The 57,671-nt window shown below is 62.8% G+C and carries 50 protein-coding genes, 1 tRNA gene and 1 pseudogene; 38 read left to right on the top strand and 14 right to left on the bottom strand.

The features are described from left to right. The first annotated feature begins 20 nt into the window (after positions 1 to 20). From GT748_RS12225 to GT748_RS12215, 3 genes are read left to right on the top strand one after another with little or no spacing between them, the layout of a single operon-like run. Positions 21 to 572 (top strand): NUDIX domain-containing protein, encoded by a 552-nt coding sequence (locus tag GT748_RS12225; RefSeq protein ID WP_021658309.1) that lies wholly within the window; start codon positions 21 to 23, stop codon positions 570 to 572. Beyond that, positions 569 to 1,240 carry a hypothetical protein gene (locus GT748_RS12220; protein ID WP_021658310.1) on the top strand — a complete coding sequence of 224 codons (672 nt, stop codon included), beginning with the start codon at positions 569 to 571 and terminating at the stop codon, positions 1,238 to 1,240. The genes GT748_RS12225 and GT748_RS12220 overlap by 4 nt, the downstream gene beginning before the upstream one ends. 43 nt (positions 1,241 to 1,283) lie before the next feature. Next, complete coding sequence (locus tag GT748_RS12215; protein ID WP_021658311.1) at positions 1,284 to 2,036, top strand: hypothetical protein; 753 nt, start codon at positions 1,284 to 1,286, stop codon at positions 2,034 to 2,036. Between the two features lie 289 nt (positions 2,037 to 2,325). Here GT748_RS12215 and GT748_RS12210 read toward each other — a convergent pair whose 3' ends face one another. Next, positions 2,326 to 2,706, bottom strand: coding sequence for a RidA family protein (locus GT748_RS12210; protein ID WP_021658312.1), 381 nt, complete (start codon positions 2,704 to 2,706; stop codon positions 2,326 to 2,328). A gap of 583 nt (positions 2,707 to 3,289) precedes the next feature. Between GT748_RS12210 and deoD (GT748_RS12205) the strand changes: the two genes are divergently transcribed. The 9 genes from deoD (GT748_RS12205) to GT748_RS12165 all read left to right on the top strand — a co-directional run bounded on the left by deoD (GT748_RS12205) (position 3,290) and on the right by GT748_RS12165 (position 11,468). Further along, a complete protein-coding gene (gene deoD, locus GT748_RS12205) occupies positions 3,290 to 3,994 on the top strand; it encodes a purine-nucleoside phosphorylase (RefSeq protein WP_044991917.1) in 705 nt (234 codons plus the stop codon). 28 nt (positions 3,995 to 4,022) lie between these two features. After that, entirely contained in the window at positions 4,023 to 4,727 is a 705-nt protein-coding gene (gene deoD / locus GT748_RS12200; protein ID WP_059003122.1) for a purine-nucleoside phosphorylase, read from the top strand. A gap of 570 nt (positions 4,728 to 5,297) precedes the next feature. Then, entirely contained in the window at positions 5,298 to 5,792 is a 495-nt protein-coding gene (locus tag GT748_RS12195; protein ID WP_044992872.1) for a YbhB/YbcL family Raf kinase inhibitor-like protein, read from the top strand. Then, positions 5,785 to 7,005, top strand: coding sequence for an FUSC family protein (locus tag GT748_RS12190; protein ID WP_073261057.1), 1,221 nt, complete (start codon positions 5,785 to 5,787; stop codon positions 7,003 to 7,005). The genes GT748_RS12195 and GT748_RS12190 overlap by 8 nt, the downstream gene beginning before the upstream one ends. Positions 7,006 to 7,116: 111 nt before the next feature. Continuing rightward, the gene (locus GT748_RS12185; RefSeq protein WP_021658464.1) at positions 7,117 to 7,692 is read left to right on the top strand and encodes a hypothetical protein; all 576 of its coding nucleotides are present in this window, start codon (positions 7,117 to 7,119) and stop codon (positions 7,690 to 7,692) included. A gap of 2 nt (positions 7,693 to 7,694) precedes the next feature. Next, complete coding sequence (locus tag GT748_RS12180) at positions 7,695 to 8,255, top strand: AAA family ATPase (RefSeq protein ID WP_044992003.1); 561 nt, start codon at positions 7,695 to 7,697, stop codon at positions 8,253 to 8,255. Beyond that, positions 8,252 to 8,728 carry a GNAT family N-acetyltransferase gene (locus tag GT748_RS12175; protein ID WP_021658466.1) on the top strand — a complete coding sequence of 159 codons (477 nt, stop codon included), beginning with the start codon at positions 8,252 to 8,254 and terminating at the stop codon, positions 8,726 to 8,728. Before GT748_RS12180 ends, GT748_RS12175 begins: the two co-directional genes overlap by 4 nt. Positions 8,729 to 9,053: 325 nt before the next feature. Then, a complete protein-coding gene (serC, locus tag GT748_RS12170; RefSeq protein WP_021658467.1) occupies positions 9,054 to 10,151 on the top strand; it encodes a 3-phosphoserine/phosphohydroxythreonine transaminase in 1,098 nt (365 codons plus the stop codon). 144 nt (positions 10,152 to 10,295) lie between these two features. Then, positions 10,296 to 11,468 carry a phosphoglycerate dehydrogenase gene (locus tag GT748_RS12165; protein WP_021658469.1) on the top strand — a complete coding sequence of 391 codons (1,173 nt, stop codon included), beginning with the start codon at positions 10,296 to 10,298 and terminating at the stop codon, positions 11,466 to 11,468. A gap of 96 nt (positions 11,469 to 11,564) precedes the next feature. Here GT748_RS12165 and GT748_RS12160 read toward each other — a convergent pair whose 3' ends face one another. Further along, positions 11,565 to 12,836 carry an FAD-dependent oxidoreductase gene (locus GT748_RS12160; protein WP_021658470.1) on the bottom strand — a complete coding sequence of 424 codons (1,272 nt, stop codon included), beginning with the start codon at positions 12,834 to 12,836 and terminating at the stop codon, positions 11,565 to 11,567. 259 nt (positions 12,837 to 13,095) lie between these two features. On the opposite strand from GT748_RS12160, the gene glpK reads away from it, so the two are divergent. Continuing rightward, entirely contained in the window at positions 13,096 to 14,592 is a 1,497-nt protein-coding gene (gene glpK, locus GT748_RS12155; protein ID WP_021658472.1) for a glycerol kinase GlpK, read from the top strand. 137 nt (positions 14,593 to 14,729) lie between these two features. After that, the gene (locus tag GT748_RS12150) at positions 14,730 to 15,677 is read left to right on the top strand and encodes a 2-hydroxyacid dehydrogenase (protein ID WP_044992004.1); all 948 of its coding nucleotides are present in this window, start codon (positions 14,730 to 14,732) and stop codon (positions 15,675 to 15,677) included. A gap of 67 nt (positions 15,678 to 15,744) precedes the next feature. On the opposite strand, the gene GT748_RS12145 is transcribed toward GT748_RS12150, so the two are convergent. From GT748_RS12145 to GT748_RS12125, 5 genes are all read right to left on the bottom strand, one after another. Beyond that, positions 15,745 to 17,028, bottom strand: coding sequence for an HD-GYP domain-containing protein (locus GT748_RS12145; RefSeq protein ID WP_021658474.1), 1,284 nt, complete (start codon positions 17,026 to 17,028; stop codon positions 15,745 to 15,747). Between the two features lie 191 nt (positions 17,029 to 17,219). Next, complete coding sequence (locus tag GT748_RS12140) at positions 17,220 to 17,894, bottom strand: hypothetical protein (RefSeq protein WP_044992006.1); 675 nt, start codon at positions 17,892 to 17,894, stop codon at positions 17,220 to 17,222. Positions 17,895 to 18,300: 406 nt separating this feature from the next. Next, positions 18,301 to 18,377 (bottom strand) — tRNA-Met (locus GT748_RS12135). A gap of 89 nt (positions 18,378 to 18,466) precedes the next feature. After that, positions 18,467 to 18,766, bottom strand: coding sequence for a hypothetical protein (locus GT748_RS12130; RefSeq protein WP_021658477.1), 300 nt, complete (start codon positions 18,764 to 18,766; stop codon positions 18,467 to 18,469). A gap of 87 nt (positions 18,767 to 18,853) precedes the next feature. Next, a complete protein-coding gene (locus GT748_RS12125) occupies positions 18,854 to 19,624 on the bottom strand; it encodes a TatD family hydrolase (protein ID WP_161213569.1) in 771 nt (256 codons plus the stop codon). A gap of 501 nt (positions 19,625 to 20,125) precedes the next feature. Between GT748_RS12125 and pyrB the strand changes: the two are divergent. The 7 genes and pseudogenes from pyrB to carB all read left to right on the top strand — a co-directional run. Beyond that, positions 20,126 to 21,040, top strand: a pseudogene (gene pyrB, locus GT748_RS12120) (aspartate carbamoyltransferase); the annotation flags it as partial. A gap of 203 nt (positions 21,041 to 21,243) precedes the next feature. Next, complete coding sequence (locus GT748_RS12115) at positions 21,244 to 22,440, top strand: dihydroorotase (RefSeq protein ID WP_021658481.1); 1,197 nt, start codon at positions 21,244 to 21,246, stop codon at positions 22,438 to 22,440. A gap of 56 nt (positions 22,441 to 22,496) precedes the next feature. Further along, positions 22,497 to 23,375: an orotidine-5'-phosphate decarboxylase gene (gene pyrF, locus GT748_RS12110; RefSeq protein WP_021658482.1), complete on the top strand. Its 879-nt coding sequence runs from the start codon at positions 22,497 to 22,499 to the stop codon at positions 23,373 to 23,375. Beyond that, positions 23,350 to 24,093: a dihydroorotate dehydrogenase electron transfer subunit gene (locus GT748_RS12105; RefSeq protein ID WP_044992010.1), complete on the top strand. Its 744-nt coding sequence runs from the start codon at positions 23,350 to 23,352 to the stop codon at positions 24,091 to 24,093. The genes pyrF and GT748_RS12105 overlap by 26 nt, the downstream gene beginning before the upstream one ends. A 5-nt stretch (positions 24,094 to 24,098) precedes the next feature. Further along, on the top strand, positions 24,099 to 25,004 hold the full coding sequence (locus GT748_RS12100) for a dihydroorotate dehydrogenase (protein ID WP_044992016.1): 906 nt from the start codon (positions 24,099 to 24,101) through the stop codon (positions 25,002 to 25,004). Between the two features lie 46 nt (positions 25,005 to 25,050). After that, on the top strand, positions 25,051 to 26,169 hold the full coding sequence (locus GT748_RS12095; RefSeq protein ID WP_021658485.1) for a carbamoyl phosphate synthase small subunit: 1,119 nt from the start codon (positions 25,051 to 25,053) through the stop codon (positions 26,167 to 26,169). 3 nt (positions 26,170 to 26,172) lie between these two features. Continuing rightward, positions 26,173 to 29,364, top strand: coding sequence for a carbamoyl-phosphate synthase large subunit (gene carB, locus GT748_RS12090; protein WP_021658486.1), 3,192 nt, complete (start codon positions 26,173 to 26,175; stop codon positions 29,362 to 29,364). A gap of 70 nt (positions 29,365 to 29,434) precedes the next feature. On the opposite strand, the gene GT748_RS12085 is transcribed toward carB, so the two are convergent. Further along, positions 29,435 to 30,670, bottom strand: coding sequence for an RNA polymerase sigma factor (locus tag GT748_RS12085; RefSeq protein WP_021658487.1), 1,236 nt, complete (start codon positions 30,668 to 30,670; stop codon positions 29,435 to 29,437). Between the two features lie 172 nt (positions 30,671 to 30,842). On the opposite strand from GT748_RS12085, the gene GT748_RS12080 reads away from it, so the two are divergent. From GT748_RS12080 to GT748_RS12060, 5 genes are all read left to right on the top strand, one after another. Next, positions 30,843 to 34,859 (top strand): hypothetical protein, encoded by a 4,017-nt coding sequence (locus GT748_RS12080; protein WP_143161587.1) that lies wholly within the window; start codon positions 30,843 to 30,845, stop codon positions 34,857 to 34,859. Then, complete coding sequence (locus GT748_RS12075) at positions 34,846 to 35,028, top strand: hypothetical protein (protein ID WP_021660227.1); 183 nt, start codon at positions 34,846 to 34,848, stop codon at positions 35,026 to 35,028. Before GT748_RS12080 ends, GT748_RS12075 begins: the two co-directional genes overlap by 14 nt. Before the next feature lie 243 nt (positions 35,029 to 35,271). Continuing rightward, positions 35,272 to 35,790 carry a nucleoside 2-deoxyribosyltransferase gene (locus GT748_RS12070; protein WP_021660225.1) on the top strand — a complete coding sequence of 173 codons (519 nt, stop codon included), beginning with the start codon at positions 35,272 to 35,274 and terminating at the stop codon, positions 35,788 to 35,790. After that, the gene (locus GT748_RS12065) at positions 35,791 to 36,396 is read left to right on the top strand and encodes a nucleoside 2-deoxyribosyltransferase (protein WP_059003156.1); all 606 of its coding nucleotides are present in this window, start codon (positions 35,791 to 35,793) and stop codon (positions 36,394 to 36,396) included. It begins immediately after the preceding gene. A gap of 93 nt (positions 36,397 to 36,489) precedes the next feature. Further along, entirely contained in the window at positions 36,490 to 37,095 is a 606-nt protein-coding gene (locus tag GT748_RS12060; RefSeq protein ID WP_021660223.1) for a nucleoside 2-deoxyribosyltransferase, read from the top strand. 84 nt (positions 37,096 to 37,179) lie between these two features. Here the strand turns inward: GT748_RS12060 and GT748_RS12055 are convergent, their stop codons facing one another. After that, complete coding sequence (locus GT748_RS12055) at positions 37,180 to 38,178, bottom strand: NAD-dependent epimerase/dehydratase family protein (RefSeq protein WP_044992961.1); 999 nt, start codon at positions 38,176 to 38,178, stop codon at positions 37,180 to 37,182. Between the two features lie 230 nt (positions 38,179 to 38,408). Between GT748_RS12055 and GT748_RS12050 the strand changes: the two genes are divergently transcribed. From GT748_RS12050 to abc-f, 3 genes are all read left to right on the top strand, one after another. Continuing rightward, the gene (locus tag GT748_RS12050; RefSeq protein WP_021660220.1) at positions 38,409 to 39,341 is read left to right on the top strand and encodes a nucleoside hydrolase; all 933 of its coding nucleotides are present in this window, start codon (positions 38,409 to 38,411) and stop codon (positions 39,339 to 39,341) included. Positions 39,342 to 39,361: 20 nt separating this feature from the next. Further along, entirely contained in the window at positions 39,362 to 40,309 is a 948-nt protein-coding gene (locus GT748_RS12045; protein ID WP_021660219.1) for a nucleoside hydrolase, read from the top strand. Positions 40,310 to 40,627: 318 nt separating this feature from the next. Beyond that, entirely contained in the window at positions 40,628 to 42,289 is a 1,662-nt protein-coding gene (gene abc-f, locus GT748_RS12040) for a ribosomal protection-like ABC-F family protein (RefSeq protein WP_143161588.1), read from the top strand. 551 nt (positions 42,290 to 42,840) lie between these two features. On the opposite strand, the gene GT748_RS12035 is transcribed toward abc-f, so the two are convergent. From GT748_RS12035 to galE, 4 genes are all read right to left on the bottom strand, one after another. Continuing rightward, on the bottom strand, positions 42,841 to 43,131 hold the full coding sequence (locus GT748_RS12035) for a hypothetical protein (RefSeq protein WP_161213571.1): 291 nt from the start codon (positions 43,129 to 43,131) through the stop codon (positions 42,841 to 42,843). Positions 43,132 to 43,191: 60 nt separating this feature from the next. After that, positions 43,192 to 43,536, bottom strand: coding sequence for a PAS domain-containing protein (locus tag GT748_RS12030; protein WP_021659736.1), 345 nt, complete (start codon positions 43,534 to 43,536; stop codon positions 43,192 to 43,194). Between the two features lie 30 nt (positions 43,537 to 43,566). After that, positions 43,567 to 44,337, bottom strand: a complete 771-nt coding sequence (locus GT748_RS12025; protein WP_021659735.1) for an AAA family ATPase — start codon at positions 44,335 to 44,337, stop codon at positions 43,567 to 43,569. A gap of 564 nt (positions 44,338 to 44,901) precedes the next feature. Further along, entirely contained in the window at positions 44,902 to 45,915 is a 1,014-nt protein-coding gene (galE, locus tag GT748_RS12020; protein ID WP_044992716.1) for a UDP-glucose 4-epimerase GalE, read from the bottom strand. Positions 45,916 to 46,145: 230 nt separating this feature from the next. Between galE and GT748_RS12015 the strand changes: the two genes are divergently transcribed. The 9 genes from GT748_RS12015 to GT748_RS11975 are packed head-to-tail and all read left to right on the top strand — an operon-like array spanning position 46,146 to position 56,045. Beyond that, positions 46,146 to 47,186 carry a glycosyltransferase family 2 protein gene (locus GT748_RS12015; RefSeq protein WP_021659730.1) on the top strand — a complete coding sequence of 347 codons (1,041 nt, stop codon included), beginning with the start codon at positions 46,146 to 46,148 and terminating at the stop codon, positions 47,184 to 47,186. Between the two features lie 41 nt (positions 47,187 to 47,227). Next, positions 47,228 to 48,103 (top strand): LicD family protein, encoded by an 876-nt coding sequence (locus GT748_RS12010; protein WP_021659729.1) that lies wholly within the window; start codon positions 47,228 to 47,230, stop codon positions 48,101 to 48,103. 3 nt (positions 48,104 to 48,106) lie between these two features. Then, positions 48,107 to 48,820, top strand: a complete 714-nt coding sequence (locus tag GT748_RS12005) for an IspD/TarI family cytidylyltransferase (RefSeq protein ID WP_021659728.1) — start codon at positions 48,107 to 48,109, stop codon at positions 48,818 to 48,820. Next, a complete protein-coding gene (locus GT748_RS12000; RefSeq protein WP_021659727.1) occupies positions 48,813 to 49,826 on the top strand; it encodes a ribitol-5-phosphate dehydrogenase in 1,014 nt (337 codons plus the stop codon). The genes GT748_RS12005 and GT748_RS12000 overlap by 8 nt, the downstream gene beginning before the upstream one ends. Positions 49,827 to 49,858: 32 nt before the next feature. After that, positions 49,859 to 50,854, top strand: coding sequence for a glycosyltransferase family 2 protein (locus GT748_RS11995; protein WP_021659726.1), 996 nt, complete (start codon positions 49,859 to 49,861; stop codon positions 50,852 to 50,854). Positions 50,855 to 50,872: 18 nt separating this feature from the next. Continuing rightward, positions 50,873 to 51,970, top strand: coding sequence for a glycosyltransferase family 4 protein (locus GT748_RS11990; protein ID WP_021659725.1), 1,098 nt, complete (start codon positions 50,873 to 50,875; stop codon positions 51,968 to 51,970). 18 nt (positions 51,971 to 51,988) lie between these two features. Then, positions 51,989 to 53,461, top strand: coding sequence for an O-antigen ligase family protein (locus GT748_RS11985; protein ID WP_044992714.1), 1,473 nt, complete (start codon positions 51,989 to 51,991; stop codon positions 53,459 to 53,461). 1 nt (position 53,462) lies between these two features. Next, positions 53,463 to 54,473 carry a glycosyltransferase family 2 protein gene (locus tag GT748_RS11980; protein WP_073261063.1) on the top strand — a complete coding sequence of 337 codons (1,011 nt, stop codon included), beginning with the start codon at positions 53,463 to 53,465 and terminating at the stop codon, positions 54,471 to 54,473. Between the two features lie 24 nt (positions 54,474 to 54,497). Then, the gene (locus GT748_RS11975; protein WP_021659721.1) at positions 54,498 to 56,045 is read left to right on the top strand and encodes a lipopolysaccharide biosynthesis protein; all 1,548 of its coding nucleotides are present in this window, start codon (positions 54,498 to 54,500) and stop codon (positions 56,043 to 56,045) included. A gap of 79 nt (positions 56,046 to 56,124) precedes the next feature. On the opposite strand, the gene gpmI is transcribed toward GT748_RS11975, so the two are convergent. Then, on the bottom strand, positions 56,125 to 57,639 hold the full coding sequence (gene gpmI / locus GT748_RS11970) for a 2,3-bisphosphoglycerate-independent phosphoglycerate mutase (protein WP_021659720.1): 1,515 nt from the start codon (positions 57,637 to 57,639) through the stop codon (positions 56,125 to 56,127). Positions 57,640 to 57,671 lie beyond the last annotated feature (32 nt).

The following is a 57,671-nucleotide window of genomic DNA, read 5'->3' as shown; positions in this document are numbered from 1 at the left end:
CGCGATGGAGGGATTGTCCCATGAAATTAAACGAGACGACCGCGGCCCAAAACACGGTGTTTTCCGGCCGCATCATCACCGTCTGCGACGACGAGGTGGTGCTGGAAAACGGCAAGCGCACCCGGCGGGAGGTGGTCTACCACCACGGCGGGGTCTGCGTGGTCCCCTTTGACGGGGAGAACACCTATCTGGTGCGGCAGTTCCGCTACCCCTACAAAGAGGTGGTGCGGGAGTCCCCCGCCGGCAAGTTGGAGCCGGGCGAGGACCCGCTGGAGTGCGGCAAGCGGGAACTGGAGGAGGAGCTGGGGGCGGTGGCCGGACGCTACACCGACTTGGGCCGCTTCTACCCCTCCCCCGGCTACACGTCGGAGGTGATCCACCTCTACCTGGCGGAGGAGCTCTCCTTCACCCAGCAAAACCTGGACGAGGACGAGTTCTTGGAGGTGGAGAAACTCCCCCTGCGCCGGGCGGCGGAGCAGATCCTCTCGGGGGAACTGGTGGACGGCAAGACCCAGGCGGCCATCCTCAAGGCCGCGGCCCTGCGGGGGCTTTTGGGGGAGGGCAGGCGATGAACTGGCTGGACAAGCTGGAGCGAAAGGCCGGCCGCTTCTGCATCCCCCGGCTGATGTGGTACCTTTCCGGGCTGATGCTGGTGGTCTTTCTCATCGACCTGCTGCTGCCCCAGGTCGGCTTTTCGGGCTACCTGGTCTTTGACCGGGCGCTGATTTTACAGGGGCAGGCCTGGCGGCTGGTGAGCTTCCTCATCGTCCCCCAGGGAAACACCGTCTGGATCCTCTTGAGTCTCTACTTCTACTGCGTCCTCAGCGACGGGCTGGAGGCCTGCTGGGGCAGCTTCAAGTTCAACATCTTTTACCTGGTGGGAGCGGTGGGGGCCATCCTCTCGGGGATGATCACCGGCCTGGGGTGGAGCGCCTACCTCAACATGTCCATCTTCCTGGCCTTTGCCCTGGTCTACCCCGAGTACGAGGTCAACCTGTTCTTCCTCCTCCCCATCAAGGTGAAGTACCTGGGCTTTTTGGGGGCGTTCTACTACTGCATCGCCCTCATCGGCGGCAGTTGGTCGACCCGGCTGTCCATCGTCATGGCCTTTTTGAACCTCATCCTCTTTTTCGGAGGGGACTTCTGGGGCCGCATCAAAAGCCGCTGGAAATACCGGGAGAGCCGCAGGGCCTTTCGCCAGTACCAGCAAAACCGGCAGCGGGGCCCCTGGGGGCAGTAGGGCGGCTGCCGACGGATCGAGAGCGGAAAAGGGGGACACGGGGATGAACGGTGCTGTACAGAATAGAAAAGGGGACCTGGCACGGCGGATTTTCCTCCTCTTGGCGGGGTGGCTCGTCGCCGTGGCGGCGGTGGGGGGCGTCTTTGCACTCCGTCCCTATGTCCTCCCCGGGAGCCAGGTCGTCAAGTGGGTGGCGCTGCACCTCCTCTGCGCCCTCCTCGTCTCCGCCTTTTCCCGGGCCGTGTCCAGGGGGAGAGAGGGGTGGCGGTGGCAATGCCTGCTGGCGCTCCTCCTCGCCCTCCCCCCACTGACGGGGTATCTGGGGTCGTTTACCGAGCTGGCAAACACCCCCCTCCTCAATCCGCTGATGTCCTTTCACAGCGCGCTGTTGCTGGCAAGGCCGATCTGGCTCTGGTTTTCGGCCTGCGCGCTGGGGAGCTGTTGGCGGGCCCCCGCAAAGGCGGTGTCCCCCGCCAAAGGGGTGGCCATCGCCCTGGCCGCCCTGGCGCTGGGCTTTGCGGCCATCGCCCTCTCCCCGGATTTGACAGCCGCCTTTGTGCAGCAGTACCACTTTCCCCTGTGGGGGGTGTACCTGGCCCGCCCCGGCCTTCTGGTCTCCGACTTTTTGGGCGGGGTGAGCGGCCGCCTGCTCTCCCGGTGCCCTGCGAAAAGGCCGGTGCGGGCGCTGGCCGTGGCCGTCCTCGCGCTCGCCTGTGTGCTGGTGGCGCTGAGCGGGCAGACGCAGGACGCCGCTCTGACACTCATTCTCTTTGGCAGCTGGTATCTCTTTCTCTAGCGCCGCCGCGGTCAACCCCTTTGGCGAAAAAGGCGGTGTGCACCGGCCCCAAAAGGGTGCCGCACAGGGGGGAGCCCACGAGGGGCATCGGAATTTTATCGCATGGCGCGCACTGTCACCGGTGATATAGGTGCTATTTTCTGCCGCCTTTGCGTCTTCTGTGCCCTTCCTTTCAGGCGGTCTTCTGCGAGAGCGATTTGACACTCCCGGTAAAATCGGGAACTGGGGGCGCCAAAGCGACAAATAGAAAAGGCCCCCGCCTTGAGGCGGGGGCCTTTTTTCGCGGGGATCAGCCGCGCACGGCGACGGCTTCGATCTCCACCAGACCGCCCTTGGGCAGGGCGGCCACCGCCACGCAGGAGCGGGCGGGGAAGGCCCCGTCGAAGTACTTGGCGTAGACTTCGTTGACCGCGGCAAAGTTGCCCATGTCGGTCAAAAAGATGGTGGTCTTGACCAGGTTGGCGGTGCTCATCCCCTCGGCGGCGAGGATGGCGCAGAGGTTTTTCAGCGAGCACTCGGCCTGTTCGGCCACCCCGGCGGGCATCTCCCCGGTCTGCATGTCGATGCCCAGCTGGCCGGAGATGTAGAGACTCTCCCCCGTCATGACGGCCTGCACATAGGGCCCGATGGGGGCCGGCGCCTGTTCGGTGAGTACGGTTTTGCGCTCCATAACGATTCTCCCTTTCTCTTCTGGCGCCGGCCGTCAGCCGGTCGCCCGTCTCGCCCGGGCCCCGGGGGCGGGGGTCCATCCCCTCTCCGCCGCGGCGCCGGTGTCTAAAAAAAGTATAGCAAAAATTGCCCCTCAGGGAAAGGACGGCCGTCCACACAGGGAAAATTTTTTCTGCAAAAAGGGCCAAAAGTGGAGGGGAGGATTTGTGCATGCGGTTGCGTTTTTGAATCTTCTAGGAGAAGTGCATAAATTTAAAAGGGGATTGTTATGGAAAGACACAAATCGCCCCATGGAAACAAAACTTCTCTTAACAAACGCCGGCAAATGTTGTATCATACACAGTAGGATGTTGTACCAATCCAGACAGTCGTGTGGAAGCGTTTTGCGCGGCTTTCCGCCCCTTTTATGCCCTTTGCGGGCCGAAAAGAGCGCCCCTTGCTAGCCGGGGGCCGGCGGGCCGGAAAACGGGTGCGGCACCGGGTAAACGGTCTGCTGCCCAGGGGGGATCTGCCCCTCCGGGAGTTTGTTGCCGTTTGGGAAAAAACAAACCGCAAAGGGAGGAAAACAATCAATGGAGATGAAGATTACACCGCATATCAATCCAAAAGCTGAGATCGCGCCCCGCATTCTTCTGCCTGGCGATCCGCTCCGGGCGAAATACATCGCCGAAAACATGCTCGAGAACGCCGAGCAGTTCAACGAGGTCCGTGGGGCCCTGGGCTTCACCGGCACCTACAAGGGCGAGAAGGTCTCGGTCATGGGCACCGGCATGGGCATGCCCCAGGTCTCCATCTATGTCACCGAGCTGATGAAATTCTACGGCGTCAAGACCCTCATCCGCATCGGCACCTGCGGCGGCATGCTGCCCGATATGCAGTTGATGGACCTGATCCTGGGCACCGGCGCCTGCACCACCAGCGGCATCAACCGCCACATCTTCAACGGCGACTTTGCTCCCACTGCCGATTTTGAGCTGCTCAACAAGGCCTACGAGATCGCCAAGGAGAGAGAGATCAAGACCTACACCGGCCTGATCCTGTCCAGCGATATGTTCTACGGCGAGAACAAAAAAGAGGATTCCGAGATGTGGAAGAAGTACGGCGTGATTGCCGGCGAGATGGAGGGCGCCGCCCTGTACACCATCGCCGCCAAGTACCGCTGCAGAGCCCTGACTATGCTGTCGGTCAGCGATGGCCCGTTCATCGACAGAGACCTGACCTACGAAGAGAAAGAGAAGGGCCTCAAGAATATGTTCGAGGTCGCCCTCGACACCGCTATCGCGTTTTAAGACAACATAAAAAGGGAGGAATTCGATTATGAGTTTACATATTGGCGCCAAACCCGGCGATATTGCTGAAAGCATCCTGCTCCCCGGCGATCCCAGAAGAGCGAAGTACATTGCCGACACCTTCTTCGAGAACCCCGTCAAATTCAACGACGTGCGCGGTATGTGGGGCTTCACCGGCACCTACAAGGGCAAGAAAGTCTCCGCCATGGGCACCGGCATGGGCATTCCCTCCATCAGCATCTATGCCAACGAGCTGATCAGAGAGTATGGCGTGAAGAACCTGATCCGCGTGGGCACCTGCGGCGCCATGCAGGATCATGTCGGCCTGAAAGACGTCGTCCTGGGGATGGGCGCCTGCACCGACAACGACTTCAACCACCATGTCTTCAAGGGCATCTACTGCCCCACCGCTGACTTCGAGCTCATCCGCGCTGCCTACTACACCGCCAAAGAGACCGGCGTCGACGTGAAGGTCGGCAACATCTCCTCCGGCGATATGTTCTACGGCGAGCACGACGAGAAGTCCGACCGCTTCACCGAGTACGGCGTTCTGGCCGGCGAGATGGAGGGCGCTGCCCTGTACACCATCGCCGCCCGCGAGCACGTTCGCGCCCTGACCATCCTCACCGTCACCGACCACCCCAGTGGAAACCTGACCCCCGAGGAGCGCGAGCTGACCCTAAACACCATGCTGCAGCTGGCCCTGGACACCGTCATCAAATTCCAGGATTAGTTTTCCGCCTGCCAAGAGGCGCGGCCATCCGGCCGCGCCTCTTTTTTTGTTTCCCTCACCGCCCTTTTCTCCGTCCCCCCCCCCCCCCCCCCTCGCCCCGCTGGGGGAGAAGCGGTAGTGCCGGTGGGGGAGGGCCCGGGTCGCCCGGCGGGGCGTCTCCTCCTCCTGCCGCGTTTTGCCCTCGCCCTGCGGCCGCCCCACTCCCGCCTCCCCCTGCGATTTTTTCGCCCATCCCGCGTTGCCCCGCCTTGCCCTTCGCTTTGCTCTTGTCTCGCCTTCGCCCCACCTCCCCTCGTCTCACTCCGTTTTGGCCTGCTCCACCGCACGCTGCCCTTGCTTTGTTCCGCTTCCTTCTTCCCCCTCCTCACTCCGCCCAGTCCTCCCCTCCCTTTGCCTTTCTTTCGCCCCACTTTGTCTCTGCCGTGTCTTCCCCTCGCTCCGACCTCCTGCCTCGTTCTCGCCCTGCTCTCTGCTTCGCCGCCGTCCGTCCCCTTCTCTTTTGAGAGTCGGCGGGGTATAATAGAGGGCGGAAAAACAGGGCGCGGCAGCGCCGGAAAGGGAGTGGGCACGGTGTATGTGATCAGCAGCGGCGTGGTGGAGGGGGTCATTGCCGACCGCTTCGGGAAGCGGGGGGAGCAGTTTGGCCCGGGGGAGGTGCCCACCTACTCCCTCCCCCTGCAGATCTGCGAGCCGCCGCAGGGCACCCAGAGCTACGCCCTGGTGCTGGAGGACCGGGACGCCTTTGCGGTGACCCCCGGCTTCTCCTGGATCCACTGGACGGCGGCCAACCTGCAGCGCGACTTTCTCGAGGAGAACGAGAGCGTCTCCGCCCGCGACTTTGTGCAGGGGGTCAACAGCTGGATCAGTGAGAGCCTGCCGTTGGAGGACTGCATCGGCTACGGCGGCATGGCGCCGCCCGACTGTCCCCACCAGTACGAACTGCGCGTCTACGCCCTGGACTGCCTCCTCCCCCTGGAACAGGGCTTTCTCTATGGCGAACTCTACCGGGCGATGGAGGGGCACCTGCTGGACAGCTGTGTCCTCAAGGGCTGGTACCGTGCGTGAACGGCTGGCCCCGCCCCGGGTGGGGATGCGGATGGTCAAGACCGCGGTGGCGGTCTTTCTCTGTTTTGCGATCGACGCCTTTCGGGGCGGGGGGATCCCCTTTTACTCGGCCATTGCGGCGGTGCTCTGCCTGCAGCCCAGCTGGCAGAGCAGCACCCAAAAGGCCCGGGAGCGAACGGTGGCCACCTTTCTGGGCGGCCTGGCGGGGATGCTGGTGCTGGCGGCGGAGCGCAGTTGGTTCCCGTCCATCCCCGCCCTGGGGTGGTACGCCCTGGTGGCGGCCTGTCTCATCCCCCTGCTCTCCCTGACGGTGGTCCTCAAAAAGCCGGGGTCCGCCTATCTCTCCTGCGTGGTGTTTATGAGCGTCACCGTCAGCCACGGCGGGGATGAAAACCCCTATCTCTTCGCCTTCAACCGAATTGTGGACACCCTCATCGGCATTCTGGTGGCGCTGGCGGTGGGCGGCATCCGCCTGCCCCGCCGGGGCGGCGATTGCCTGTTGGCGGCCGACCTGGAAGGGCAGTTGGCGCCGGGAGGGGCGCTCTCCCCCGCGGTGCGGGTGCGGCTGACCCGGCTCTGCGAGAGGGGGACCCCCTTGGCCGTCTGCACTGCCCTCTCCCCCTCGGTGGCGCTGGGCCGGTTGGCGGGGGTCCCCCTCACCGCCCCCCTGGCCGTGCTGGGCGGCGCGGTGGTCTGCACACAGACGGGGGACGATGTTCTGTGGTCGGCCCCCCTCACGCCGGAGGGGGAGCGGGCCGCCCGCTCCCTCCTGGACGGGGTCGGGGCCGCCGGGTTTTGCTACTTTCTCGACCGGGAGGGGCTGCAAATCAGCTATGGCCCCAGCTTGCGGCCGGGGGAGGAGGCGCTGCGCCGGGCGACCCGCGCCCTCCCCCACCGGCACTACCGCTTCTCCCCCGGCGGGGCGAGGGGCGAGGGGGCGGTGCTGGGCTGGCTCGCCCTCCTGCCCGAAAAGCAGGCCGAGGCCGTCCGGCAGGGGGCGGACGGCGAGGTGAGGGCGGATGGCTATCCCAGCGGGGAGCCGGGGGAGCGCTGGGTCTGGCTGCACAGTCCGGCGGCGGGCTACGGCCCGGCCCTGGCCGAGATCGCCCGCCGGCTGGGATCGCCCGCCTCCGCCCCCTTCTGGCCCCCCGACGGCCTGACGGGGGAGCGGGCGGTGCGCGCCCTGGAAAAACGGGTCTTTGGCGGCCGCTGACCCTTCCCGAAGGGCGGCCGGCTGTGGTATCATAGAGAAAAGAGCGGGCGGCATGGCGCCGCCTGCGCGCCCGGCCGCAGAGGCTTGGGCGCGGGAGAGGAGTGTGCGGCGATGCCCGGATGGGGTTGGGTCTTACTGGCCCTGGTGGCGGTTGCCATCTTGCTTTTTGCGGCGGTGAAGGGGCTGCAGCGGCTCTGGTGGGGGGTGCGCCACTCGGCGGTCGGTCTGGCTGCCGACGTCATCCGCGCGGCGGTGGGGCAGGAGGGCGAACTCCCCCCCGAGCCCCGCTCCCTGCAAAATGGCGACAGCATCTACGGCCCGCAGATCCAGCGGGATTTCACCGGCTTCAACATCTCCCGCGCCAAGGAATTGGCCGAGGGGGCGGTGCGGCGCGCCTGCCCCGGCGGCACCGTCCGCAAGACGGTCATCAGCGGCTACGACCGGCGGGCGGAGCGGCGGGTCATCACCTTTCAGTGCGGGGTGAAGGACGGCCAGCGGGAGCGCAAGTTTGAGGTGGACTACCGCTACCAGGCCCCGGGCTTTGGACAGGGGGAGACGCCGGAGGTCTGCCCCCGCTGCGGCGGCCCCATCCCCGCCGTCCACGGGGGCAACTGCCAGTTTTGCGGGGCGAGGCTGGACTCGGCCATGGAGGGCAGCTGGGAATGGGCCCCCTGCCGGGAGGTGTAGCGGTGAAGCTGGTGATTTTGACGGGCCCCCACGCGGTGGGAAAGATGACGGTGGGCCAGGCCCTGGAGCGGCGCACCGGCCTGCGCCTCTTTCACAACCACGAGAGCTTGGAGCCGCTGCTCCACATCTTCCCCGACCGGCCCGACATCTGGGGCCCCTTGAGCGACCAGTTCCGCTGGCGGGTGTTCGACGCCTTCTCCCAGACCGACGCTGCCGGGCTGATCTTCACCTATATGTGGGCCTTTGACGCCCCCGAGGACCGGGCCTATATCGAGCGGGTGCGGGCGCTGTTTGAAGGGCGGGGCGCACCGGTCTACCTGGTGGAGCTGGCGGCGGACCGGGCGGTGCGGCTGGTGCGGAACCGCAGCGAGAACCGGCTGCTCCACAAGCCCTCCAAGCGCGATCTCCGGCAGTCGGAGGCCCTGTTTTGCCAGTTGGAGGGGGCGCACCGGCTGAACTCCCTGCCGGGGGAGATCGACTGGCCGCACTACCTGCGGCTGGACAACACCGCCCTCTCCCCCGAGGAAGCGGCCGACCGCATCTGCGGGGCCTTTGCGCTGTGAGGCCGGGGAGAGAAGGGGCCGGCGGAGGGGCGCTGGCGATCCGGCCGGTCACGGCAGAATGCCTGCCCGCGGTGCTCGCCCTGCGGGTGGCCCCCGGGCAGGAGGGGGTTATCGAGACCACCGCCCAGTGCCTGGCAGAGGCGGCGGAGGAGCCCACCTGGCGGCCGGTGGCCCTCTGCGACGGCGGGCAGGTGGTGGGCTTTGCCATGTACGGCCGCTTCCGCAACCACCGGCGGGTCTGGCTGGACCGGCTGCTCATCGACCGCACCTACCAGGGCAGGGGCTACGGTCGCGCCTTTTTGGGGTTGCTGTTGGAGCGGCTCTTTGCGGAGTACCGGTGCGACAGCATCTACCTCAGCCTATTTGACGACAACCGGCAGGCCCTCGCCCTGTACGAGTCCTTTGGCTTTGTGTCCACGGGCGAGCGGGACACCGGGGGCGAAGCGGTGATGCGGCTGTGGCGGACGCCGTGACAAAAAAGACCAACCATCCGGAAAAAAGACAGCCCTCCCTCGGGGGGCTGTCTTTTTGTTGTGGACAGAGATGGGGGCCAAACGGAAAAGTCCGCCTGTGAAGGACGGATTTGCACAAACTGTGAACGAATTGTCTGGAATGCGGGCGAAATGTGAGGGCTTTTTTAGGGAGAAAGCGGATGGACGGTGGAATCGGCCCACCGTATAATAGGGAACAACCCCCGGGCGGAAAGACCGCCCGGGACAGAGGGCCGGCCCCGCCATCCCCGCCCCGTCGGGAGCGGGCGGAGCCGCGCACTCCATCACTTTTTTAGGAGGGACATCAATGGCAACCAACCGCGTGTACAACTTCAGCGCAGGCCCGTCTATGCTGCCCGAATGGGTATTGGAGCGGGCTTCTTCAGAGATGCTCTGTTACGGGTCTTCCGGCCAGTCAGTTATGGAGATGTCCCACCGATCAAGTGCCTTTGAGCAGATCATCGGCGACTGCGAGGCCTCTCTGCGCCGCGCGCTCTCCATCCCCGAGGGGTACAGGGTCCTGTTTTTGCAGGGGGGCGCGTCCAGCCAGTTCGCCATGGTGCCCCTAAACCTGCTCACCCGTTCAGGCAAGGCCGACTATGTCATCACCGGCCAGTGGGCCAAAAAAGCCTGGCAGCAGGGCCGCGTCTACGGCGAGTGCCGGGTGGTGGCCAGCTCAGAGGACCGAACCTACAGCTATATCCCCCAGGTGGACCCCGCCCAGCTCGACCCGGCGGCCGACTACCTGCACATCTGTTACAACAACACCATCTACGGCACCACCTTTTCCCCCCGCACCCTGCCGGTGTCCGGCAGCGTGCCGCTGGTGGCGGACATGTCCTCCTCCATCCTCAGCGAGCCGGTGGACATCTCCCGATTCGGCCTCATCTACGCCGGCGCCCAGAAGAACATGGGCCCCGCCGGCCTGACGGTGGTCATCATCCGGGAGGACTTGATCGGCCACGCCATGGAAAAGACCCCCATCATGTTTGACTACAAGACCCACGCCGGGGCGGGTTCCATGTACAACACCCCGCCCACCTACGCCATCTACATCTGTAAGCTGGTCCTCGACTGGCTGCAGGGCCCCATGGGCGGCCTGGAGCAGATGGCGCAGCGAAACCGCGAGAAGGCGGAGCTGCTCTACGACTACCTCGACCAGAGCCGCCTCTTCTCTCCCACTGTACAGGGGGAGGACCGCTCCCTGATGAACGTGCCCTTTGTCACCGGCGACCCGGCGCTGGACGCCGCCTTTGTAAAGGAGGCGGAGCAGGCCGGGCTGGTCAACCTCAAGGGACACCGCTCGGTGGGCGGGATGCGGGCCTCCATCTACAACGCCATGCCGATTGAGGGCGTGAAAAAGTTGGTGGCGTTTATGCAGGCGTTTGAGTCGGATCACCGCTAAATTTGGCAGGGGGTGCTTGGCCGCAGGGCGAAGCGCCCCCTTTTTGTCCCCCGACAGCACCCCACCTCACCCCGCCGCGCCGGTCGCCGGTGCGGCAAACACAGCACCCCAAAATCAGACAGATGAGAGAGGAAGCGCATATTGATGTATACTGTAAAAACCCTCAACCAAATCAGCCCCGCGGGCCTTCGCGCCTTTGACCCCGCCCACTTTGTCCTGGACGACGGCGCCGAGCGGCCCGACGCCCTGCTCTGCCGCTCGGCAGACCTGCATCAGTACCCCTTTGACCCCTGCCTGGCCGCCATCGGCCGGGCCGGCGCGGGGGTGAACAACATCCCAGTGGAGGAGTGCAGCCGCCGGGGGATCGCCGTCTTCAACACCCCCGGCGCCAATGCCGGCGCGGTGAAGGAGATGGTCCTCTGCGCCCTGCTGCTGGCCTCCCGCAAGATCCCCGCCGCCCTCGCCTGGGTGCAGGGGCTCAAGGGGGAGACGGATCTGCAGAAGCGGGTGGAGGCCGGAAAGAAGGCCTTTATCGGCCCCGAACTGGGCGGCAAGACCCTGGGCGTCATCGGGATGGGGGCCATCGGCATCCAGGTGGCCAACACCGCCCGCCACCTGGGGATGGAGGTCATCGGCTACGACCCCTACATGTCGGTGGAGGCCGCCTGGAAGGTCTCCCGCCAGATCGCCCACGCCGCCAGCCTGGAGGAGGTCTACCAAAAAAGCGACTACATCACCCTGCACGTCCCCTACACCGCCGACACCAAGGGGATGGTCGACGCCGCCGCCCTGGCGCAGATGAAGGACGGGGTGCGGCTGCTCAACTTCGCCCGGGGCGAACTGGTGGAGACCCCGGCCCTCCTCGCGGCCGTCGAGGGGGGAAAGGTCGCCTGCTACGTGACCGACTTTGCCCAGGAGGAACTGCTGGGGGTCGAGGGGGTCGTCGTCCTCCCCCACCTGGGCGCCTCCACCCCCGAGAGCGAGGACAACTGTGCGGTGATGGCCGCCCGGGAGCTGATGGACTACCTGGAAAACGGGAACATCAAAAACGCGGTCAACCTGCCCACCTGCCGGATGGCCCGCTCGGGCCGGGTGCGGGTCTGCGTCATCCACAGAAACATCCCCGCCATGATCACCCAGATCTCCAGCGCCCTCAGCGGGGCGGGGCTGAACATCGAAAACCTGGTCAACAAGTCCCGCGGCGAATACGCCTACACCATGCTGGACCTGGCCGACGAGCTGCCGGAGCCGGTAGAGGGGGCGATCCGGGCCATCGAAGGGGTCGTTCGGGTGCGGGTCTTGCCCCGCTGCGAATAGATTGATTGGCGGAAACGACCGCGCAAAAGGGCCGAAAGGAATGTTCCTTCCGGCCCTTTTGTTGTATTTTATTGTGATTATACAAATAGGAATATTCTATTCTGCAAAGACGCCGGTCAAACCGGTGCGCGCGACCCGCTCGGCGATCTCTCCACAGTCCACCGAGCCGAGGCCCAGCTGCCCCAGCCGCTCCCAGAGGACCGAGCCGGAAAAGGTGTATTTCTTCCGCCGGCCCTCACCGGTGGCCATCTGCTCTCTCACATAGGCAATCGCCTCCCCCACCGCCAGGGCGCGGGGGAGGACCAGCGGCGGCCGGCCCGCCAACTGGCGGGCAGCGTTGTGCCCCGCCAGGGTGCCAGTGACGATGGCCTCGGTGTGCCCCACCAACAGACCAGCCTTTTCGCCGGCACAGTAGAGGTTCTCCACCCCCTCCACCCGCAGGGCGTCGTCCCGGGGGGCCATAGCGAAAAAGCGGAGGGAGTTCCCCTTCCCCCCGGCGTAGGGGTCCTCGTAGCGGGCGTTTTCAAACCCCGGCACTTGCCGCAGCTTTTCCAGGGGGAAGGTAGGGGTCATCAGCTTGGCGTGGCCGGTGTCCAGCAGGACGAGGTTGTCGCGGTAGCTGGCCTGCGCATACTGCTGGCAGGCCTTTTGGGCGAGGTGGTCCTCCCGCAGCGGCGGGGGCAGGGGGATCACAGCCACCCCGTCCCGCTCCAGCTTCTCCTGCAGCGCCCGGCTGAGGGAGCCCTTGTGCAACTTGCAGGAACCGCTCATGGCGCCGGGCCCGCCGCCCGCCTTCTCCCCCACCCATTCGGCCACCCCGCAGAGGCCGGTGAGGCTGACCCGTCCCCCGAAGCTGGGGCAGCGCAGGACGCACATGGCACAGCCGTTTCCGTAGCGCTGGCAGTTGGCCATCGGCCCGGCGGTGCCGGTGGCGTCGACAAAGGCGTCGGCGGGGAAGCGTCGGCCGTCGCTGCAGAGCACCGCCTGCAGGCAGTCCCCCTCCCGTTCGACCCCGCTCACCCGGGCCTGAAAGACCACCTCCACCCCCAGGGAGCGCAGGTGCCGGAGCACCTCTCCCGGAACCAGCCCCACATCATAGAGGGTGGCGTGGGCGTGGCTGGGAAAGGAGACGTTCCGGTGCCGGGCGCAGCGGTCGGTGAGGGCGAAGAGCTCCCCCGCCCCCAGGGCCTCCATCTCCAGCGCTGCGGCGAGGCGGCCGTTGTTCTGCATGATCCCCCCCACCAGCCCGGTCCCCAGCAGCATGTCGGTGCGCTCCAACAGCACCGCCCGCGCCCCGGCCCGGCGGGCGCTGCAGGCTGCGGCGCAACCGCCCCAGCCGCCCCCGGCGATCACAACTGTCTTTTCCATTTGCAGGCACCTCCCATTCCCCACCAGTATGCGCCGGCGCCCCCGCGCAATTTGCCGAAGGGGCGGTGTCCGATTTGCCCGGTTTGCCCAGGGGGATTTGTGCCTTGTGCCAAAACTGCCGCGCCGCCGTTGACACCCCCGCAGAGGGGCCGCTATACTTGAAAAAACGGCGGCTTTTCCCCGCGCCCGGCGGGGGGAGGGCCGCCCTGCGCCGGTCCCCCGCCTGCGGGGCCGGGCCAGAGGAAGGGGAGAGGCGGCAATGAGCCGTTACATCATGGCGCTGGACCAGGGGACCACCAGTTCCCGCTGCATTTTGTTTGACCGCGAGGGGAAGATGGTCTCCCTGGCGCAGAAGGAGTACACCCAGCACTTCCCCCGGGCGGGCTGGGTCGAGCACGACGCCATGGAGATCTGGTCGACCCAGATCGGGGTGGCGCAGGAGGCCATGTACAAAATCGGCGCCACCCACCGGGATGTGGCCGCCATCGGCATCACCAACCAGCGGGAGACCACGGTGGTCTGGGACCGGCGGACCGGCGAGCCGGTCTACAACGCCATTGTCTGGCAGTGCCGACGCACCGCCCCCTTCTGCGACGAGTTGAAGGCCCAGGGGTTGGAGGGGTGGTTTCGCGCCAAGACCGGGCTGCCCATCGACGCCTACTTCTCCGCCACCAAGGTGCGCTGGATCCTCGACACGGTGCCGGGGGCGCGGCAGAAAGCGGACGCCGGCCAGCTTGCCTTTGGGACGGTGGACAGCTGGCTGATCTACAACCTGACCAAGGGGCGCTGCCACCTGACCGACCTCTCCAACGCCTCCCGCACCATGCTCTTTAATATCCACACCCTGGACTGGGACGACGAGATTTTGGAGAAGCTGCAGATCCCCCGTTCCATGCTGCCCCGGGTCTGCCCCTCCAGCGGGGTGTTCGGGTTCACCGACCCCTCCATCTTCGGCGGGGAGATCCCCATCGCCGGGGCGGCGGGGGACCAGCAGGCGGCCCTGTTCGGGCAGACCTGCTTTGCGGCGGGCGAGGCCAAAAACACCTACGGCACCGGCTGCTTTCTCCTCCTCTGCACCGGGGAGAAGCCGGTCTCCTCCAGCCAGGGGCTGATCACCACCATCGCCTGGGGGCTGGGAGACCGGGTGACCTACGCCCTGGAGGGCTCGATCTTTGTGGGGGGCGCGGCGGTCCAGTGGCTGCGCGACGAGATGAAGTTGGTGGAGTCGGCCGAGGACAGCGAGTACATGGCCCAAAAGGTGCCCGACACCGGCGGGGTCTATGTGGTGCCCGCCTTTACCGGCCTGGGGGCCCCCCACTGGGACCCCTATGCCCGGGGCGCAGTCTTCGGGCTCACCAGGGGGTCAAGCAAATACCACTTCATCCGCGCCACATTGGAATCCATCGCCTACCAGGTGACCGACGTGCTGGGGGCCATGAAGGCGGACGCTGGGCTGGAACTGCAGGCCCTGCGGGTGGACGGCGGCGCCTGCGCCAACGACTTTTTGATGCAGTTTCAGTCCGACATCATCGGCGCGCCGGTCCACCGGCCCGCCTGTATCGAGACCACCGCCCTGGGGGCCGCCTATCTGGCCGGGCTGGCGGTGGGCTACTGGAAGAGCCAAGAGGAGATCCGCGGCAACTGGCAGCTGGCCCGCATCTTTGAGCCCGGGATGGACGAGGCCGGCCGGGCGCGCCGGCTGGAGGGCTGGTCCCGGGCGGTGGCGGCCGCGCGGGCGTTTCGGGGGGAGGAGTAAAGAGCAACTGCTTTTTGCCAAATCGATATCCTCTGTCCATCGGGCCTGAAAAGGTCGGCGGCGCGCACCGCCCCTTGCAGTTTTTGGGCAAGGGATGGTATGATAGATACAAATTGCAAAAAAGGAGTGCTTTCCCTGTGAATATTGTGTTGCTGGAATCCCTGGGCGTCTCTGACGAGACCCTGAACGCCTACGCCAAACCCCTGGTGGAGGCGGGCCATACCTTTGCCGCCTACCCCAAGGACACCGACCCCTCGGTGATGATCGAGCGGGCCAAGGACGCCGACATCGTCATGCTGGCCAACATGCCCCTGCCCGGCGAGGTCATCGCCGCCTGCGACAGGTTGAAGTTCATCGACGTGGCCTTCACCGGCGTCGACCACGTGGATTTGGAGGCCGCCCGCGCCAAGGGGATCGCGGTGAGCAACGCCGCCGGCTACTCCACCCAGGCGGTGGCCGAGCTCTGCGTCTGCATGGCCCTCTCCCTGCTGCGCAACCTGCCCCAAGTGTCCCAGCGGTGCCGGACCGGCGGCACCAAAGACGGCTTGGTGGGCAGTGAGCTGGGCGGCAAGACCGTCGGCATTGTGGGCACGGGGGCCATCGGCCTGCGCACTGCCCAGCTGTTTGCCGCCTTCGGCTGCAAGATCCTGGCCTACGCCCCCCGCCCCAAGGAAAACGCCAAGGGGATCGTGGAGTATGTCTCCCTTGAGACCCTCCTGCGGGAGTCGGACATCGTCTCCCTGCACTGCCCCCTCAACGACTCCTCCCGCGGCTTGATCGACGCCCAGAAGCTGGGGTTGATGAAGTCCAGCGCCCTCCTCCTCAACGCCGCCCGCGGCCCGGTGGTGGATTCACAGGCCCTGGCGGAAGCCCTCGACAGCGGCGCCATCGCCGGCGCGGGGATCGACGTCTTTGAGGTGGAGCCTCCCCTGCCCGCCGACCACCCCCTGCTGCACTGCAAAAACATCCTGGTCACCCCCCACATGGCCTTTGCCTCCCGCGAGTCGATGGAGGCCCGGTGCAAGATCGTCTTTGAAAACATCGAAAAATGGCTGGCCGGAGAGCAGGTCAACACCATTTTATAGCGACAAAAAAACACCGCCCCAGACGGGGCGGTGTTTTTTTGCGCGGTGGGAAAAAAGAGGGCGGCGTTCAGGCGGGTCTGGGGCCTGTGGCTGACCGGCTGGCCGCCCGGATTTCAGCCGAGAGGGTACGGTACTCCCGCAGTACCCCCTGGTAGAGGGCCAGCACGGGGGCGCTGCCGGCGCGGGCGCTCTCCATCAGCCGGTCGTAGTGGTTGCAGACGAGGGCGGTCACCCGCGGGCAGATGGCCCCGGCTGCCTGCATCTGCCCCAGGATGGCCAGCACCCGCTCCCGGTCAAAGGCCTCCTTGTAGCTGCGCTCCCGGGCCAGGGCGCTGACGATGTCCGCCACCGCCACCACCCGTTCGGGCAGGCTCAACTCCTCCCCCCGCAGCCCCAGCGGGTAGCCGGAACCGTCCAGCTTTTCGTGGTGGCGCATGGCGATGCGGTAGATGTCGTCGCGGACAAATCCGCCCAGGATCTCGCCGGTGACCGCCGCGTGTTCCCGCATGACGGCCATCTCCTCCCCGGTGAGCCGCCCCGGCTTTTCCAGGATGGAGACAGGGGTGGACACCTTGCCCAGGTCGTGGAGGAGGGCCCCGTAGTAGATGCACTGCCGGGTGTCCTCATCAAGGCCCAGCAGCCGGGCGATGGCAAGGCTGACGCTGACGGTGGTGATGGTGTGCAGTACCGTGCACTCGCTGCGAAAGTCGATGGAGTAGGCGAGCATCTGCAAAAAGGCGCGCTTCTCCCCCTCGTCAAAGGAGAGGCGGGAGGCCGCCACCCAGAGGGGGGCGCAGAGGGCGCCCTCCCCCTGGTCCAAAAGCTGCCGCTCGCCGTCGGCGCGCAAAAAGAGGTCCACCAACAGCGGGTCAAAGAGATTGCCCCGCTCCCGCGCCAGCAGGGCGGGGACCTCCGCCTTACGCCCCGCCTGCACCAGCACGTCCACCCGGTCGCACAGGCAGATGAGGGCGGCGCCCATCCGGTGGGGGGTGTCGATCTGCCGCAGCTCCCGGTAGGGGCAGTGGTGGTAGAGGACGGCGTCGGCCACCGCCCCCAAAGGGGAGAGGTTTTTGAGAAAGAGGTAGCCGTAGACGGCGTGGTCCCAGCCGCCCTCCCGTTCAAAGGAGAGGAGGCCGTCGATCTCGTCGGTCTTGTAGGCCCCCACGTCGTGAAAGAGGGCCGCCAACACCAGATCCATCTCCCTGCGGGAGAGTGCCTCCCCCTTTTGGGTGAGGAGGAGTTGCAGGGCCAGCCCGGCGACCCGCTCCCCATGGCCGGTGAGCCGCCGGTCGACCCGCCCGAGGGTCCGGCAGACGATGTCCACCACGTGTTTGCTGCTGATGATCTCCATCCGTCGCCACCCTTCCCCCGCGAATCGGGGTGTTTTAAAATGCTCTCTCCGTTAGTATACAGCTTTCCCCTTAAAATAAAAGGGATTTGCGAAAGGAGGGCGACGGAATGTTGCGGGAGACCGCATTTCCCTGTTCACTGGAAAGGGCGCACCTGGGTGCGCCCTTTTTGCCCTGTCCGTTCCCTTTTCCCCTATTCCTCTAAAATGGCGTTGATGGTCTTGATCACGCCGCTCTCGACAATGACCATTACGGTGCTGTTGCTGCCCTCGTCAAACCAGATGGAGGTGTTGGCGGAGGTGCGCGGCGCAAAGCCCATGATGGCGGTGGCCTCCGCCAGCGTCATCCCCTCTTTGAGCTGTTTTGCGTGCTCCACAAAGAATTTTCCGTAGGCGTATTGGCTTTGGTGCACCGAGGCGGAAGGGGAGTGGTACAGGGTGCCGCCGATGGCGTCGGTGTAGTCCGCCACCTGTTCCTCGGTAAAGGCGCTGTTCAGGCGGATGAGCACGTTGCCCTTGACGATTTGGTACTGTAGCAGGTCTAGGACGCTGAAAGAGTTGAGCTTGTCGGCGCGGGCTTTTGCCGCGGCCTCGCTTTTGTAGATCTCCACAGAGCCGCTCTCGGGTTCGCTTTCGTCGTACGCCGTCTCCAGGCGGCTGTCGGCAAAGTTGCCCTTTTCCTTGTAATCGTGCGGCCCCTCGCCGTTGGAGTCGGTCGCGTCGTCATAGACGATGGAATAGGAGATGGGAACGCCCTTTTCCTTTAGATCCGCAATGACCGAGGCGGCGGTCTCCCCACCTTTGCCGCACCCCACGAGCGCGGCACAGATCAGGCATACGGCGATGGCTCCACTCAGCAATTTTTTCATCATATAAGCCCCCTTTTTCAACAGTGTAGCAGAAACTTGTCGAAAAAGGAAGAATGGCGTGATATTTTAAGAGAAGAGGAGGGTGGTTTTGCAGAGCGGGTTTTGCCGGGCGACCGGCCATCCCCACCGGCAAAGCCGGGGGATTGAACCGCCTTCATAGGGGGCTGGTGGCGGCGGGCGTGTGAAGGCGCACTGAGATTTTTTCACCCGTCTGCCCTGCGGCCTGCAAACGGGCGGGGTGCTCTTTTGCGGCGTCCCCTTCCCAACGCCATTCGGCCCTTGGCGGTCCGCTTGGCCCTATGATCGCAGCGGACGCTTTTTGGGGGAGCAACCCCACCGGCGAGGCAGAGGGCTTTTGCCGACAAAAAAATTACACCACCAGCGCTGTGCTGATGGTGTAAACACATGGTTGCGGAGGCAGGATTTGAACCTACGACCTTCGGGTTATGAGCCCGACGAGCTACCAGACTGCTCCACTCCGCGATATCTATTTCTCAAGTGCAAGATTTATTATATCACAGGACAAAAAAAAGTCAACACCCAAATGCGGGTATTGACCAAAAACATTTCGACTAGTATTTCTCTTCTTCGTCCTCTTCCTCTGCGGGGGCGTCGCTCTCCTCGGCCGGGGCCTCTTCGGCGGCGCATTCGTCGCAGCAGCAGTCCTCGTCCTCTTCGCCACAGCAGCAGCCGCACTCGTCGGCATACTCGTCATCCTCGCCGAACTCGTCGGTGTAGGCGTCCAGGTATTCGCAGCCGTCGTCGTCGCAGCAGCAGACACAGTGTTTTTTGAAGAACTTGTATGCCAGGTAAATGACCCCCGCGGCAGAAGCCAGCACCGCCAAGGTCGAGAGCAGCTTGCTGAATTTCATAGTCGTTCCTCCCTTTCACCTTCAGTAGGTTAAACTCATTATAGTATGTGCAGCCCAAAAAAACAATACCCGCCTGTGTACAGTTTGTTAATTTATACCATAAATTTCGCGCGCATTTTTGGCGGAGATGTCACAGACCTCCTGCGGATCGAGCCCCTTGACCTGGGCGATCACCTCGACGATGTGGGGCAGCATGGCGGAATCGCAGAGCTGCCCTTCCAGCACCTTGGGGGGCATGTAGGGGGCGTCGGTCTCAATGAGCAGCCGCTCCATGGGGGTGGCGGCCAGCACCTTGAGGGCGGTCTCGTTGTACTCCGGCCAGGTGATGTCGCCGTTGAAGCTCACGTACATCCCCCAGTCGAGCACCCGGCGCAGCCCCTCCACATTGCCGGAAAAGCGGTGGACGATCCCCGGCAGCCTGTACTCCTCCAACACCCGGTAGGTGTCCTCGTGGGCCTCCCTGTCGTGGATGATGACCGGCAGCTTCAGCTGCTGCGCCAGATCCATCTGTCCGCGGAAGATGCGCTCCTGCAGGTCCCGGGGCTCGTCGAAAAAGTAGTCAAACCCCATCTCCCCCAGGGCCACCACCTTGGGCGAGCGGGCCAGCCGCTCCAGTTGGTCCAGATAGTCCTCCGGCGTCTCCAGCACCCAGTGGGGGTGCACCCCCACCGAGCCGTAGACAAAGTCGTACTGCTCGGTCAGCGCCACCACCAGCGGGGCCACCCCCAGGTCGGAACAGCAGTTGAGCACCCACTCGACCCCCTGGTCGGGCAGGCCGGCGAGGATGCGGTGCCGGTCCTCGCCGAACAGGGCGTCCTCGTAGTGGGCGTGCGAGTCAAACAGATGTTGCAGTTTCACAGGGAAATCTCCTCTCCCGGGCAGCCGGGTCCCCCGGTCCACCCAAAAGCGGCCGGGCGATCCGTCCCCCTGGGGGAACAGCCGCGCCAGCCGCTGACTTGCCAAAATGCCCCTCTCTGAAAAAGGGAAATAGCTGTCTACACTATATCGGAAAAAGGGGAGGGGCGCAACCCAAACCGGACAATTTGCAAACACTCTGGAACTTTTCACAAAAAAAGCGGTTGTCCTTACCGCATTTTCCCCGGGAAAAAGGTTTCCACACCGTTGCAAAATCGGGCACGACTTGCTAAAATACAACTTAATATGTGGCGCTCTGCGCCGGACAGGAGGGAAAAACAAAACCGGGTTTTGTTCTTCCTTTTCTTTTGTCCGCCGCCTTTCCTTTATAAAGGGTGCCCGACAGGAACGCGAGCGGCTGGTGACGGCCGCCTTTGTTGAGACAGGGCCGGTTTTGTTTGCAAAAGACCTCCGGCCCTGCCGCTGCGCAGAAAGGAAATGCCCATGCTTGCAGGAAGAAACCTCATCTCCCCGTCCGACTTCTCCCCCCGGGAGTTGGACGAGCTCTTTGCCCTGGCCGACGACATCGTCAAAGACCCGGCAGCCTACGCCCACGCCTGTGACGGCAAGCTGCTGGCCACCCTCTTTTTTGAGCCCAGCACCCGCACCCGCCTCAGCTTTGAGGCGGCCATGCTCCGCCTGGGCGGCCGTGTCTTTGGGGTGCAGAGCGCGGCGGCCTCCTCCACCTCCAAGGGGGAGACGGTGGCCGACACTGCCCGCATGGTCAGCTCCTATGCCGACGCGATCGCCATGCGGCACTTTTTAGAGGGGGCGCCCCGGGCGGCCACCCTTTACGCCGGCATCCCCGTCATCAACGCCGGGGACGGCGGGCACCAGCATCCCACCCAGACCCTTACCGACCTCTACACCATCCGCACCGCAAAAGGCCGACTGGACCATCTGACCATCGGCCTCTGCGGCGATTTGAAGTTTGGCAGAACAGTTCACTCCCTCATCGAGGCCATGTGCCGGTACGAAGGCGTCACCTTCTACTGCATCTCGCCTGAAGAACTGTCTTTGCCAAACTATATTATTGCCCAAATGGAGGCGGCGGGGGCGGCTTTCCACCAGGTGCGCACCATGGAGGAGTGCATCGGCCGGCTGGACGTCCTCTACATGACCCGGGTGCAGGGGGAGCGCTTTGCCGACCGGGCCGAGTACGAGCGGCTGCGCGACTGCTACATCCTCGACGCGGCCAAGATGGCCGGGGCGGGGGCCGACACCATCGTCCTGCACCCCCTGCCGCGGGTAAGCGAGATCGCCACCGAGGTGGACGCCGACCCCCGCGCCTGGTACTTCAAGCAGGCCCAGTACGGGATGTTCGCCCGGATGGCCCTTCTCTGCAAGGTGCTGGGGGTCACCGACGGCCACCCGGTCACCGGGGCCCGCAACCACCTGGAACCCACCCGCACCCCGGCGGGGGACCACCCCGGCCACCGCTGTCAAAACCCCAAGTGCGTGGCCTGTGCCGAGCCCACCCAGCCCCCCCGCTTTGTGGAGGAGGGCGGCCGGCTGCGCTGCTGGTACTGCGACCAACTGGCCGATTGAGAGAGGAGAGACCGATGGACCTGCTGGTGAAAAACGGCGTCCTCTGCGACGCGAACGGGCGGCTGCGCGCCGACCTCTACATCCGCGACGGCCTGATCGAGGCTGTCGGCCGGGAGCTGGCCGTCCCCGCCGGCTGCCCGGTGCTGGACGCGGGGGGGAAGACGGTGCTGCCCGCCTTTGTGGACCTGCACTGCCACTTCCGCGACCCGGGCTACACCCAGAAGGAGGACATCGCCACCGGCAGCCAGGCCGCCGCCGCCGGGGGATACACCGCCGTCAACTGCATGGCCAACACCGACCCGGTCTGCTCCTCCATGGAGGGGGTCCGCTACGCGGTGGAGCGGGCCCGGGCCGTCGGGCTGGTGGACCTGCACCAGTGCGTCAGCGTCACCGAGCACTTTGACGGCGAGACCACCGAGCACCTGAAGACCCTCACTGACGAGGTGCGCTGCATCAGCGAGGACGGCCGGGGGGTCGCCCGCGCCGCGGTGATGGAGCGGGCCATGCGCATTGCCCAGGAAAAGGGGATGGCCGTCCTCTCCCACGCCGAGGAGATGGAGATCTCCCCCTACGACTACCGGCTGGCGGAGAACCTGGCAACCGTGCGGGACATCGCCCTCGCCGCCCACACCGGCGCCCACCTGCACCTGTGCCACGTCAGCACCCGGGAGGCCATGGCCGCCATTGCCGCCGCCAAGGGCGCCGGGGTCTGGGTGACCTGCGAGGTGGCCCCCCACCACCTCTATTTCAAAGACAGCGGCTACCGGGTCAACCCTCCCATCCGCCAGGGGGCCGATGTGGAGGCCCTCATCCAGGCCTGCCTGAAAGGGGAGGTGGACGCCATCGCCACCGACCACGCCCCCCACACCGAGGCGGACAAGGCCGCCGGGTCGCCGGGGATGGTGGGGCTGGAGACCGCTTTTTCGGTCTGCCATACCGTTCTCTGCCGGGAAAACGGGCTGCCGCTGGAGGCGCTCTCCCGGATGATGAGCCAAGCCCCCGCCCAGCTGTTGGGGATGAACAAGGGCCTGCTGCGCCCTGGTTTTGACGGGGACCTGGCCCTGGTGGACGAGGCGGCCCACTATCGGGTCAAGGCGGCCAAGCTGCACAGCAAATCCAAAAACACCCCCTTTGACGGCAAGACCTTCACCGGCCGGGTGGAGTGCACCGTCAAGGCGGGAAGGATCACCTACACCCGGGACGGGGAATGACAAATTGAAATAAACAGATAAAATACAACGGACTGTAAAACAAGGAGGAACCTGCTGTGAACATCTGTATTGCCGACAAACTGTACGAATCGGTGGCGGCCCGCGGCCCCATCTGCGTCGGGCTGGACACCGACATCTCCTACGTGCCCCAGTGGCTGGCCGCACAGTACCAGACCCCGGGGGAGGCGGTCTTTGCCTTCAACCGGCAGATCATCGACGCCACCGCCGACGTGGCGGGCTGCTTCAAGGTGCAGATCGCCTACTACGAGTCCCTGGGCCTTGACGGGCTGCGCGCCTACAAGGACACCCTGGCCTACCTGCGGGAGCGGGAGCTGGTCGCCATTGCCGACGTCAAGCGGGGCGACATCGCCAAGACTGCCGAGATGTACGCCAAGGCCCACTTCACCGGCGACTTCGAGGCCGACTTCGTCACCCTCAGCCCCTATATGGGGCTCGACAGTGTCACCCCCTACCTTCCCTATGTGGAGCAAAGCGGCAAGGGCCTCTTCATCCTGGTGCGCACCTCCAACCCCGGGCGGGAGGACTTTCAGTACCTGCAGAGCGAGGGGGAGCCCCTCTACGACATCGTCGGCAAAAAGGTGCAGGAGCTGGGCAAGCCCTACATCGGCACCTACGGCTACTCCCCGGTGGGGGCGGTCATCGGCGGCACCTCCTCCCTGGAGGCGGAGACCATCCGCGCCGCCCTGGACTCCACCTTCTTCCTGATCCCCGGCTACGGCGCCCAGGGCGGCAAGGCCGAGGACATCGCCCGCTATCTCTGCCGGGGCAACGGCGGGGTGGTCAACTCCTCCCGCGGGGTGCTGCTGGCCTACAAGAAGGACGGGGATGAGAGACAGTTCGCCGAGGCCTCCCGCAAAGAGGTCCTCCGCGCCAGAGAGGAGATTGCCAGTGCCTGCAGCGTATACGGTAAATAAGATCCTGCAAAACGACCGGGTGACCGAGACCGTCTACAAGATGAAGGTCGATCTGGGGGGCGCTCCCCAGCCGGCCCCCGGCCAGTTCTACATGGTCCGCGGCTGGGAGGGGAACGACCCCCTCCTCTCCCGCCCCATCAGCGTGAGCGACGCCGGCGAGGGGACGGTCACCTTCCTCTACGAGGTGCGGGGGCGGGGCACCCGCCTCCTCTCCCAGCTGCCGGCGGGGGGACAGGTCTCCCTGCTGGGCCCCGCCGGCACCGGCTTCCCGGTGGGCGAGGTCAGCGGCCGGGTGGCGGTGGTCACCGGCGGCATCGGCCTGGCGCCCATGATCTACACCGCCAAATCCCTGCAAAACTGCCAGGTGGATTTCTTCTGCGGCTTTCGCGACCAGAGCTACGAACTGGAGGGCTTGCAGGGCGCGGTGCAGCGGGTGGCGGTGGCCACCGACAGCGGCCGCGAGGGGCAGAAGGGGTTTGTCACCGACCTCTTCTCGGTGGCCGACTACGACTGGGTGCTGACCTGCGGCCCCCAGGTGATGATGGAGAAATTGGGCCGGGCCTGCCTGGACGCCGGGATCCGCTGCCTGCTCTCCCTGGAGCGGCACATGGCCTGCGGGGTGGGCGCCTGCCTGGGCTGCACCTGCAAGACCGCCCACGGGGCGAAGTGCGTCTGCAAAGAGGGCCCGGTCTTTCGGGCCGAGGAGGTGATCCTGTGAGCGATCTGCGAACCGACCTCTGCGGGGTGGAGCTGAAAAACCCGGTCATCGCCGCCTCGGGGACCTTTGGCTTTGGGCAGGAGTTCGCCCCCTTCTTCGACGTGGGCCGGCTGGGGGGCATCTCCTCCAAGGGGCTCACCATGGGGGGCAAGTACGGCAACGAGGGGCAGCGCATCTGCGAGACCCCCAGCGGGGTCATCAACTCCATCGGCCTGCAAAACCCCGGGGTCGAGGCCTTCCTCCGGGACGACCTCCCCTTCATGCGCCGCTGCGGGGCCGCGGTCATCGCCAACCTGGGCGGCAGCGACCTGCAGGGCTATCTGGACGGGGCCGCCCTCTTGAGCGAGGCGGACATCGACATCCTCGAGCTCAACATCTCCTGCCCCAACGTCAAGGCGGGGGGAATGGCCTTCGGCATCCAGTGCCAGTCGGCCCATCAGGTGGTGTCGGCGGTGCGCAAGGTCTGCAAAAAGCCGCTGATGGTCAAGCTCTCCCCCAACGCCGAGAACATCGTCGAGATGGCCCGGGCCTGCGAGGACGCCGGGGCCGACGCCCTGAGCCTGGTCAACACCTTCCAGGCCATGGCCATCGACGTGGAGCGGCGGCAGCCGGTCTTTGCCAACCTCTTTGCCGGCCTCTCCGGCCCGGCCATCCGCCCCATTGCCCTGCGGATGGTATATCAGGTCTGCGGGGCGGTCAAAATCCCGGTGGTGGGCCTGGGGGGGATCGCCTCCGCCAGCGACGCCCTGGAATTTCTGCTGGCCGGGGCCACCGCCGTGCAGGTGGGGACCGCCAACTTCGTCAAACCCGACATCTGCCTGGACATCATCGACGGCATCGACCGGTACCTAGAGCGCCACGGATTTGCCGCGGTGAGCGAGATCCGCGGCCTGGCCCGCACCGACCGATAATATACGAATAAGAATATAAACACTGCTTTATACAGGGAGGCATCACATGCAACAGAATGAAACCAAGAGGGCCTGGCTGGTCCTGCAGGACGGTTCGGTCTACCCCGGCGTCTCCTTTGGGGCCGAGGGGACCACGGTGGGCGAGACGGTCTTCAACACCGGCATGACCGGCTATCAGGAGGTGCTCACCGACCCCTCCTACTACGGGCAGATCGTCACCCAGACCTACCCCCTCATCGGCAACTACGGCATCAACAACGACGACATGGAGTCGGGCCGCAGCTGGGTCAAGGGCTATATTGTCAGCGAGTGGTGCGAGACCCCCTCCAACTTCCGGGTGGCCATGGACCTGGACGCCTTTCTCAAATCGCAAAACGTCATCGCCATCGCCGGCATCGACACCCGGGCCCTCACCAAGAAGCTGCGGGAGTCCGGGGTGATGAACGGGGCCATCACCACCGAGTATGACGAGTCGAAGAAGGACGCCCTCCTCGAGCAGATCCGCGCCTACACCATCGCCGACGCGGTGGCCGCCGTCTCCTGCACCGCGCCCGCCTCCTTCCCCAAGGCCGAGGGGAGCGAGGGGGACTACCACGTGGTCCTCTGCGATTACGGCTACAAGCGCAACATCGTCCGCTCCCTGCAAAACCGGGGCTGCCGCGTGACCGTGGTGCCCGGCCACACCTCGGCCGAGGAGATCTTGGCCCTGCGGCCCGACGGCATCATGCTCTCCAACGGCCCCGGCGACCCGGCAGAGAACACCGCCATCATCGCCGAGATCGCCAAGCTGCTGCCCTCGGGGGTGCCCATCTTCGGCATCTGCCTGGGCCACCAGCTCACCGCCCTGGCCACCGGCGCCGCCACCTGCAAGCTGAAATACGGCCACCGCGGCTCCAACCAGCCGGTCAAGGACCGGGATCTGGACCGCACCTTCATCACCTCCCAAAACCACGGCTACGCCGTGGAGGGGGACAGCTTTGACACCAACCTGGGGCGCATCAGCCACGTCAACGCCAACGACGGCACGGTGGAGGGCATCCGCTACGAGCGCTACAACTGCTTCACCGTGCAGTTTCACCCCGAGGCCAGCGCCGGGCCCAAGGACACCGCCTATCTCTTCGATGAATTCATCGACCGCATCAAAGACGCGAAAGGGGACAGATAAGCCATGCCAAAGAGAAGCGACATCAAGCGGGTTTTAGTCATCGGCTCCGGCCCCATCGTCATCGGCCAGGCGGCCGAGTTTGACTATGCCGGCACCCAGGCCTGCCGGGCCCTCAAGGAGGAGGGGCTGGAGGTGATTTTGGTCAACTCCAATCCGGCCACCATCATGACCGACAAGGCCATGGCCGACAAGATCTACATCGAGCCCCTGCGCCCCGAGATCATCAAGAAGATCATCCGCAAGGAGCGGCCCGACTCCATCCTCCCCACCCTGGGGGGGCAGACCGGGCTCAACCTGGCCATGGAGCTGGCCGAAGAGGGCTTTTTGGAGGAGGAGGGCGTCAAGCTGCTGGGCGCCAACCCCGAGACCATCAAAAAGGCCGAGGACCGGCAGGCCTTCAAGGACACCATGCTCTCTATCGGCGAGCCCTGCATCCCCTCCCAGGTGGAGACCACCGTCGAGGGGTCCCTGGCCTTTGCCGCCGAGATCGGCTACCCAGTCATCGTCCGCCCCGCCTACACCCTGGGCGGCTCGGGCGGCGGCATTGCCCAGAACGAGGAGGAGCTGCGGGAGATCGCCGGGAACGGCCTGCGCCTCTCCCCCATCACCCAGGTGCTCATCGAGAAGTGCATCTCCGGCTGGAAGGAGATCGAGTACGAGGTGGTGCGCGACGGCAAGGGCAACGTCATCACCGTCTGCAACATGGAGAACATCGACCCGGTGGGGGTCCACACCGGCGACAGCGTGGTGGTCGCCCCCTCCCAGACCCTGACCGACAAAGAGTACCAGATGCTGCGCTCCTCGGCCATCAACATCATCTCCACCCTGGGCATCGAGGGGGGCTGTAACGTCCAGTACGCCCTCTACCCCAACAGTTTTGAGTACGCGGTCATCGAGGTCAACCCCCGGGTCTCCCGCTCCTCCGCCCTGGCCTCCAAGGCCACCGGCTACCCCATCGCCAAGGTGGCGGCCAAAATCGCCATCGGCTACAGCCTGGACGAGATCCCCAACGCCGTCACCGGCAAGACCTGCGCCTGCTTTGAGCCCACCCTGGACTACTGCGTGGTCAAGTTCCCCCGCTGGCCCTTTGACAAGTTCGTCTACGCCGAAAAGACCCTGGGCACCCAGATGAAGGCCACCGGCGAGGTGATGGCCATCGCCCGCAGCTTTGAGCAGGCCATGATGAAGGCGGTGGTCTCCATCGAGTTGGGGATGGAGACCCTCACCCTCCCCCAGCTGGAGGAGCAGAGCGACGAGGAGATCGTCCGCCTCCTCTCGGTCACCGACGACGAGCGCCTCTTCGTGGTCTACGAGGCCATCAAGCGGGGGATCTCCTTCGACCAGATTTTTGACATCACCAAGATCGACAAGTGGTTTTTGGCCAAGTTTGCAAACCTGGCCCGGATGGAGCTGGCCCTGAAGGCCGGCCAGCTGGACGCCGAGAGCTACCGCCGCGCCAAGAAGCTGGGCTTTTTGGACGCGACCATCGCCCGCCTCTCCGGCAAAGAGCTGCCGGAGCAGTGGCTCCCCGGCTACCAGATGGTGGACACCTGCGCCGCCGAGTTCACCGCCGAGACCCCCTACTTCTACTCCTCCTACGGCGACGAGAACGAGGCCGCCGAGCACATCGCCCGGGAGCAGAGCGGCAAGAAGAAGGTGGTGGTCTTCGGCTCGGGGCCCATCCGCATCGGCCAGGGGATCGAGTTTGACTACTGCTGCGTCCACTGCGCCTGGGCCCTGAAGGAGAAGGGGTACGAGGCCATCATCGCCAACAACAACCCCGAGACGGTCTCCACCGACTTCGACACCGGCGACCGGCTCTACTTCGACCCCCTCAACCCCGAGTACGTGAAGGCCCTGCTGCAGACCGAGAAGCCCGACGGGGTGGTGGTGCAGTTCGGCGGGCAGACCGCCATCAAGCTGACCAAATCCCTCAAGGAGATGGGGGTCCCCATCCTCGGCACCTCCCCCGACGCCATCGACGAGGCCGAGGACAGAGAGCGCTTTGACGCCCTGTTGGAGCGCTGCGGCATCCCCCGGCCCCAGGGGCACACCGTCTTCACCACCGAAGAGGCGGTGGCGGCCGCCGGGGAGCTGGGCTACCCGGTGCTGCTGCGCCCCTCCTACGTGCTCGGCGGGCAGAACATGATCATCGCCCACTCCGAGGCCGACGTGGTGGAGTACATGCGCATCATCACCGCCCACGAGCTGGAGAACCCGGTCCTCATCGACAAGTACCTCATGGGGACCGAGACCGAGGTGGACGCCATCTGCGACGGCAGGGACTACCTGATCCCCGGCATCATGCAGCACGTGGAGCGGGCGGGCGTCCACTCGGGCGACTCCATCTCGGTCTACCCCAGCCAGACCCTCTCCCCCTCCATCAAGGAGACCATCGTCGACTACACCGGCCGCCTGGCGCGGGAGCTCGGGGTGGTGGGGCTGATGAACATCCAGTACGTGGTGCACGAGGGGCAGGTCTATGTCATCGAGGTGAACCCCCGCTCCTCCCGCACCGTCCCCTACATCAGCAAGGTCACCGGGGTCCCCATGGTCGACCTGGCCACCCGCTGCATGCTGGGCGAGTCCCTGGCGGAGATGGGGTACGGCACCGGCCTCTTCCCCGAAAAGGACTTTGTGGCCGTCAAGGTGCCGGTCTTCAGCTTTGAAAAGCTGCATGACGTGGACACCCAGCTCGGCCCCGAGATGAAGTCCACCGGCGAGGTGCTGGGGGTGGCAAAGACCTACGAGGAGGCCCTCTTCAAGGGGCTCTGCGCCGCCGGTTACCAGTTCAAGCACCACGGCGGGGTGCTCATCACCGTGCGCGACCAGGACAAGCACGAGGTGGTGCCCATCGCCGACCGCTTCAGCCAGATGGGCTTTGACCTCTACGCCACCGGCGGCACCGCCCTGCGGCTGAACAAGAACATGGTCCCCACCACCGCCGTGAAGAAGATCGGCGAGGGCTCGCCCGACGTGCTGGACCTGCTGGAGAGCGGCAAGATCGACTACGTCATCTCCACCTCGGCCAAGGGTCGCACCCCCGAGCGCGACGGGGTGCGCATCCGCCGCAAGGCGGTGGAGCGGCAGATCCCCTGTCTCACCGCCATCGACACCGCCGACGTCCTCTCTAAGATGCTGGCCAGCGGCCGCACCGTCGAGGGCATCGAGGTGGTGGACATCACCAAAATCTAGCGGGTCTCCCGCAGAAATCAAAAACCAGCTGGGCGGAGGAGTCATTCTTCCGCCCGGCTGGTTTTTGATTCTACCGCTCCACCGGGGACGAAGCGAGGGACAGGGGGGTCTCGGACCGGTTGCCCAACTTGTCGGTGAGCACCAGCAGGTAGTCACCACTGGGCAGAGCCTCTTCCAACACCAGCCGTTCTCCCTGTAGCCGCAGGGGATAGCGCGCCTCCCCCTGGCAGAGGTAGCAGTCCTCTTCCGAGAGCCCTGCCGGGTCCTCCTCCGGGGTCACCGACAAGCGCCCCTCCTGCAGGGCGGCGCTGCGGGGGACCGGCCCCTCCCGGTCGATGCAGCCCACCGTCACCGCCGCCGAGCAGACCGCCCTCTCACCGGCAAAGGCCGTGAGGGTGTAGCGCCCGTTCTCCCCCACCGGGAGGGTATAGCGCCCGCCTTCCGGCTCCGCCATCCAGGCGGTCTCGCCCCCTGGGCCCTCGACCAGCACCCCGTCCACCGGGCGGCCGCGGACCGCCGCCTCCAACACCGCCGTGCGCACGGACGCCTCTCCCGGCACGCCGGCGGTGAGGGTCGGGGCCGCCAGCATCTGGGCGGCCAGCAGGGCAGCGGCGGCGGTGAGGGTGGCGCTGGCCCCCACGGCCCAAACCGACACCTGCCCCCGAACCGGGGCGGGGGGCAAGGATGCCCGGCTGCCCAGGGTGTGGGCGGCCTTCTGCAACTGGCGCGGCAGGGCCACCCCCAGCGGCACCACCGCCAGCTGCCCCAACCCCCGGCGCAGCCGGCTTTTGGCCTGCCGCAGTTGGCGCTTGACGGTGGAGAGGGACATCCCCATCTCGGCGGCGATGTCGGCGAACCGCTCTCCCTGGTAGTAGTGGCGGATGACGATCAGCCGCTGCTCCTCCGGCAGCCGCGCCAACTCCTGCTGCAGGGCGAGGGCAGCCTCCCGCCGGCCCAACTCCTCCGTGCTGGCGCGCTGGGGCAGGCGGTCCAGAGTCTCCTCCTCCACCGGGACCGCCTGCTCCTCCTTTCGCAACAGCCGCCGGCAGCACTGAAAGGCGCAGCGGTTGAGGTAGGCCACCACCGCCTGCGGCTTTTCGATGCCCGGCAGGGCGTGGTGCAGGGCCAGGTAGCTCTCCTGCACCGCGTCCATGGCCAGGTGTTCGTCCCGCAACAGGGCAACCGCCTGAAAGTACTGCGCCTCCGCGGTGGCGCGATAGAGCGCATCAAAGGCCGCCTTGTCCCCCTCGGCGGCACGGCGCGCCAGCTCCCCCAGAGAGCGGTGGTCCTGTTTGGCCACTGGCATGATTCCCTTTCTCTCTTTTTTCGACAAAATCTGCTATCCAGTATACCACAAGGTTGGCTAAACGGCGCACTGGAAAAATTTTTTGTAGAGATTTTGAAAAAATTGACCCCTTTTCCCCGTTTCCGGCCTTCTTATTGAGAATCAAGCTGCAAAAAAGGGAGCGTGTAATGAGATGAAACGGGAATACAGAGGCTGGCGGCAAGGGGCGCGCAGGGCGGCGGCCACGGCGCTGGCAATCTGCCTTGCCGCCTCCGCCCTCCCGACGACGGGGCTGGCGGAGGGGCTGGCGAAAGAGACCAGCGACGTGCTGGTGCAGGGCTTTCACCAAAACATCAGCATGGATAAAATGGCGCAGACATTTAGAGTGTCCGGTAGTACCCTGTCACCGGTAGGAGGAACGTTCGACTTTATTTCCGGTACAAGGAATGCCTATGACCAGGACTACCAGGGAAACTATGGGGAAAAGACTTCCGGCAAAGGGTGCTCTGGCAATATCACTTCAAAGTGGAGAGTTCCGCTGACAGCCAGTTGGAAGATGGGCATCTCCTATTCCATCTCACCGATGGCCGCTTTGGACAGCGACAGGCTGGATGCGAATAACCTTTTCTACCTGCTGGAGGATCAAACTGGCGCAACACGGCTTTTGGCGCTGGTTTCCACTCACGATGTCAAGTTCAATGGAATTTGGTCAGGCCTTGGCATTACTGCCGTAGGCGGCGATTTGAACTACGGCACCACCGGACCGGGCGTAGCGAGTGGGTATGCCTGGCACAACGGTGGGGAGAACGCATATGGCAGCAATAAAAGCAGTGTCCTCGCCTGGGACGCCCAAAGTCAAGTCATGTCCGCCCAGTTTGCGGGGGAAACAATATCTTCCAGCAATCAAAACAAATCTGCGGACGGGTACCCGCCGCTGGGACTCGACACCAATCAGCGTCTCAGCATCTTGCTGTCGAACTGGAACTTTACCCGAAAGAGCAAGGTGGATAGCGTTCTCAGCAAGAGTCAGTCGAGCGTCACACTCAACTCCATCGGCTACGACCACTTTGCCCCCGAATTTGTAAAGGTGGAGTATCTCGACCCCAAGGATCAGACCCGGGTCATCACCGGCGGCATCGGCCGGGGGCAGGAGGCGGTGGTCCGGGTCACCCTCAAAAACGGCGATTTGGCCGCCGCCGGCGAGACCATCCCCGCCTTCCTCTCCCTCGGCGACCAGGCGGGCTTTGTCAGCGAGGGGTTCGAGACCACCCAAATCAGCGGGACCAAGAAGATTGCCCTCAACTTTGTGGGCAACGACGAGATCTCCGCCACCTTTAAAATCAAGGTCACCGGCGACCCCGAGACCCAGTTCAAGCTGGGGCTCAAAGTGGAGGACGACCCCTTTGGCAGCTACCGGTCGGCGTATATCCTGCACGACATCGGCCCCGACATGGTGAAGGGCGGCGTCTTTCCCGGCGATGTCAACTACACCCTTACCGGCACCGCGGGCAGCAACGGCTGGTACACCAGCAATGTGGATTTGAACATCCAGACAAACGACTACGACCTGGCCTACTTCGACGGCGTTCTCGCCGACAGGATGGGCAAGACCTTCACCCAAGAGGGCAAGACCACCACCAGCTTCTACGCTCAGCAGGACGGCAGCCGCTTTGCATCCAAGTGGGGGACCACCGGCATCATGAGCGAGAGCTTGGGGATCGACAAAACCGCCCCCACCCTGGCCCTCACCGACCGCTCCACCCTGGCCCTGCGAGCGCAGGACAGGGTGTCGGGCGTCTGGAAGATCCAGGTCAAGCGCCCCGGCGCCACAAGTTGGGAGGACATGACCACCTATACCCTGACCCCGGGCGGGGCCAAGCCGGGGGACACCGGCGCCTCCTCCCGCGACTACCAGGCGCTAAACGACTGCAACGCCCTGGGCACCTACCAGTTCCGGGCGGTGGACGCGGCCGGCAACGTCACGCCGGACGACAAGGTGCTCACCGTCACCCGCACCGACGTGGCCCCTGTCATCGTGGCCGACGACAGCCTCGTCTTTTACGGGGAGAAGCTGCCCAGCGGCTTGGTCCCGCGGACGGCCTTTGACATGATCGCGGGGGACGACGCCCCCATCACCCACCTCTCCACAAACGGGGTCAAGACCCCGGCTGCCCACAACGCCCTGCCCCCGTACACCGATTTGAGCGGGCAGTCGCAAAATCGGGTGCAGCTGCCGGACGACCAAATCAGCTGGAAGTTGGAGCGCCTGGGCCTCACCGCCTCCTCCTTCCCGGTGCAGAGCGGCAGCCGCTCCACCCAGCCGGTGGCGGTGGAGCTGCCGGCGGGCAGCTACAAGCTGACCTTCTCCCTCAAGGGGGTGGACGACGACGGCAACGCCGCCCTGCCCAAGGAGTGCTTCCTCTATATCCTCCGCGGCGGCTCCCCCGACGTGGGCGGCCCCACCCCCTCGGGCGAGGGGGAGCCGGGCTATCACCCCGATGTCCCCAACGACCAGCTGCCCGACGAGCAACCCGACCCCTCCGTTGACGACGAGGGGAAGATGCACCGGGACATCTACGACGAGATCACCGAGCTGATCACCACCCCGGCCGCTGGCGGCGGCAGCTACGGAAAGGCGGAGATGGAGGCCCTCTTTGCCCGCCGGTACCAGGTCACCTCCACCCTGCCCGCGCCGGACGACGCCCTGGATTGGGGCGAACTGACCATCGCCAAGGGCGGGGTGCCCACCGACACCATGGACACCGCCCGCCAGGGCACCTATCTGGTGGAGCGCACCGCCACCGACCGGGCGGGAAACACCACCACCATCCATCTGACCTACCACTTTGTCTACGACAGCGGCATCGAGCCGCCGGTGGTGACCCCCGGCGGCGGGGAGGGGAACGGGTTCCCCCCTCTCCCGGACGAGCTGCCCGACGGCACCCTCAAACCCGACGAGACAGACCCCAACCGCCTGCACCGGGACATCTGCGACGAGGTGGTGGAGTATGTCCGCCCCAACCCCTCCTTTGGGGGGCTGTTGACGGGGGAGAAGGCAGAGGCCTGGCTGGCACAGCGCTACCAGATCACCTCCTCCCTCCCCTGGCCCGCCGACACCCTTTCCCGGGGACCGGTCTCCATGAGCGGCGACCTGCGGGGCGGGTCCTTCCCCACCGGGGAGGTGGGCAGCTGTGTGATCACCCAAACGGTGACCGATGAGGCGGGGAACACCACCACCATCCACCTGACCTACCGCATCATCGAGGCGGCGCAGCCGCCGGTGGTGATCGTGCCCGACCACCCGGACGGCGGCTCCGGCGGCGGCTCGGGCGGCCAGGGAGAAAACGGCGGCGACAACTCCTCCGGCGGCGGCCAGGGGGAAAACGGCGGCGACAACTCCTCCGGCGGCGGCCAGGGGGAGAATGGCGGCGACAGCGCCTCCGGCGGCGGCCAGGGGGAAAACGGCAGCGACAGCGCCTCCGGCGGCAATCAGGGCGAGAACGGACGCCCCGCCCCGGATGGGTGGCCCGACACCAACTCCCCCGACGGCGGGGAGGGGGGCCTCTATCCCCTGCCGCCTGTCGTCGAGACCGACGAGGAGGGGCTGCGCCACGCCCTCATCCGGGACAAAGTCACCGTCCTCATCGGCCGGGAGCTGCTCTACGGCGGCAGCCTTTCCGATGAAGAGGCCAGGGAGCTGATGGAGGAGCGCTATCAAATCGTCAGCGGCCTGCCGGCGCCCGACGACGGCCTCACCTATTTCCCGGTGGAGATGAGCGACCTCTCGGGCCGTCCCATCGCCGCCATCGACACCGCGCACCCGGGGGATTACCTCATCCGCTGGGGGGCGGCGGACGCCCAGGGGAACACCACCACCATCCTCCTCTGGTACCAGCTGGTGGAAGAGGAGGAGGGGGACACCCCTGCGCCCCCGCCCTCTCCCACCCCCGGCGAGGGGGAAGGGGGCGACGCCCTTGGCCCGAATGGCGGCGGCCAGACGGCGGAGCTGGGGGAGACCACCCAGGCGGGTGGCGCCCCTTACACCGGGGAGCGGGGACCTTTCGGCGGGGGTGCTCACACCGGCCACGCGCCCGGCAGTTGCATCGTCCACTGGCTGGCCCTGTTGGGCACCGTCATCACCGGCGGCTATGTTGCCCTGCGGCTGGTGTGGGAGCGCAGAGAAGAGGAGGAAGAACATGAAGTGGTGTGACCTGCTGTTTTTCTCCGCCGGGGCCGGCTTGGCCGCCGTCCTCTGGTGGATGCGGGGCTGTCCCCTGGACGGCCTGCTGATCCTGGCCCTCCTGGCGGCCCTGGCCGCCGGCGCCCTCGCCATTGCCCTGCGCGGGCGCAAAAAAGAGCGGGAGAGCGACCGCCCCTAGATTTGAGCGCCCCGCAAAAATGGACCCCCTGCGCCGCATATACAGCGGTGCAGGGGGTTCGTGCGTTTGGGAGAAAGCGCTTTCGGCAAACGCTTGCGAAATCGTTTTCATCAAAGTGACGGGAATTTTCCTTTTTCTTTGGCCCTTTCGTGCATTTACTTTGCCAGAAGGGGACAGGTATACTGAACTTGTATTTCTTTTATGGGTCAAGAAACCGAAGGAAAAGAAGAAGGAGTGTGTAGCATGAACAAGAAGCCCAAGGTGTATATTGCCGGGCCAGAGTGCTTTTTCCCCAACAGCGAAGAGATCTTCGCCGCCAACAAGGCCATCTGTGAAGAGCTGGGGTTTGAGCCGTCGGTGGCTGCCGACTACGATTTCAGCAGCTGCAAGACCAAACAGGACACCGCCAAGGTGATCTTTGAAAAGAACATCGAATCCATCAAAAACTGCGACCTGATCGTGGCCGACATGAACAACTTCCGCGGGTGGGAGCCCGATTCTGGCACCTCCTTTGAAATTGGCGTGGGCTATATCTGGGGCAAGAAGATCTATGTCTACCTGGACGACCTGCGCAGCTGCGGCGAAAAGTTCACCGAGGAGACCTACCTCGACGAGCAGGGCCGCCGCCGCGACAAGGACGGCCTCACCCTGGAGGGCGGCCCCCTGAACCTGATGATCTCCGGCCACGCCACCATGGTGGAGGGGACCTTCCGCGACGCCCTGCTCCGGGCCAAAGAGGATATGGAAAAGGAGGGCTGCTAGATGTTCATCGACAAAAACGGCGTTGTCCGCCGCCCGGTGGCCTACCTGGCCGGCCCCGACATGTTCTGGCCCAACGGGGATGAGATCGGCGCCGGTTATGTGGAATTGAGCCACAAGTACGGCATCGACGGCATCTTCCCCCCCGACCCCGCCAGAGAGGACGAGTTCAAAGAGTACGAGCCCAAGGACGACAGCTCGGAGGAGATGGAGAAGAAGATCTTCATCCACGACATCAACCACGTCCGCCGCTCGGACATGATCATCGCCAACCTCAACGACTTCCGCCGCGGGCAGGAGCCCGATTCCGGCACCTGTGTCGAGTGCGGGGCCGCCTATGCCCTGGGCCAGCGCTGCTACGCCTTTGTGGACGACGCCCGCCCCATGATCGAGCGGTTCTCCGGCGCCAAGCACCAGAACGAAGAGGGCAAGTGGGTGGACGAGAACGGCTGCACCATCGAGGACTTCGACTCCCCCCTCAACCTGATGTTCGGGGTGCCCTTCACCATTGTCGAGGGCACCATGGAGGACGCCATGAAGCGCGCCCGGGCCGACTTTGACGCCGAACTCATCGCCGCCGGCTACGAGCCCTTCCAGGTCGAGGAGTAGTTTTGCCGGGCCCTTTTTGCGGGCCTTTCCCTCCCCCCGGCGCACAAGGGATGCGGCCGGGGAGATGATTCCGGAACAGGAGGCGAGTTTGACTTGTTTATCGACAAAAACGGCGTTGTCCGCCGCCCGGTGGCCTATCTGGCCGGGCCGGACATGTTCTGGCCCAACGGGGACGAGATCGGCGCCCACTATGTGGAGTTGAGCCACAAGTACGGCATCGACGGCATCTATCCCCCCAACCCCGCCCGGGACGACGAGTTCAAGGACTATGTCCCCAAGGACGACTCCCGCGAGGAGAAGGAGAAGCGCGGCTTCATCCACGACATCAACCACGTCCGCCGCTCGGACATGATCATCGCCAACCTCAACGACTTCCGCCGCGGGCAGGAGCCCGATTCCGGCACCTGTGTCGAGTGCGGGGCCGCCTATGCCCTGGGCCAGCGCTGCTACGCCTTTGTGGACGACGCCCGCCCCATGGTCGAGCGGTTCACCGGCGCCAAGCACCAGAACGAAGAGGGCAAGTGGGTGGACGAGAACGGCTGCACCATCGAGGACTTCGACTATCCCCTCAACCTGATGTTCAGCGTGCCCTTCACCATCGTCGAGGGCACCATGGAGGACGCCATGAAGCGCGCCCGGGCCGACTTTGACGCCGAACTCATCGCCGCCGGCTACGAGCCCTTCCAGGTCGAGGAGTAACCGGCGCTGCCCGGCCTGCGGGCCCGCCAAAACGCGCGCAAAAAGGCCGCCGGTCAAAAACCGGCGGCCTTTTGTGGATGGCTGTCAAAAGCGGCCCTGTACCCGCATAAAGTGAACGGTGTCCCGCAGGGTCTCCTCCATGGGGCGGGGGCGGTAGCCCAGTTCGTCGGCTGCCTTCTGCCAGGAGAAGACGGCGTTTGTCTCCAGCGTGTAGAGGGAGTAACGGGTGTAGAGGGGCGGGGCCTTGCGGATCTTGTAGTAGATTTCCGACAGGGGGGCGGTGGCCCGGGCAAACCAGAGGGGCAGGGTGTGGCGGATGGGTTTGCAGCCGGTGGCCAGGTGGCAGCGCTCCAAAAACTCCTGCACGGTGAAATAGCGGTTGGCGAGGATGTAGCACTCCCCCACCCGGCCCCTGTCGGCGGCGGCGACCACCCCGGCGGCCACGTCCCGCACGTCCACAAAGTCATAGCCGCCCTCCACGCCGGCCAGCAGCTTGCCGCGGGCGCAGTCGGCCACCAGGGCGTTCAGGTGGCCGTGGCCAAAGTCCCAGGGCCCCACGATGCCCGAGGGCTGCACCACCACCGCGGGCAGCCCGTCCTTGGCGGCTTCCAGCACCAGGGCGGTGGCCTCCGCCTTGGTCTTGGCGTAGAGCCCCTCCACCAAGTCGGGGTCGAAGTGGTCGGTCTCCACCACCACCTGCCCCTCCGGCCGCTCGGGGATGGCGTGGACCGAGCTGACATAGACCATCTTCTCCACCCCGTACTGGCGGCAGAAAGCCAGCAGGTTGGCGGTGCCGCCCACGTTGACGTCCCACACCTTCTGCTGGTACTTGGAGGCGATGCTCACGATCCCCGCCGCGTGGATCACCACCCGGCGGCAGGGCTCCTCGGTCTCAAAGAGGGGGTGGAGGCTGGCCGGGCAACAGACGTCGCCGCGGATCACCTCGACCCCATCGGGCAGGGAGACAGCCGGGTCGCCCGGCAGGGCCAGCCCCCGCACCCACTCGCCCCGTTTGGCCAGCAACCGCACCACCACGTTGCCCAGGTGGCCGTAGGCGCCGGTTACAATGTACAGTGTTTTCATCGCGCGCACCCCTTTCATCTGCTGTTAGTATATCCCGTCTATGTGAGCAATAGATGGACAATTTGTAAAACGCCCGTCCCTCCGGCCGGAGAATCTGACCGCCGGCTTTTGTGCGTTTTGGCTGTTTTTTTCGGCGCATCTTCTACGCCCCCATCCCCTGTACGCGCCCCTGATTCTAAAGTATAATGATTTGGTAAGGCCATATACCAAGAAATGGAGGAGTCTGCACAATGAGCAAGAAAGTGTTATTTGACTGCGATACCGGCGGAGATGACGCCTGCGCGGTCGCCCTGGCCGTCGCCAGCCCCGAGCTGGAGGTGCTGGGCATCACCACCTGTATGGGCAACCAGCCCATCGAGAACACCACCCAGAACACCCTGGAGCTGGTGCGCTACCTGAAGACCGACATCCCGGTGGCCCGGGGCTCGCAAAACCCCCTGGTCCGCCAGCGCTGGGTCGGCAACCCCGAAGGGCACCGGCTGCCCATCCCCGATTTGAGCGAGGAGGTGGGCCCCCTGCAGGAGAAGTCCGCCGTCGAGTTCATGGTGGACGTGCTCCGCTCCAGCGAGGAGAAGGTGACCCTCATCCCCCTGGCCCCCCTCACCAACATCGCCAAGCTGATGCTCCAACACCCCGACTTGGTGCGGGAGAAGGTGGAGGAGATCGTCCTCATGGGCGGCGGCATGTATTTCGGCAACACCACCGGCGCGGCGGAACTCAACTTCTACGCCGACCCCGAGGCGGCCCAGGCCGTCTTCTCCTTTGGGCTGCCGGTGGCCATGTGCGGGCTGGACGTCTGCACGAATGCCTATATCACCCCCGCCGACAACGACAGTTGGAAGGGCTTTGACAACCCCTGTGCCAAGGCGTTTTACAGCATCACCCACCACTCCCTGAACGACGGCTGGGGCGAGTTCCCCGGCGAGCGCACCCTCATCTTCGACACGGTGCCGGTGATCTACCTGTTGAAGCCCGAGCTCTTCACCACCGTCAAAGCGGACATCCAGATCGAGTGCGCCTCCGACCTCTGCGACGGGATGAGCGTCTGTGACGCCCGCACCGGGCTGCACCAGACCGACCGCCCCCACATCCACACCGTGGTGCTGGACGTGGACCGCCAGGGCTATGTGGACGCGGTGCGCGAACTGCTGAAAAACGCCTGAGAAAGGGAGGAGAGAAGAGAATGGAACAGAACAAACGCCCCATTATCCTGGACTGCGACCCGGGCACCGACGACGCCATCTGCCTGTTTATGCTGCTGGGGGACGAGCGCTTTGACATCAAGGGGATCACCCCGGTCTGCGGCAACAAGCCCCTGTCCTTCTGCGAGAAAAACGCCCTGCAGCTGTGCGAGCTCACCGGCAGGGAGGACATCCCCGTCCTCAAAGGGGCCAGCCAGTCCCTCTTCTGCGGGGAGCGCACCGCCGGCAACGTCCACGGCGCGGGCGGTTTGGGCTCGGTCACCCTGCCGGAGCCCCACAAGCAGGTGGAGGACCAGTACGCCTGGGACTTCATCTACCAGCAGGCGGTGGCCTGCAAGGGCGAACTGGAGATCGTGGCCATCGGCCCCCTGACCAACGTGGCCAATGCCCTGCTGAAATACCCCAACTTAAAAGACTATGTCAAGCGCATCTCCATCATGGGCGGGGCCAAGGGCCTGGGCAACTGGACGGCCGCGGCCGAGTTCAACATCTGGGCCGACCCCCACGCCGCCAAGATCGTCTTTGCCAGCGGCATCCCCATGGCGATGATGGGGCTGGACATCTGCTTTAAAGCCTATGTCACCGCCGACGATTTGGCGCGCATCCGCGCCGCCGGCGGCCCGGTGGCGGAGGTGGCGGCCGCGCTCATCGGCGAGCGGGTCGGCTACGCCGAGAAGAACGGCCGCCCCGGCGGCATCCTCTGCGATGCGGTGACCGCAGCCTACGTGATGGACGAATCGGTGGTGCAGACGGTGGATGTCCACGTGGATGTGGAGACCCGCGGCATCCTCACCGAGGGCAAGACGGTCATCACCTACAAGCACACCGAGGACCGCCACTTCCCCCCCAACACCAAGATGGGCGAAGATGTGGACCGCCCCCGCTTCATCGACCTGATCGTCAACAGCCTGACCAATTTAAACCGCTGACATCGAGGGCGGGCCCCGGCAGAATGGCGCCGGGGCCCGCCCTTTTTCTCCCCTTGCAACCCGGGGAGATGTCTGGTATACTCGTATTCGTAGAAACGAAGAAAGGCGAGGTAACCACACCGCGAATGAGACTGTTTTGACCTTTGTGCGCAACCACTGAAAACGGACAAAACGCCCTCTCTCAATGGGGGCCGTTTGGTCACCTGCGCGGCAAAGGGGAAAACAGCACGGTGTGCGGTGGAGGCAAGTCCCCCTTTTTTCGCGCGCCCTCTGTCTTTTTCCTCCCTTGCAGGTGACCCTGCAAGGGAGGTTTTTCATTTGTCTGAACGAAACGTGCTGGTCTCGATTTGCGGGCTGGCCTATTTTATCGGGGAGCGGCGGCTTCTCGACATCCCCGAACTGACGGTTTTGGCGGGGGACCACATCGGGATCGTGGGGGAGAACGGGTGTGGCAAGACCACCCTCCTCGACCTCATCGCCGGTGTCCGCCAGCCGGAGTCCGGCCGGGTGGAGCGGCGCTGCCCCCTGGCCTACTGCCGGCAGTTGGAGGCGGCCGACCCCGCGCAGATGGCCGGCCCGCTGGCCGCCCTGGGGGCGGGGCCCCTGGCCCGCCAGGCAGGCCGTAGCGGCGGCGAGGAGACCCGCGTTAAGCTGGCCGCCGTCCTGGAGGAGGGCGCCCCCCTCCTCCTCTGCGACGAGCCCACCGCCAACCTGGACGAGCGGGGGCAGGCGGAAATCCGCCGGCGGCTGGCAGAGGTGGGGTCGCTGCTGCTGGTCAGCCACGACAGGGCCCTGCTGGACGCCCTCTGCGACACCATTTGGGAGGTGCGGGACGGCCGGGTGGGGGTCTATCCCGGCAACTACGCCGCCTACCGCCGCCAGCGGGCCCAGGAGGAGGAGCGGGCCCAGCAGCAGTGGGCGGAGTACACCGGCGAGCGGGCCCGACTGCTGGCCGCCGCCCGCCAGGTCTCCCGCCGGGCCGACGGCGTGAGGAAGGCCCCCAGCCGGATGGGCAATTCCGAGGCCCGCCTCCACAAGCGGGAGGCCACCCAGAAGTCGGCCAAGATCGCCCGCCGTAAAAAGGTGTTGGAGGGGCGCATCGAGCGGATGGACCGGGTGGAAAAGCCCTTTGAGGCAGACGGTATCGCCCTGCGCATCGACCCGGCCCCCCTGCGGGCCCGCACCGCCCTCACCGCCGCGGATCTGGCGGTGGGATACGCCGGTGTCCCCCTCTTTGAGGGGGCTGCCTTCACCCTTCCGACCGGCAGCAAAACCGCCCTCATCGGCCCCAACGGGGCGGGCAAGACCACCCTGCTGTGCACCCTGGCGGGGGAGATGGCTCCTCTGGCCGGCGAGTGCCGCCTTTCTCCCCAGGCCAAACTGGGGTTTCTGCGCCAGGGGTTTGAACAGCTGGACGAGGGGCGCACCGTCCTCGAAAACGCCCTTGAAGGGGCCCTCCAGTCCCCCACCCTGGTGCGCACGGTGCTGGGGCGGCTCCTCTTTCGGGGGGAGGCGGTCAACAAGCCCCTGGCGGTGCTCAGCGGCGGGGAGCGGATGAAGGTCGCCCTCTGCAAGCTGTTGGTGGGCGGCTGCAACCTCCTCTTTCTGGACGAGCCCACCAACTATCTGGACCTCCCAGCGGTGGAGGCCCTGCAATCCCTGCTCCAGGGCTATACCGGGACCCTGCTGCTGGTCAGCCACGACGAGGCGTTTGTGGAAGGGGTGGCCGACCGGCTGCTCTGTGTCAGCGAGGGCGGCCTCACCGCCTTTGCGGGCGGGCTGGCCGACTGGCGCCGTCAGCAGGAGAGGCCAGCCCGCAGGGCAGGACAGAGCGCCGCCCTGCGCAAAACGGTGCTGGAGATGCGGTTGAGCCAGTTGGCGGTGGAGATTTCCGCCGCGCCGCTGGAGAAAAAAGCCGCCCTGGAAGAGGCCTACCGGGAGGCGGCGGAGGAACTGCGTGCCCTCAAGGAAGGGGAGTGACCCCCATTTACAAAAAAACCATCCCCGGCAGAACCTTCTGCCGGGGATGGTTTTTTGCAGTTTTGTCAGGAAAGGGAGAAGACAAAGGGCTCGAAGTCTACGGCGTGGTCCTCAGACAGGATCTGAAGATGGATCTGCAGTGCTCCAGGGCCCTTCAGAGCGGGAAAAACCACTGCCCCGGTGGCGGTGACGCCGGGCAAAATGTCATCGGGAAGGACCTCGTAACGGGCCTCGGCGTTGTATGTTTCGGCGTACTGGGCCCCGTCCTGCGCCAAGTACCCGGCCTGGTAGGAGATGCTGGCCCGGCCCGTGTTTTGAATGCGCAGGTAGAGCCGCGTCTCCTCTTCTGCAAATTCGATCTTCTCGACGGTGACCGAACAGCCCTCCTGTGTCTGGGTGAGGGCGGGGTCGATTTCTTTGAGGGTGGGGCGGATGGCGTCTTTGTAGGTGGAGTGGGTCAGACCGGCCGCCGCGAGGTGGGGCAGGTCGGTGCCGGTGTTTTTGGTGGACCAAAACTTCCCGTCAACCAGGAGGATGTCCCCCTCCTCTATCTACAGGGAGGAGTCGGCGGAGTGGACGGCAATGGGGGAACTGCGCCCTTCGGGGATAAAGAGAAAGGACGATTCGCCGGTATGGCGCTCCAACGTGCTGATGGCGCGGCCGACCAGCTTGACGTATTTCCCCCGGTAGCCGACCGGGTCGGCATAGACGCGGGGCAACTCTGCCGTGTCGATGTACTCCCTTCCCTCGTCGGGGAAAGAAAAGGCCTCGCTCTTTTCCCCACAGCCGGTCATCAAAAGGGCCAGGGTGAGACACAACAGGGCGATCAGATGTTTTTTCACAGGGTCTTCTCCTCTCTGACAAAGGCACCGTCCCGCCGCACCCGGCGGCAGTGCGGCGCGCTATTTCTGCAAGTTCAGCTCAAAGCGCTCGAAGTACCCCAGCAGCTCCCCCTCCTCGTTTCGCACCGGGTTGATGTAGTAGCGCTGGTTGTCCGGGGTCACCCCCAGGTAGATTTCGTTGCCGTGGCGGCGCAATTTTTCCACTGCCGCCTCGATGCGCTCCCGCGAGAGCTCCTGGTGGCAGTCAAACAGGGAGCGGCCGATCAGGTCCCGGTACCCCCGCACCTGGTAGTAGTGGTATTTGGCGGCCCGGTTCAGGTAGCGGATGACGTGGTCGCAGTCCACAAACACCACCCGGTAGGGGTAGCTGTCGAGAATGGCTTCCAGCATTTCCAATTTTTCCATCGCGTGTTCCTCCTTGTGTTTTGGGTGGGGTCACTCCCCGTCCAGCAGTTCCCGCAGCATCCGCTCCGGCGCCTCCAAAAAGGCGCGGGTGACCTGGTAGTGGCTGGTCTCCCGATAGGCCGTGGGGCGGATGGCGCCCCCCTCCTCAAAGGAGAGAATGGCGGCGCCGGGCAGAGCCATCAGGATGGGGGAGTGGGTGGCAATGATGAACTGGCTGCCCCCTTCCGCCAGCAGGTGGATCTGCCGCAAGAGGGCCAGCTGCCGGGAGGGGGAGAGAGCTGCCTCCGGCTCGTCGAGAAGGTAGAGCCCGCGCGGGGGAAAGCGGCCCAGCACCAGGGAGAGAAAGGCCTCGCCGTGGGACTGGCTGTGCAGGGAGCGGCCCCCGTAGCTGTCAAAGAGGCCGGGGGCCCCGATCTCCTCTAACCGGTCCACCTCGGAGGCCAGGTTGTAAAAGCTCTCTGCCCGCAGAAAGTAGCTGGTTTGGGGGCGGTAGGGGCCTTTGGTCACCGTCAGACAGCGGTGCAGGGGGGAGTGAGTCTCTTTAGAGGCAAAGTGAAAGTTGCGCCCGCCCCCTTCCGGGTTGAGGCCCAGGGCCACGGCCAGCCCCTCTAATAGGGTGGACTTTCCGGTCCCATTCTCCCCCACAAAATAGGTGACCGGGCGGTGAAAGGCCAGCGCCCCCAGCTCCCGCAGGCAGGGCAGGTCGGTCAGATAGCCGCCCACCTGCCGCAGGGCGGCCCGGTCCAGCGCCACCTCGGCGACAAACAGTTCGTTCACAGCCCTTCCCCCCCTTGGGCTCATTATACCCCCTGCCCGCCCTGTTGCGCAATCGCGGCGGGCGGGGCGAAGGGGGAGAGAGGGGACAAAAAAAGAGGGCCCCGTACGGGGCCCTCTTTTCCAATTCGTCCGATTTCAGAAATCAGGCTGCCAAACTTGACCACCCCTTTGGGGGATGGCCCTGAGCAGTTCCAAACGGCGGTCCCGCTCTTTCTTACGCACACCTGCAAACTCCTTTTTCCATCTGTTTGCAAAGACAAGCTATGGGCGGAGTTTGAAATCAACTGGGGTTGCCTGTCTTTCAGATTTGAAACCTACCCATTGGACAATACCTCCTGTGCGCACTGCACATTTGCCTTGAACGGTGGATAAGGCTCCGTTTTGAAGGGCCATGGTACGCGAATTTCCTCACCTATTATCTGTTTTGGTATACAACCAAAGGAGGTTTGGTACGAAACCCTTTTCTTACCTATAATATATAATTTGACTACACGAAAATCAATATTTTTATTGAACAATCCTTCTGCCTGTTTTTTGTGCAAAAAGCAAAAGGGCCCCAAAGAGGCCCTTTTGCAGCAGCTTTTTTGTCTAGTCATCGTAGCCGTTGGGGTTTTGGCTCTGCCACCGCCAGGAGTCGACGCACATCCGCTGGATGTCGTACTCCGCCTCCCACCCCAGCTCGGCCTTGGCCTTGGAGGCGTCGGCCCAGCACTCGGCGATGTCGCCGGCCCGGGGCGGGGCGATTTTGTAGGGGACCTTCTGGCCGCTGGCCTTTTCAAAGGCGTCCACCACCTGCAGCACCGAATAGCCGTTGCCGGTGCCCAGGTTGTAGATGTGCACCCCGGCCTTGCCCGCCAGCTTCTCCACCGCCTTGATGTGGCCCTTGGCCAGGTCCACCACGTGGATGTAGTCGCGCACCCCGGTGCCGTCCACCGTGGGGTAGTTCTCCCCGTACACGTTCAGGTACTGCAGTTTGCCCACCGCCACCTGGGTGATGTAGGGGATCAGGTTGTTGGGAATGCCCTTGGGGTTTTCCCCGATGCGGCCGCTCTCGTGGGCGCCGATGGGGTTGAAGTAGCGGAGGATCACCAGGGAGAAGCGGGGATCGGCCCGGTAGAGGTCCCGCAGAATTTCCTCGGTCATCAACTTGGTGGCGCCGTAGGGGTTGGTCACCGAGAGGGGGAAGTCCTCGGTGATGGGGACGGTGGCCGGCGAGCCGTACACCGTGGCGGAGGAGGAGAACACCAGGGTAAAGACCTGGTACTTTTGCATCAGCTTGAGCAGGTGCAGGGTGCCGGTCAGGTTGTTGTGGTAGTATTCCAGCGGTTTCTCCACCGACTCCCCCACCGCCTTGAGCCCGGCGAAGTGGATGACCCCGTCGAACTGGTGGGCGCGAAAGACCGCTTCGGTGGCGGCGTAGTCCAGCAAGTCGACCTGGCAGAATGTCACCGGTTTGCCGGTGATCTCCTGTATACGCTCCACCACCTTGGGGCTGGAGTTGCAGAGGTTGTCCAGGATCACCACCTCGTGTCCCGCATTCAGCAGTTCCACGCAGGTGTGGCTCCCAATGTAACCGGCGCCGCCGGTGATCAGCAGTTTCATAAGATGCCCTTCTTTCCCTTTCATCCGGTTTTGGCAGATGGAAAACTGCCTATATTATAGTGGTCGGAGGGCGGTTTGTCCAGCCGCTTAAAATGTGAAGAAACCCTGAATAAACGGGCATCCAGAGGGGAAAGCGGGCCTGTCCTATTGAATTTGAGGGGGGCTTAGAGTATAATTGATAAATAAATTTGCCCTTTTTCGTGTAAAAAGACAGTTTGTGGAGGAAAACCATGACAGACCTGATCGAGCAGAGAGAGACAGGATCTCAGGCAGACCCTGCCATTGAGGTTTCTGTGGTCGTCCCCATCTTAAATGAGGAGGCCTATATCGGCCCCTGCATAGAGTCTATTCTGAAGCAGGACTTCCCCCGTGAGCGGATGGAAGTCTTGTTTGTTGATGGCGACTCGGAGGACAAGACCACCGCCATCATCGCCCAGTACCAGGAGAAGTACCCCTTTATCCACTGCCTGCACAATCCGGGCAGGACGGTGCAGTTGGCCCTCAACATCGGCATCCGCGCCGCTGTGGGGGAGTATATCGTCCGCCTGGACGCCCACTCGGAATATGCCGACGACTACATCTCCCAGTCCATCGCCACCCTCAAAAAGACCGGTGCCGACAACGTGGGCGGCCCGATGATCGCCTGCGGCAAAAACGCGGTGCAGAAGGTGGTGGCGGCCGCCTACCACTCCCCCTTTGCCCTGGGCGGAGGGAAATTTCACATTGCGGACTACGAGGGCTATGTGGACACCGTTTTTCTCGGCGCCTACAAGCGCCAGACCATCCTCGACCTGGGCCTCTACGACGAGGATTTCCCCCGTAGCGAGGACGACGAGTTCAATATGCGGCTGCACGCCCACGGGGGCAAGGTGTACATGACCCCCGCTATCAAGAGCCGCTACTACCCCCGCGACAGCTACCGCAAGGTCTTCAAGCAGTACTACGAGTACGGCGTCTGGAAGGTGGCGGTCATCAAAAAGCACAAAAAACCCGCCCGTCTCTCCCATCTGGTACCCATCAGCTTTGTGCTGTTTATCGCCGTGTTCGGGCTCCTCTCCCTCTTCTTCTCGCCGGCCCGCTGGGTTTTTGGCGGGGTGATGGGCCTCTATCTGTTGCTGGACATCTACTTTTCCTTCTCCAACAAGCGGGTGAAGGGCTTTGTCAACAAGTTGCGGCTGATGTGGGTGCACTTCATCCTCCACATCTCTTATGGACTCGGCTTTTTGCAGGGGATCTTTCAGTTCGCCGGCAAGACTTTTCAGCCGGTCTAGAGGGGATTTGAGGCGGCCAATATAGAGAGGAAGGCGAGAGGATGGGCGAAAGCTATACCTTTACCCCGGAAAAATTGCGGGAACTCCAGCTAAAGGGGTTGGAGATGGCCCTCTACTTCAAAAAAATATGCGATGAAAACGGGCTGCTCTTTTACTTCTGCGGCGGCTGCTGCATTGGGGCGCTGCGCCACCAGGGGTTCATCCCCTGGGACGACGACGTGGACGTCTTTATGCCCCGCCCCGACTACGAGCGGCTCAAGGAAGTCTGGCCCCAGAAGGCCGACACCTGCCGGTACAGCATCTGCTATCCCACCCGGGAGCGGGTGGACGGCAATCTCTTCATCACCATCAAGGACAACGAGACCACCTATATCAAACCCTACCAAAAGCAGATGGACATCCCCCACGGGGTGGTGCTGGACATCCTCCCCCTGGACGGCTGTCCCAGCGACCCGGGGAAGCGCAAGCGGCAGAAGTTTTGGGCCCTGCTCTACTCCCTCTACTGCGCCCAGCAGGTGCCCACCAACCACGGCAAGAAGGTGGCGGCGCTGGCGAGGGTCGCCCTGACCTGTGTTCCCTTTAAAGGGCTTCGCTACAAACTCTGGAAGCTGGCCGAGCGGAAGATGACCCAGTACCCCATCGCCCAGTGTGAAAAGATCACCGAGCTCTGCGCCGGTCCCCACTACATGCAAAACGAGTATCCCCGGGCGGCCTTTGACAGCGCCGTCTACCGGGCGTTTGAGGGGCACCCCATGCCCCTGCCGGTGGGGTATGACCAGTACCTGACGATCGCCTTTGGCGACTACATGCAGCTGCCCCCCAAAGAGAAACAGGTGGCCCACCACGACTGCCTCTTCTGCGATTTGGAGCACGGCTACCAGCAGTACAAGGGAATTTACTACTGCACGGAGGATTGAATCATGATTTTTGGCGCGATTTTGGCCGGCGGCACCGGCTCCCGGATGAACATTGCGGACATGCCCAAGCAGTTTCTCCCCCTGGGGGACAAGCCCATCATCCTGCACACCCTGGAGAAATTCCTCCTCTGCGACAAGATGGACCGGGTCTACGTGGGGGTCCACCCCGACTGGGTGGGACACATGCAGGACCTGTTGGAGCGCCAGGTGCCCCAGAAAGAGCGGGTCACCCTGGTTCCCGGCGGGGGGGACCGCAACAGCACCATCTTCAACATCGTCGACAAAATCGAGGCGGACTGGGGTCAGTCGGACGACCACCTCATCGTCACCCACGACGCCGTTCGCCCCTTTGTCACCCTGCGCATCCTCGAAGAGAACATCGAGGCCGCCCGCGCCTTTGGCGCCTGCGACACGGTGGTCTCCGCGGTGGACACCATCGTCGTCTCCGAAAACGGCGAGACCATCTCCCAGATCCCCGACCGGCGGCTGATGTACCAGGGGCAGACCCCCCAGAGCTTCCGCATCTCCCTGCTCAAAAGGCTCTACCAGAGCCTCGACGAGGAGGAGAAGGCAATCCTCACCGACGCCTGCAAGATCTGCGTGGTGCGCCAGACCCCAGTGCGGCTGGTGGAGGGGGATGTCTCCAACCTGAAGATCACCACGGTCAGCGACTACAAGATCGCCCAGGCCATGGTGGGGGGACAGGTCGTTGATTAACCACATCTACCAGCTGGTCAGCCCGGGGGTGTTCTCCATCGAGTATGCCTCCACCGACCTGGCGGACAAGGTGATCCTCCGCCCCCAATTCATGGCCCTCTGCCATGCCGATCAGCGGTATTTTCTGGGGCAGCGCAGCCAGGACGTGCTCCGCAAAAAGCTGCCCATGGCCCTGATCCACGAGTGCTGCGGGCGGGTGTTGCAGGACCCCACCGGAACCTTTGCGCCGGGGGCGCGGGTGGTGGCCATCCCCAACAGCCCCCAGAGCCCCGACCCCATCATCTCTGAAAACTACCGGCGGGACAGCCGGTTCCTCTCCAGCGGGTACGACGGCTTTATGCGGGAGTATATCGACCTGCCGGCGGACCGGCTGGTCTCCTGCGACGGGGTGCCCGACCACATTGCCGCCATCACCGAGTTTGTCAGCGTCACCGTCCAGGCGGCCCGGCGGTTTGACCGGCTGGCCCACGCCCGTCGGGACCGCGTCGGCATCTGGGGGGACGGCAGCATGGCCTTTGTGTTGGCCTGCACCCTCCGCTCCCTCTTCCCTCAAATCGAACTGCACGTGGTGGGGAAGAACGCCCACAAGCTGTCCATGTTCTCCTTTGTGGGGGCCACCCACTTCGCCGACGACCTGCCGCAGGGCTTCTCGGTGGACCACGCCTTTGAGTGCGCGGGGGGCGAGGGCAGCTACTACGCCATCGACGACATCATCCGCACCATCGAGCCCCAGGGGACGGTCATCCTGCTGGGTGTCAGCGAGAACAAGGTGGCCATCAACACCCGCGACGTGCTGGAAAAGGGGCTCACCCTGGCCGGCAGCAGTCGCTCCGGGCGGGAGGACTTTGTCGAGGCCATCCGCCTGATGGGCGACCCCGCTGTGCAAAACCGCCTCAACCGCATCATCAGCATCGACGACCCGGTCTGCCAGATGGGAGACATCGAGCGGGTCTTTCGCACCGACCTGAACACCCCCTTTAAAACGGTGTTCGAGTGGAGGATGTAAAAAAAACGTCCAGGGGAAAGGAGCGTTTGCCAATGGAAGAGGCTACCCCCACCATCAGCATCATCGTGCCCGTCTACAAGGTGGAGGCCTATTTGGACCGGTGTGTGCAGTCCATTCTCAACCAAACTTTTTCCGACTTTGAACTGATTTTGGTGGATGACGGCTCGCCCGACCGCTGCGGGCAGATGTGCGATGCCTACGCGCAGGGAGACCGGCGGGTGCGGGTGATCCACAAAAAAAACGGCGGCTTGAGCGATGCGCGCAACGCGGGGATCGACGCCGCCCGGGGAGAATACCTGGGCTTTGTGGACAGCGACGACGAGATTGCCCCGGACATGTACGAGAGCCTTCTGCAAAATCTTGTTCAGGGCAAGGCCGATATGGCAATCTGCGGTCTCTACGACTGCTATGGAGACGTCAAGGTGCCGCAGGATATTCAGCAAGGACATTTTCTCTACACAGCGGCGGAGGCGGTGGAATACCTTCTCTCCGGGCGGAGTGTGGGGCTTTTTGCCGTCAACAAATTGTACAAACGCGCCCTGTTTGACGAAGTCCGCTATCCGGTCGGGCGGCTTTATGAGGACGCCTTTGTCATTGTGGATTTGCTGATTCGGACAGACAGAGTGGTGGTGGATACCGCACCAAAATATCTCTATCAGCGGCGCCAGGACAGCATCACCATCGGCGCCTTTCAGCCAAAGGTATATGATGTGGTTGCCGCGCACGAGCACAATCTGCGGTTGATACGGGAGAACTTTCCCGCGCTGGAAGCGGTGGGGCAGTTTCGCCTTTGGTGGGCAAAAAAGCAGGTGCTGGAGCGCATTTCGCAAGTTGACCCTGCGCATTGGGGCGACTACCGCCGGGAGGTGGGAGAAATCGCCGGCCAGGTGCGCAAGAATCTCCTTTCCATCCTGAAAAATCCTTACAATTCCCGCAATCAGAAGATCGCCTATTTGATGATTGCCGTCGCTCCCCGACTGTTTTTGCGACAGATTGCAAAGAAACGCCGCCAGACGGCACAGGGATGAGGAGGCGTGTGTTCCCAAATGAAATCCATCTGCCTGGTAAAAGATGATTTGTCGATCTTCGGCGGGAGAGAAAAAATCCTCTCTGTCATGGCCAACGCCCTCTGTGAAGACTACTGTGTCCATGTGGTGGGGCTGTGGAATTCCCTGCGGACACCCCCCTACTTCCCATTTGACGAGCGGGTGCACTGCTTTCAAATTTTGGATCACAATGCCCGCGTGCGGGAGGCTTTGACCAAGACCATCTCCCCCCTGCACCGCTATTTGAAAGAACAAAAAATTGACGTGGCCCTCTCGGTCGGAGTCAATACCAATGCCTATTTGCTGGCGGCAGCTGCGGGGACAAAGGTCAAGACCATCTGCTGCGAGCACTCCAATCTGCAAAACAGCTATTACGGTTGGTTCGGCCATCTCAACCAGTGGTTGTCGGCGCGTTTTGCCGATAAGATAGTGACCCTCACCAAGCAAGATCAGGCGGCCTATCGCAAAAAGTTTCACCTGGGGGAAGAGCGGGTCGACTACAACTACAACTGTATTGACCCCGCCTGGCTGAAAGGGAAAAAGCCCTATGACGCGACGTCGAAGAAGCTGCTCTCTGTAGGGCGATTTGACCCGGTGAAAGGGTACCCTCTTTTAGTGGATGTGGCCAAGCGGGTGCTGACCGACCACCCTGACTGGCAGTGGCACATCTATGGCGATGGGGAAGAATTCTCCACCGTACAGGAAAAAATCAGGGCTCAGGGGTTGGAGAAGCAGTTGCTCTTAAAAGGGGCGGTCAAGTCGATGGAGGAGATCTACCCCCAATATGCCGCCGTTGTTCTCACCTCCTATCACGAGGGCCTGCCCATGGTTTTGCTGGAGGCAAAGGCAAACGGCCTTCCCATCGTCAGTTTCGACTGTGCGACCGGGCCGAGGGAGATCGTTCGCGACGGTGTAGACGGCTATCTGGTCCCGGTGGGGGATGTAGAGGGGATGAGCAAACGACTGGCTCAATTAATGGAAAGTATATCTTTGCGGAGAGCATTTTCAGAAAAGTGTGAAGAGAGTCTATACCTTTTTCAAAGGGAAAAGGTCATGGAGAAGTGGAGCATAATTATCGATTCAGTTTGTGCTCAATAGAGAGAAGGTGGGATGAGAATGACAAAGACAAAGTGGTCTTTTCAAATGTGCAGAAAGTGGTATTTGGTCATACTGTTATCCTTTTTGCTTTTTCGGATGTGTGTGCCCCTGTCACTGGCGTTGCCTAGTTCAGTAGACAGCTTGGCTTTTTCCCTTATTGCTATGGGGGGAGCTTTTTTGCTACTTTTTGACTTGCTCTACCATCGGCGTCTGTTTCAAATGAGGGGGAATACCTGGCTCTTTTGCCTGCTTGTCGTTGGACTTTTGTCCAGCCTAATCAATTCCGGATATGGTTTGTTTGATAACCTTAAAACACTTGTTTGGACAGCTATTCAGATGTTTTTGCTCTATGCGACTGGGAAAGAGCGAAAGCGCAGAGATGTGGAAGAAGAAATTTTTTTACTTGCCCGGGTATTTTTGCTGATATGGTTTCTTCTGACTTCCATTGGAGTGGCAATGTTTGTCTTTCAAATCGGGTATGTAGATGGGGGCATTCTGAAAATCCGCCAGGGCTTTTACGACAACCGGCTGTGGGGGCTTTTTAAGGATCCCAACTATGCGGCGATCCTCTCCATTATATCGATCGTTCTTTCGGTATTTTATTTTAAGAAAACCGCTCACAAGACAGTAAAAGGCATTTTGCTTATCAATGTGTTGGTGCAATTTGTTTACTTGGTGCTTTCTGGTTCCAGGACAGGAATGGTGGCAGCTATTGTTGTGATGGCCGCTGGCGTGTTCCTCTCCTTGCGACCATGGCTACAAGGGAAAATGGTGCGCCGTTGGGCCTGCGAAGGAATTGCTGTTGTAGGGGCAATTGTTTCTGCTGTTCTTCTGCTTGGAACAATGGAGCTGACAAAGGCCGGAGTGGAGCACGTCCCCGATTTGGTGGGAGCAATGGGAGGACATTTCTCCCCGGTGACCCTTGACCGCAGCGATGTAGTGGACAACGAAGACATTTCCAACATGCGGTTTAAGATTTGGGGAAGTGGATTTGATGTTTTCAAAACGACCCCAGTTGTCGGCACTTCTCCTCGCAATACATTGGACTACGCCAAGGATCATTTGCCAGATACTTTTATTGTAGAGAAAAATTATATCCTGCACAATGGATATTTAGAAGTATTGGTCAGTACAGGCATCTTCGGTACTTTATTTGCCTTGGGCTTTATCGGGGACCGCATAAAGATCATTGTTTACTACTATTTCGGCACGGGTTGGAAAAGCAGAAGATACTATCGAGAATCAACCTACTGTTTGCTGATTTGTCTGGCCGTGGCGGTATCGGCAGTCTTTCTTTCGGAAGTTTTCTTCGCCAACACCTTGGGGACCTGCCTGTTCTGGATATTTCTAGGATATTCTGATTTCTTTATGCTGAGAGGTGTACAGAGAGAAGAACGAAAAAATGAAAAAGCACCGCTCACCTGTCGTATAGCTGACTGGCTGGAAGAAAAGATGAGGGGCAGGCCGCAGCAGCTACAGCGGGGGGAGTAATATGGCAGATCAAGTCATTAGCGTTGTGATTCCGGTCTACAATGCACGTCAGAGTCTGGAACGATGCGTGCACAGCGTCATTGGGCAGTGCTACTCGGCCCTTGAGGTGATATTGGTAGATGACGGGTCAACTGATGGAAGCGGACCAATTTGCGACCAGTTGGCAGCAACAGACAGCCGTATTCAAGTTATCCACAAGCCAAATGGAGGTGTTTCCAGTGCCCGAAACAAAGGCATTGAAGTGGCAACGGGAGAGTATTTACAGTTTGTAGATTGCGATGATTGGCTGCACCCCCAAATGTGTCAGCTTTTATTAGAGGCAATTGCAAAAAATGGAGCAGATATGGCTCTTTGTGGATATCAACGAGTGGTGGGAAGACAGATAGACGAAGTTTCACCGATACCGTCATTTTGTAGCGGACCGATCGACTTCCAAAAACAATTTGAAAAGCTCTATTCTGCCTTTCTCATCAACCCTCCCTGGAACAAGTTGTATCGGCGCGCCTTGGTTGCTTCCTTTTCTCAGGGGATATCACTGGGAGAAGATCTCCTCTTTAACTTGGCCTATCTCAAAAAAAGTTGTAAAATAGAGGTCATCACAGATTGCCCATATTTTTATGTGGCCGAACAGCCGGGCTCTCTTACCAAGCGCTATCAGGAGAGCCGGGTAGACTGGGAGTTGGTGCTTTACAAAGAAACGACTGACTTCCTACAGGAGGTATTTGGAGCAACCTATATAAGTTCCGCTGTCCGAGAAGTCAGTGCCTCTGCCCTGCTTGCGGATATTGTCGGCTATTATGCCAACAGTCCTGCACCAAAGCAGCAGAAAAGGGATGTTCTTGCGGAATGGGCACAGGATCCTGGGGCGCAAGAACTGTTTTGGGCAGTGGGCAGAGGAGAGATATCTGTGCGAAGGAGGTCAAAGCTGCTGGCAAATCTGCTTCGGCGCAACCAACTGGCGGTGGCATCTCTCTATCTGAACGGATTGCGGCTCCTGGAAAAGGTCGACTGAAAAAAGGAAGACGAGGTGGCAGGAATGCGCACTAAAAAATCGCTGAACAACATACTGGTGAGCTGTTTTTCCTATATATTTTTGATGCTCAACTCCTTTATCATCAGGGGTGTTTTCAAGCGGATTTTGGGCCAGGAGATTGTTGGCATTGAAGGGGTCTTTCTAAATGTTGTCTCTCTGTTGGGAATTGTAGAGTTGGGTATTGGGACGGGAATCGTCTACAAACTCTATCAACCCATTGCGGATGGAGACACTCGAAAAATCGCGATCCTGCTCAACTTTTACAAAAAGGCGTATAGTATTATAGCCACGATTGTTTTGTCCTGCGGCTTTATAGCGGCCTTTTTTGTTCCTAGTCTTGTAAAGGAAGATTATTCGCGGAACTGGCTTAGTCTGGTCTTCTTCATGTATGTATTAGAGGTTTTGGCCTCCTACCTCTTTGCACAAAAACGCGCGATGTTCACGGCAGACCAGCGCAACTATGTGAATAACATTGCCCATACAGTTGGCCAGATGATTTCTTGTGTGCTGCAAATTGCTGTATTGATGGGCCTACACTCTTATCTTGGGTATCTGCTAGTTCGCATTTTTTGTACAGCTTTGGAGAATATATTTATCAGTTGGCAGTACAAAAAGCAATATGGATATATTGATACGAAAATCAAAGATGACCTGCCGGAAAAAGAGAAAAAGGGCCTTTTCCGCAATATTAAGGCACTGCTTTTCCACAAGATTGGGGCGTTTAGTCTCACCTCGACATCAAGCATGATTATCGCGAGGGGAGTAGATTTGATTTCTGCGGGCATCTATTCCAACTATATGTTGATCGTCAACGGTCTCAATAATATCACCAATCAGGTGTTTAATGGAATTGTCGCAAGCTTTGGGAATTTGATGTCCACTTCAACAAGGGAAAAGGCCTATGAGAATTTTAAAGTTCTCTATTTCTTTAACTACTTGATTTATTCCTTCTTCTCCATCTCTTTTTTTGTTATCTGTGTGCCGTTTATGAAGCTGTGGATGGGAAACGACAGCCTCTTTCCCATTGCAACAGTTTCACTGATTACGCTGTATTTTTACATTGGCGGCATGCGCCAAGCAGTCAATTTGGTCCGAACGAGTGCGGGGATCTATCAGCCGGATCAATACTTCCCACTCATAGAAACAGCGATTAACCTGGGGCTGGCCTTGATTTTGGTCAAACCGTTGGGCATTAACGGCGTTTTGGTTGCCAATCTGGTCAGTATGTTCTTGGTCCCCTTCTGGACACAGCCATATATCATCCATAAAAATGTTTTTGATACAGGGGTCAAAAACTACTATCTTCGCTATTGTGTCTATGCTGCGGTCGCCCTGTTTTCTCTTTTACTCACTCAGTTCATCTGTAGTCATCTGCCCGCAATGGGGGCAATGCTTACCATTGTTGCAGATGCGGCTGTCTGTTTGGTTGTACCAAATGCCATCAATCTGCTCGTCTTTTGGCGTACAGCAGAATTTCAACGACTTAAAGGAGCGGGGATAGGGCTCTGGCGCGATTTGCAACACCGTCGCTCTAAAAAGTCTTCCGAATGACCTGAAAAAGGAAAAGCGCTGGACAACGTCCAGCGCTTTTTGGCATTTACAGAGATATCTTGTGGGAAGAGAAGGATTTTTATAAGATGATGCTCTCCCCGGTCATCTCTTCGGGCTGGGGCAGCTCCAGGATCTTTAGCATGGTGGGGGCGATGTCCGCCAAGCGGCCACCCTTCCGCAGCTTGCAGTCGCCGCACCCGATCACCGCAAAGGGCACCGGGTTGGTGGTGTGGGCGGTGAAGGGGGACCCGTCGGTGTCGTAGAGCTTGTCGGCATTGCCGTGATCGGCAGTCAGCAGCACCGCGCCGCCCTTTTGCAGGATGGCGTCCACCAGCTGGCCCACGCCGTCGTCCACCGCCTCGACCGCCTGGACAGCCGCGTCAAAGACGCCGGTGTGGCCGACCATATCGCAGTTGGCGTAGTTGAGGATGATCACGTCGTACTTGTCCGAGGCGATCCGGGCCAGGGCCTCTTTGGTGACCTCCGGCTCGCTCATCTCGGGCTGCAGGTCGTAGGTGGCGACCTTGGGGGAGTTGATCAGGGCCCGGTCCTCCCCTTCACAGACCTTTTCCACCCCGCCGTTGAAGAAGAAGGTGACATGGGCGTATTTCTCGGTCTCGGCGATCCGCAGCTGGGTCAGCCCCTTCTGGGAGATGTACTCGCCAAAGGTATTGGCCAGAGACTGGGGCTTAAAGGCCACATGGACCCCGGGCATGGTGGCATCGTACTGGGTCATGCAGACGTAGTAGAGGGGGAAGCAGCCCTTGGCGCGGGTAAAGCCGTCAAACTTCTCGTCTACCAGGGTGCGGGTAATCTCCCGCGCCCGGTCGGGACGGAAGTTGAAGAAGATCACCGAGTCGCCGGCGTTCATCCCGGTGTAACCGGTGCAGACAGCGGGCATCACGAACTCGTCGGTCACCTCGTCCTTATAGGAGTTGGGCATCACTTCCAGGGCGTCGGCGGTGACCCCCTTGGCGTCCACCATGGCCTGATAGGCCTTCTCCACCCGCTCCCAGCGGTTGTCGCGGTCCATGGCGTAGTAGCGGCCCATGATGGTGGCGATCTTGCCCACGCCGATTTCCCGCAGTTTTTCGTTCAAGGCCTTCACGTAGTCGGCGCCGGAGGAGGGGGGCACGTCCCGCCCGTCCATGAAGCAGTGGACCCAGACCTCTTTGAGCCCCTTCTTCTTGGCCAGCTTGATGATGGCGTAGAGGTGTTCATTGTGGCTGTGGACCCCGCCGTCTGAGAGGAGCCCCATCACGTGCAGGGCGCTGCCGTTTTGCAGGCAGTTGTCCATGGCGCCCACCAGGGCCTCGTTTTCAAAGAAGTCGCCGTCGGCGATAGACTTGGTGATCCGGGTCAGCTCCTGGTAGACGATCCGCCCGGCGCCGATGTTGGTGTGTCCCACCTCGCTGTTGCCCATCTGTCCGTCCGGCAGGCCCACGTCCATGCCGGAGGCGCCAATCTCGGTGGTGGGGTAGGTGGAGAAGATCTTGTCCAGGTTGGGGGTCTTGGCGGCTTTGATGGCGTTGCCGTAATCGTTGCCGTTGATGCCAAAGCCGTCCATGATGATGAGGGCCAGAGGTTTTTTCATAGTTGCGCTCCTTTTCAATGGATTGCGGCCCC

This window comes from Bittarella massiliensis (ex Durand et al. 2017) (genome assembly GCF_009876955.1).
Lineage (GTDB): Bacteria > Bacillota > Clostridia > Oscillospirales > Ruminococcaceae > Bittarella > Bittarella massiliensis.
Note: the sequence above shows the minus strand (reverse complement) of the source record. Positions and strands in the feature narration are given on the sequence as shown.

Bases quoted from the DNA above. Each gene is read 5' to 3' on its own strand.
- GT748_RS12225 (WP_021658309.1), top strand. From the start codon at position 21: ATGAAATTAAACGAGACGACCGCGGCCCAAAACACGGTGTTTTCCGGC.
- GT748_RS12220 (WP_021658310.1), top strand. From the start codon at position 569: ATGAACTGGCTGGACAAGCTGGAGCGAAAGGCCGGCCGCTTCTGCATC.
- GT748_RS12215 (WP_021658311.1), top strand. From the start codon at position 1,284: ATGAACGGTGCTGTACAGAATAGAAAAGGGGACCTGGCACGGCGGATT.
- GT748_RS12210 (WP_021658312.1), bottom strand. From the start codon at position 2,706: ATGGAGCGCAAAACCGTACTCACCGAACAGGCGCCGGCCCCCATCGGG.
- deoD (WP_059003122.1), top strand. From the start codon at position 4,023: ATGAGTTTACATATTGGCGCCAAACCCGGCGATATTGCTGAAAGCATC.
- GT748_RS12185 (WP_021658464.1), top strand. From the start codon at position 7,117: ATGCCCGGATGGGGTTGGGTCTTACTGGCCCTGGTGGCGGTTGCCATC.
- serC (WP_021658467.1), top strand. From the start codon at position 9,054: ATGGCAACCAACCGCGTGTACAACTTCAGCGCAGGCCCGTCTATGCTG.
- GT748_RS12165 (WP_021658469.1), top strand. From the start codon at position 10,296: ATGTATACTGTAAAAACCCTCAACCAAATCAGCCCCGCGGGCCTTCGC.
- GT748_RS12160 (WP_021658470.1), bottom strand. From the start codon at position 12,836: ATGGAAAAGACAGTTGTGATCGCCGGGGGCGGCTGGGGCGGTTGCGCC.
- glpK (WP_021658472.1), top strand. From the start codon at position 13,096: ATGAGCCGTTACATCATGGCGCTGGACCAGGGGACCACCAGTTCCCGC.
- GT748_RS12145 (WP_021658474.1), bottom strand. From the start codon at position 17,028: ATGGAGATCATCAGCAGCAAACACGTGGTGGACATCGTCTGCCGGACC.
- GT748_RS12140 (WP_044992006.1), bottom strand. From the start codon at position 17,894: ATGAAAAAATTGCTGAGTGGAGCCATCGCCGTATGCCTGATCTGTGCC.
- GT748_RS12130 (WP_021658477.1), bottom strand. From the start codon at position 18,766: ATGAAATTCAGCAAGCTGCTCTCGACCTTGGCGGTGCTGGCTTCTGCC.
- GT748_RS12115 (WP_021658481.1), top strand. From the start codon at position 21,244: ATGGACCTGCTGGTGAAAAACGGCGTCCTCTGCGACGCGAACGGGCGG.
- GT748_RS12095 (WP_021658485.1), top strand. From the start codon at position 25,051: ATGCAACAGAATGAAACCAAGAGGGCCTGGCTGGTCCTGCAGGACGGT.
- carB (WP_021658486.1), top strand. From the start codon at position 26,173: ATGCCAAAGAGAAGCGACATCAAGCGGGTTTTAGTCATCGGCTCCGGC.
- GT748_RS12085 (WP_021658487.1), bottom strand. From the start codon at position 30,670: ATGCCAGTGGCCAAACAGGACCACCGCTCTCTGGGGGAGCTGGCGCGC.
- GT748_RS12080 (WP_143161587.1), top strand. From the start codon at position 30,843: ATGAAACGGGAATACAGAGGCTGGCGGCAAGGGGCGCGCAGGGCGGCG.
- GT748_RS12075 (WP_021660227.1), top strand. From the start codon at position 34,846: ATGAAGTGGTGTGACCTGCTGTTTTTCTCCGCCGGGGCCGGCTTGGCC.
- GT748_RS12070 (WP_021660225.1), top strand. From the start codon at position 35,272: ATGAACAAGAAGCCCAAGGTGTATATTGCCGGGCCAGAGTGCTTTTTC.
- GT748_RS12065 (WP_059003156.1), top strand. From the start codon at position 35,791: ATGTTCATCGACAAAAACGGCGTTGTCCGCCGCCCGGTGGCCTACCTG.
- GT748_RS12055 (WP_044992961.1), bottom strand. From the start codon at position 38,178: ATGAAAACACTGTACATTGTAACCGGCGCCTACGGCCACCTGGGCAAC.
- GT748_RS12050 (WP_021660220.1), top strand. From the start codon at position 38,409: ATGAGCAAGAAAGTGTTATTTGACTGCGATACCGGCGGAGATGACGCC.
- GT748_RS12045 (WP_021660219.1), top strand. From the start codon at position 39,362: ATGGAACAGAACAAACGCCCCATTATCCTGGACTGCGACCCGGGCACC.
- GT748_RS12030 (WP_021659736.1), bottom strand. From the start codon at position 43,536: ATGGAAAAATTGGAAATGCTGGAAGCCATTCTCGACAGCTACCCCTAC.
- GT748_RS12025 (WP_021659735.1), bottom strand. From the start codon at position 44,337: ATGAGCCCAAGGGGGGGAAGGGCTGTGAACGAACTGTTTGTCGCCGAG.
- galE (WP_044992716.1), bottom strand. From the start codon at position 45,915: ATGAAACTGCTGATCACCGGCGGCGCCGGTTACATTGGGAGCCACACC.
- GT748_RS12015 (WP_021659730.1), top strand. From the start codon at position 46,146: ATGACAGACCTGATCGAGCAGAGAGAGACAGGATCTCAGGCAGACCCT.
- GT748_RS12010 (WP_021659729.1), top strand. From the start codon at position 47,228: ATGGGCGAAAGCTATACCTTTACCCCGGAAAAATTGCGGGAACTCCAG.
- GT748_RS12005 (WP_021659728.1), top strand. From the start codon at position 48,107: ATGATTTTTGGCGCGATTTTGGCCGGCGGCACCGGCTCCCGGATGAAC.
- GT748_RS11995 (WP_021659726.1), top strand. From the start codon at position 49,859: ATGGAAGAGGCTACCCCCACCATCAGCATCATCGTGCCCGTCTACAAG.
- GT748_RS11990 (WP_021659725.1), top strand. From the start codon at position 50,873: ATGAAATCCATCTGCCTGGTAAAAGATGATTTGTCGATCTTCGGCGGG.
- GT748_RS11985 (WP_044992714.1), top strand. From the start codon at position 51,989: ATGACAAAGACAAAGTGGTCTTTTCAAATGTGCAGAAAGTGGTATTTG.
- GT748_RS11980 (WP_073261063.1), top strand. From the start codon at position 53,463: ATGGCAGATCAAGTCATTAGCGTTGTGATTCCGGTCTACAATGCACGT.
- GT748_RS11975 (WP_021659721.1), top strand. From the start codon at position 54,498: ATGCGCACTAAAAAATCGCTGAACAACATACTGGTGAGCTGTTTTTCC.
- gpmI (WP_021659720.1), bottom strand. From the start codon at position 57,639: ATGAAAAAACCTCTGGCCCTCATCATCATGGACGGCTTTGGCATCAAC.